The sequence below is a fragment of the Streptomyces sp. Q2 genome (assembly GCF_056820935.1).
Genome location: NZ_JBXEJE010000022.1, coordinates 1 through 57,138, shown reverse-complemented (window position 1 = coordinate 57,138; position 57,138 = coordinate 1). Strand labels below are relative to the sequence as shown.

Sequence of the window (57,138 nt, the reverse complement as noted above, 5' to 3'; positions counted from 1 at the left end):
TCGTTCTCACCATGGGCGCGGGTGACGTGACGGACCTCGGCCCGCGGATTCTGGACCGTCTCGCACAGAAGTAGAGGGGTTGGCCGACATGTCGTACGACGTCGAGAAGCCGGACGAGCAGTGGCGCGCGGAGCTGACCCCGTCGGAGTACGCCGTGCTGCGGCAGGCCGGTACGGAGCCCGCCTTCGTCGGTGAGTACACGGACACCAAGACCGAGGGTGTCTACTCCTGCCGGGCCTGCGGCGCCGAACTGTTCACCTCCACCACGAAGTTCGAGTCGCACTGCGGCTGGCCGAGCTTCTACGACCCGCGCGACACGGACGCGGTCGAGCTCGTCCAGGACCGGTCCCACGGGATGGTGCGGACCGAGGTGCGGTGTGCGCGGTGCGGGTCGCATCTCGGGCACGTGTTCGAGGGGGAGGGGTACCCGACACCCACGGACCAGCGGTACTGCATCAACTCGATCTCGCTGCGGCTGACCCCCGCGGGGGAGTGACCTGACGGTCAGCGTGGCGCTGCCGTGCTGCTCCTGACGACCAGGCTGGTCGGGACGAGTTCGGTTCCGGCCTTCGGGTCGCCGTGCGTGCGGATCTGGCGGAGGACGCCCTGTACGCAGCGGCGGCCCACCTCGGCGAAGTCCTGGTGGACGGTGGTGAGGGGCGGGACGAAGAACGCCGCGTCGGGGATGTCGTCGAAGCCGACGACGCTGACGTCCTCGGGGACGTGGCGGCCGCGTTCGTGGAAGGCGCGCAGCAGGCCCAGGGCCATCTGGTCGTTGGCGGCGAACACCGCGGTGCAGTCGGGTTCCTCGGCGAGCGCGAGGCCGGCCGTGTAGCCGGACTCGGCCGTCCAGTCGCCGTGCAGGGGCGGCGGCACCGGGCGCCCGGCCTCCTCCAGGACGGTGCGCCAGGCCTGGGTCCGGCGCTGGCCCGCGAACGAGGTCTCGGGACCCGTCACATGCCATACGGTCCGATGTCCCAGGTCGAGCAGATGCCTTACGGCTTTCCGCGCGCCGTCGGCCTGGTCCGTGTCGACCACGCTGTAGCGGTCCCCGGCGTCCGAGTCCACGACCACGACATGGACGCCGGGCGGGAGTTGGACCGTGGCGGCGTCGAGCAGGTGGATCTCCATGATGACGACGACGGCGTCGACGGCCAGCTCGCCCATGCGCGTGAAGGCGCCCAGCACGTTGTCCTGGGTCGGCACGTCGATGGGGATCAGGGTGATCGCGTACCCCTCGGCCGCGGCGTGCGTGGCGATCGCCTCCACGGTACGGCTGTTGCCCGTCGAGGACAGGCTGAAGAGGATCACGCCGATGGTGTTGAACTGGCCGTAACGCAGGGCCCGGGCGGCGCTGTTGGGCCGGTAGCCCAGCTCGCGCATCGCCGCGAGCACCTGCTCCCGGGTCGAGGGGATCACTCCGGAATGACCGTTGGAGACCCGTGAGACCGTCTGGGACGAGACGCCCGCGAGCTGGGCGACGTCCGCCATGGAGACGCGCTGCTTGCGACGCCCGCCGGGCACACCCGAGCCGCCCCGTTCCACCACTGGTGCCTCCTTCGACGCGGGTCCGCCTGTTGCCCGACGCACCGGATGTTACGTGTGGGAAACCTTGACGGCCGCTGGGGCGGATGTCACGATTCCGGCGCCGCCAAGTTTACGTAAACATCGTCCCGGGACCCCACCCCGAGAGCCGGCCCCCGAACGTTGCCGTACATGTTTACGTAAACATCTGTGATCCTGAAAGGGCACATCGATGCGCAAGACCCCCACCCGAGCCCGCTTCACGCCCCGGCTGCGAACCGCCTTCGTCGCGGTCGCGATCGCCGCGATCAGCGGCACCACCCTCGCCGGCAGCCCCGCCTCCGCCGCCGCGCCGAAGACCGACACGACCCAGTTCAAGGGCGTGAACTGGGCCGACCCCCGCGACAACTTCGCCGACGACCCGGTCGTCCTGTCCGGTCTGTCGCTCTCCGACACCTACGCCCAGACCTACACCAAGGCGAGCCGGATCATCTCGGCGTTCCGAGCGAACCTCGGTGCCAACACCGTGCGGCTGCCCATCAACCCGTACACGGTCAACGGCTCCTACTGGAAGTCGTATCGCGCAGTCATCGACGCGGCGTCGGACAAGGGCTTCAAGGTCATCGTCTCCTACTGGGAGGGGACGGGCGCCCAGAAGGACGGCTTCATCGACGACGAGGCCACCTACTGGCCCATGTGGAACACCGTCGTCAAGGCCTACAAGAACGACAGCCGTGTCTACTTCGAGCCGATGAACGAGCCGCACGGCTACACCGACACCGAGTGGGCCGACATCGCCGCGAAGTGGCTCGCGACCTACCCGTCCGTCCCCCGCAACCGGGTATTCGTCAGCGGCGCCGGCTACAACGACCACGTCACCTCGGTCTGCGCCGACCCGCGCCTGAAGGGCACCTACCTCTCCCTGCACCACTACGGGTTCTGGAAGGACTACGCGACCTACGACCAGTGGGTGGCCGACCTCAAGGTGCGCATCGGCGACTGCGCGAACCGGACCGTCGCGGACGAGTTCGGCTCCCCGATGACCACCGGCCTGAACTACAACGTGCCGACCCCGGACGACAACTTCGTCAACTACCTCCAGGCCGTCACCGACACCTTCCGTGAGCTCAAGATGGGCTCCGTCTACTGGCCGGGCCTGCGCACCGACGACACCTACTCGCTGCAGACCCTGACCGGCACCACGGCCCGCCCCTGGCTGGCCACCACCAACCAGTCCGGCGCCGACCGCCTCGCCTGGGCCTGGGGCCGCGGCAAGCCCGTCCAGCAGCCCTGACCGGGCCGGATCCAGCTCTTGGTGACCCCCGCGGCCCGACGCGGGGGTCACCCGCTGTTCAGGTGCGGGTGCGTCCGGGAGTGTCCGGACCGGACGCTCCCGGATGTTCGTTCACAGGATCTTGCGATGCACGAGTGCCGACAGGACCAGCGCGCCCGGAATCAGCGGCAGCCAGATCGTCACCATGCGGTAGCCGATGACGGTCGCCGTGGCCAGGCTCAGGGGCGCTCCCAGTGCGGCCATGGCGAAGACCAGGGTCGCGTCCACGGGGCCGATGCCGCCCGGCGCGGGGACGGCCCCGGCGACCGCGCCGGCGACGAGGAACGCGAGGGTGACCTGCGTCCAGGTCAGCGGCAGTCCGAGGGCGGCGCCGACCGAGGCGATCACGCTCGCCTGGAGCAGCGGGGTGGCGGCGGCCCCGCCCCAGAGGGCGGCGACCCGTGCGGGCCGGGTGTGCAGGAGCCTCGCGTCGGTCAGCGCGGTGCGGACGAAGGTCAGGGCGGGGCGACGCAGTGGCGGTATCACCGTCACGAGCAGCGCCGGGACCGCCAGGCCGAGAGTCGCGGCACCGGCGGTCAGCAGCAACGTCCCTTGGTCGGGGGTGAGCTGGGACAGTCGCAGCAGGTCGGGGGAGGCCGCGAGGAACGCCAGGAGGACGAGCGTCTTCGCGATCGGTCTGACCAGTGCGTACAGGGCGAGGGAGGCGGCGGCCCTGGGGAGGGGAACGCCCCGGCCCAGCAGGAAACGCAGGGTGACCGCGTGGGCGCCGACGCTCGCCGGGAGCACGTGGTTCGCGGCACCGGCGGCGAACTGCGACGCGAGCAGCAGCCCCGGCGGAAGCCGGTCGGGCAGGGCGCCCTGCCGTACGCACGCGGCGGCCACCCAGCCGAGGCAGGTGAAGAACACCGCTGCCAGCAGCCACCAGGGGTCGGCGGTGGCCAGCCGGGCGGCGCCGTCGTGCACGGTGGGCCAGTCGAGCGCCGCCCACGCCCCGATCAGCAGGAGCGGGAGCAGGCTCAGCACCTTGGGGAGGAGGCGCGCGGCGGCGGGGGAGCGGCTGGGCGCGGGGCGCGTTCCGGGGGGACCGTCGAGCGGGAGCAGAGACACGGCGCACGTCGTCCTTCCGCGTCACGCCCCGTGCGGTGCGGCGCGCGGCGTGACGGATCCGAGGCGATGCAGGGGCGGGGCGGCAGCGGAGCGGCAGAGCACGAGAGGGGCGGAGCAGGAGAGCGGGCGAGCACGTGGGGACCGCTGTGACTTTCCCGTTCGGTGTGACGCCGTGGTGGCCGGGAGCCGACGGGGCGGGGACCTGTGGTCGTCGGAAGGGAGTGTGCCCAGTGGGTCCTGGTCTCAGTCCCGGCGCCTCGGGGGAGTGAATCATCGATCCACACAGCTGTTGACTTTTGGCTGAATGAGCCGGAGGATTTCCTGGGTGAGCCACACCCAAGGCGTGCCCCTCAGTACCGCTCTCCCCGTCGAACTGGACGAAGCGGCCCACCGCTGTCTGGTCGCCGGATTCGACGGCACCACGGCCGTCCCCGACACCCTGAAACGGCTGATCGACCGCGGCCTCGGCGGGGTCATCCTGTTCACCCGCAACGTACGGGACGCCCAACAGGTGCGGCAGCTCACCGACACCCTGCGGGCCCTGCGCCCCGACCTCCTCGTGGGCATCGACAACGAGGGCGGCGGCATCGGGCACCTCGTGAGCGCGGGCGCCCCCGAGGTGCCCGGCTCCTTCGCCCTCGGTGTCGCCGACGACCTGGCGCTGACCGCCCGATGCGCCGACGCGCTCGCCGGGCACCTGGCCACGCTCGGCATCACCGCCTCGTACGCGCCCGTCGCCGACGTCCAGCGCCTGCCGGACAACCCGATCGTGCGGACCCGCGCCTTCGGCACCGACCCGGAGCTGGTGTCCCGCCACACGGCGGCCTGGATCGCCGCCACCGAGGCACGCGGCATCGCCTCCTGCGCCAAGCACTTCCCCGGGCACGGCGGAACCGTGACCGACAGCCACCACGACCTGGCCGTCGATCCGCGGCCGTACGAGGAACTCGACCTCGCGCCCTTCCGGGCCGCCATCGCCGCCGGGGTGCCGATGCTGATGAGCGCGCACGTCGTCTTCCCGGAGCTGGACGCCAACCGCCCCGCCACCCTCAGCCGCCGCATCCTCGGGGATCTGCTCCGGCACGAACTCGCCTTCGAGGGCGTCCTGGTCAGCGACGCGCTGGAGATGAGGGCGATAGCCGGCCTCTACGGCGAGGCGGCCGGGGCGCGGATCGCGCTCGCGGCGGGGGCGGACCAGGTCGTCGTCGCCGTACCGGATCTGGACGTCACGCTGGGCTGCCGGGACGCCGTGCTCGGAGCGCTGGGCAACGGGACCCTGGCGGAGGAGCGGGTCGAGGAGGCCGCCGGGCGGGTGCGCCGGCTCGCCGAGCGGTACGCCGTCCCCGCGACCGAGGTCGCCGCGTGGGACACGCGGGCGGGGCTTCAGGCGGCGCGCCGGGCCGTACGGAGCCGGAGCGGGCCGGCCCCCGTGCGCGGCGCCCATGTCGTCGACCTGTTCCCGCCGCCGCATCCGGCGCTCAACTGGGGCGGCGAGGACCTGCTGACCGAGCTGCGCGCCGTCGACCCGACCGCCACGGGCACCTGCGTCACCGGGGAGCCCGCCGACCCGGCCGCCCTCGTCGACGGGATCGTGCGCCTGGCCCGGGACCTGCCCCTGGCCGTCGCCACCTGCGACGCCGGGCTGCACCCCTGGCAGGCGGCCCTGCGGGACGCCCTGCTGACCCGGCGACCGGACGCGGTACGGGTGGCCACCGGACTGCCGGAGGACGACGCCCTGTGCTCGTACGGGCGCGGGAAGGTGAACCTGCGGGCGGTCGCGGAGGCGCTGGCCGGAGTGTGACGGGGCCGACGGCCTACGGCAGTCGTACGACCTTCCTGATCCCCCGCGCCGCCAGGTAACCCTCGTCGTCCGCCCGTGAGGCCAGTACGACCGCCGGGCGCGTCCCCTCCGTGCGCAGCCGCATCCACGCCTCGAAGTACGCGCCTCCCGGCCCGGACACGGAACGGGTGGCCGGTGTGCAGTCCAGAACCAGCGCCGTCTCACGCGGCCGGGGAGACGGCGGCTGCGCCCGCAGTTCGGCGACCGTGGCGGCGAGGGCCTCCGCGATCGGCTTGGGGCGGCCGGCCGAGTCGAACAGGCCCAGGGTGTACTCGAGTTCCGGATAGTCGGCCAGGGAGCGGTCCACGTCGTGGGAGCACCACCACGTCACGCCCCACAGGGTCGCGCACTCGGCCGCGTTCCGTACGGTCGCCCGCGCGAACTCCGGCGCGTCGGCGGCCGGGATGTGCGGCTCGGGCGCGCCCGTCTCCTGGACCCAGACCGGCCGGGCCGGGTCCTCGGCGTAGGCCGTGGCCAGTTCCGTGCCGTACTCGGCGAGATGCCGCACCTGTGGCGAGCGGGCGCCGTAGCGGCGGGCGCAGTCGCCGGAGAACACCCACGGGTGGACCGTGGTCAGGTCGCCCTTGTGGGCGGAGGCCTCGGGGGTGAAGGGGTGGCCGTCGCCGTACCAGGCGGCGTCGTACGCGGAGTGCGTGACCAGGTGACCGGGGCGCACGCTCTCGCGGGCGGCGGCCAGCAGGGTGTCGAGGTAGTGGTCCACCTCCGCCACCGTCACCGGGTTGTGCTCGACCAGGTTGTTGAGCTCATTGCCCAGCTGGAGGCCGATCAGGTTGGGGCGGTCGGCCAGGGCGCGGCCCAGGGTGCGCAGGAGTGCGGCCTGTGCCTCGATGGTCTCCGGGTCCGTGAACACGTTGCGCTGGTGCCAGCTGCGGGTCCACTCCGGGTAGAAGTCGAAGCTGGACAGGTGGCCCTGCACGCCGTCCACCAGCACGTCGAGGCCCGCCTCGGCCGCCAGGTCGACGAGCCGCGCCAGCTGGTCGACGGCGGCGGGGCGGATGAGCGTGCGGTTGGGCTGCAGGAGCGGCCAGAGGTGGAAGACGCGCACATGGTCGAGGCCGAGCCCGGCTATCTGGTCCAGGTCCTCGCGGGTGTGCACGGCGTCGAAGTCGTGCCACGAGTGGAACCAGCCGCGGCGGGGCGTGTAGTTGACGCCGAAGCGGAGCGTACGGATGGGATCCTCCTCGGGTCCGGGGCTTGTCCTGCGCGAATGTATCAACCACCATAGTCAGTGATGGGCAATGATTTGAACCAGAAGTATGGCGACGAGCTCGTCGTCGGCCTCGACGCGGGCGGCACGCGTACCCGTGTCGTGCTCGCCGCCGCGGCCGGCGGCCGCCCGCTGGGCGAGGGCGCCGCCGGGCCGGGCAACGCCCTGACCGTTCCGATGCCGCAGCTCGCCGAGCACCTCGCCGAAGCCGTCGCCGCGGCGGTGCCCCAGGAGGCGCGCGGCCGGGTCGTGTCCGTGGCCGGCGGCTTCGCGGGCGCCACCGCGGCCTCCCCGGACGACCCCGGGCACGTCAACGCCCGGACGGCCCTCACCGCCGTCCTGCGGCGGCTCGGCATCCCGGCCGGCCCGGTCACCGTCTGCAGCGACATCGAGGCCGCCTTCGCCGCCGCGCCCGGCACCCCGGCCGACGGTCTCGCCCTGGTGGCGGGCACGGGTGCGGTCGCCATGCGCATCGCGGGCCGCCGGTGCACGGCCACCGTGGACGGCGACGGCTGGCTGCTCGGCGACGAGGGCAGCGGCTTCTGGATCGGGCGTACGGCGGTACGGGCCGCCCTGCGGATGGCGGACGGGCGGGGGCCCACGACGGCTCTGGCCGGGTCCGTGGGGCGCAGGCTGGGACTACCGGACAGCGTCCTGCCGTACGGCAGTGCGGCGGGTGGTGTCCTGCCTCATGGGGGTGGGCCGGGTGGTGTCCCGCCCTACGGTGGCGGGCCGGGTGGTGTCCTGCCTCATGGGGGTGGGCCGGGTGGTGTCCCGCCCTACGGCGGCGGGCCGGGCGGTGCGCTGCCTCACGGGGGCGGGGCGGGCGGCGTCCCTCCTCACGGTGGCGGGCCGGGTCGGGTCCCGCCCTACGGGGGAGGGCCCGCCGGTGTCCCGACTCACGGAAGCGGGCCTGCCGGTGTCCCGCTCCACGGCGGCGGGCCGGGCGACCCGTTGCCGTTCGGCGGTGAGGCCGGCTGGAGTCGGCCGCAGCGCGAGGCCTACCGGATGCACCTGCTCCCGGCCGTCATGGCCGAACCCCCGATCCGGCTCGCCCGGCTGGCCCCGCTGGTGGCCGACGCGGCGCGGGACAAGGACGCGGTCGCCGAGGCGATCCTCGGCGAGGCGGCCGACCAACTGACCGTGACCGTTAGGGCGTTGCATCCGCAGCCCGGCGAACCGCTGGTCGCCACCGGCGGCCTGCTCGGCCCCGACGGTCCCCTGACCACGCTCCTCGCCGGCCGCCTCGCACCGCTGGGCCTGACGCTCGACTGGGTGGCCGACGGCTGCCGGGGTGCCGTGGCCCTCGCCCGGCTCGCACACGGCGGCGGCGCATGAACGACATGGTCTACCGCGACCCCACCGCCCCCGTCGACGCCCGCGTCCGCGACCTGCTCTCCCGGATGACCCTGCGTGAGAAGGCCGGCCAGCTCAACCAGCGGATGTACGGCTGGGACGCCTACCGCCGCACCCGCGACGGCGGCTTCGAACTGACCGACGCCCTGTACGCCGAGACCGAGCGCTTCGCCGGACTCGGCGCCCTGTACGGGCTCCAGCGGGCCGACGCCTGGTCCGGCGTCGACCACACAGGCGGGCCCGGCGCACAGGACGGCGCGGCCCTGACCGCGCTGGTGCAGCGGCACGTCGTCGAGCGCAGCCGACTCGGCATCCCCGCCCTGTTCGTCGAGGAGATGCCGCACGGCCACATGGCGCTCGACGGCACGGTCCTCCCCGTCAACCTGGCCGTCGGCGCCACCTGGGACCCCCAGCTGTACGAGCACGTCGCCGCCCACGCCGCGGCCGAACTGCGCGCCCGCGGCGGGCACGTCGCCCTGGTCTCGGCCCTCGACATCGCCCGGGACCCGCGCTGGGGCCGCACCGAGGAGTGTTTCGGCGAGGACCCGTACCTGGCGGCCTGCCTCACACAGGCCCTCGTGCGGGGAATGCAGGGTGAGCCCGCCGAGTACTTCGACGCCGACCGGGCCCCCGTCGTCCTCAAGCACTTCGCCGGACAGGGCGCCACCGTCGGCGGCCGCAACTCCGCCGAGTCCGAACTCGGGCCCCGTGAACTGCACGAGATCCACCTCCCCGCCGCCCGGGCCGGCATCCGCGCCGGGGCCGCCGCCGTCATGGCCGCCTACAACGAGGTCGACGGCATGCCCTGCTCCGGCAACCGGGCCCTGTTGACCGGGCTGTTGCGGGAGCGCTGGGGCTTCGACGGGCTGGTCATGGCGGACGGCCTGGCCGTGGACCGGCTGGCCCGCATCACCGGCGACCCGGTGTCCGCGGGCGCGCTCGCCCTCAACTCCGGTGTGGACCTGAGCCTTTGGGACGAGGGGTTCACGCACCTGGAGGAGGCGGTCGAACGGGGGCTGGTGAGCGAGGAGGTCCTCGACACCGCCGTCGCGCGCGTCCTGCGGCTGAAGTTCCGTCTGGGGCTGTTCGAACCGGACGGCACGACGACGGACTTCCCGGCCCACGGCAGGGAGGTGAGCACCACGCTGGCCGCGGCCGCGGTCACCCTCCTCCACAACGACGGCGGTGTCCTGCCCGTCGCGGCGCACGTCTCCCGTATCGCCGTCATCGGACCCCACTGCGCCACCGCCGCCCACCAGTCGGGCGACTACACCGCCCCGCAACGCCCCGGCACGGGCACCGGCGTCCTCGACGGACTGCGGCACCTCGCCCCGCCCGGCGTCGACATCCGTCACGCCCGCGGCTGCGCCCTCACCGGCGACGACCTCTCCGGCATTCCCGAGGCGGTCGCCGTGGCCGCCGCCTCCGACCTGGCCGTGCTGGTGCTGGGCGGCAGCAGCGCGCGTACCCCCGACACCGACTTCGCGGCCAACGGCGCGGCTCGGGGAGCCGTCTCGGAGATGACCTGCGGCGAGGGCGTCGACCTCGCCGGACTGCGGCTGGGGAAGGCCCAGCACGCCCTGCTGGACGCCGTCACCGCGACCGGCACACCCACGGTCGTCGTCCTGGTACAGGGCCGCCCGCACGCGGTTCCCGAGGCGGCGGAGCGTGCCGCGGCACTGCTCACGGCCTGGTATCCGGGGCCGTGGGGCGGTGAGGCGATCGCCGAGGTCCTGCTGGGACACCGGGAGCCGACCGGCCGCCTGCCCGTCTCCGTCCCGCGATCGTCGGCCCAACTCCCCGTGTACTACAACCACAAGGACATCGAGTACGCCACCTACGTGGACGAAAGCGCCGAGCCGCTCTACTCCTTCGGACACGGGCTGTCGTACACGAGCTTCGCGTACGGTCCGCCGCGCCTGTACCGGGCGACCGTCACCGTCGACGTCACCAACACCGGCGGGCGGAAGGGCCGCACGGTCGTCCAGCTCTACACCCGCCGCCTGCGCACGTCCGTCTGGCCTCGCACGCTCGAACTGCGGGCGTTCACCACCGTCGGCCTGGAACCGGGGGAGTCCCGGCCGGTCGGCTTCGTGATCGGCACGGACCAACTCGCCCAGGTCGGTGCCGATCTGGAGACGGCGGTCCTGCCGGGCACCCTGGAGATCCGGATCGCCGCATCGTCCCGGGCCGCGCTGACCGCCGTACCCCTGACCGTGACCATCTGAGACCGGCCGGCCTCAGAGCTTCACGGCTCCCGCCGACACTCCCCGGTAGAACCACCGCTGCGTGATCACGAACAGCACCAGCACCGGGACCACGGAGATCACCGAACCGGCCATGACCATCCGCTGGTCGTAGCCGAACGACGAGCTCTGCAGCCGGGACAGACCCAGCGTCAGGGTCATGTTGCTCTCCGAGCGCAGCACGATCAGCGGCCAGAGGAAGTCGTCCCAGGCGCTGATGAAGGTGTTGATGACGACCACCAGGATCGCGCCCCACGCGGACGGCAGGTACAGGTGCCGGAAGCGCTGCCACTCGTTCGCGCCGTCGAGCATGGCCGAGTCCTCGAGCTCGCGCGGCACCGCGAGGAACGCGCCGCGCATCAGCAGGACGTTGATGGCGCCGACGAACCCGGGCAGCCACACGCCCGCCAGGTGGTCGACGAGGCCCAGGTCGCGGATGCTCAGGAACAGCGAGACCATGATCGACTCGAAGGGGAACATCATGGAGGCGACGAGCACGACCCAGACCGCCCTGCGCCCCTTCCAGCCCGGCTTGGAGAGCATGTAGCCGGCCGTGGTGGAGAACACCAGCTGGCTGGTGACCGACAGGGCGACCACGATCAGGCTGTTCGTGATGTACGTGGCCACCGGCACCTGGTCGAAGACCGTCCGGTAGGCACGCAGGGTCGGGTGCTGCGGCAGCAGGGAGGCGTTCGACCCGAAGACGTCCTCACCGGTGCTCTTCAGCGAGGCCAGCAACTGCCACAGCAGTGGCCCGACGGTCAGGCCGAGCACGAGGAGCAGCAGCAGGTAGCGGACGACCAGTTCCCGGGGGCGGCCGTAGTCCCGCCAGCGCGGCATCAGGCGGCGGCGCCTGGCCGGAACAGCGGTCGTCGTCATGCCTCGTCCTCCTTCGTCAGGCGCTGCGCCAGCAGGGTCAGCCCCAGCGTCAGCAGGAACAGGGCCACGCTGACGGCCGAGCCGTAACCGGCGTTGCCGGTGATCGGGTCCAGGCCGACGTCCCGGATGTAGAAGGGCAGGGTGCGGTCGGCGCCGCCGGGGCCGCCGGTGGAGCTGCCGAGCATGTAGATCTCGGTGAACACGCGCAGCGAGCCGATGCCGGTGAGGGTGCCGACGAGCATCATGGCCTGGCGCACGCCCGGCACGGTGATGTGCCAGAAGCGGCGGACCGCACCGGCGCCGTCCATGGCCGCCGCCTCGTGCAGTTCCTTCGGTACGTTCCCGAGCGCGGCCAGGTAGAAGACCATGTACCAGCCGAGGCCCTTCCACAGCGTCAGGCCCATCGCGGACAGCAGGATCAGCCACGGGTCGGACAGGAACGGGACGGCGTCCCTGATCACATGGGCCTTCTCCAGCCAGGTGTTGACCAGTCCGTCGTCGGCCAGCAGCCACTGCCAGCTCAGACCCACGACCACGCTGGAGGCGAGGACGGGGGTGTAGAAGGCGGAGCGGAAGAAGCCGATGCCGGGCAGGTTCTTCTCCACCAGGACGGCCAGCAGCAGCGGCAGCAGCACCATCAGCGGTACGACGATCAGGGCGTACAGGACGCTGTTGCGGGTCGCCAGCCAGAAGTCGGAGTCGTCCAGCATCCGCGTGTAGTTGTCCAGCCCGACGAAGCCCGCGGCGCCGCCGAGCGGCTTGGCATCGGTGAACGACAGCAGGAGGGTGTTGAGGAACGGGAACACGCCGAAGACCACCGCGCAGACGATCGCGGGAGCGGTCCACAGCCAGGGCAGCCACCAACGGCGGTACATGGCCGCGCCGTTGGCACCGGCGGCGGGCCCGGGCAGCACGGCCCGGGCGAGGCGGCGGATGCGGGACGGGGCCCGGCCCGGTACGGAGGCCGCAGCCTGCGTACCGGGCACGGACGCCGGCTTCGTGATCTGTACCGTCACCGTCAGCCTGCCTGCTTCAGCAGCTCGTCGGCCTTCTCCTGGGCGTCCTTCACGGCGTCCGCCGCGCTCTTCTTGCCCTGCATGGCCAGCTGGACCTGGCCCACGATGGCGTTCTGCACGGCCGAGGAGATGTTGGTCTGGTAGGCGGTGGCCGTCTTGAGCTGCTCGGCGACGAGCTTGCGGGCCTCGGAGAACGGGTCGTCACCGCTGACCTTCTGGAAGAACGGGTCGTCCAGCGAGGCCGAGGTCGTCGGGAAGATCACGACGTTCGGGTCCTTGCACCAGGCCGTCTGGTTCTCGGCGTTGGTGAGGAACTCCGCGAACGCCAGCGCCGTGGGGGCGTTCTTGCTGGTCGCGGCGGTCGCGATGTACTGCGGGGCGGCCGTGGTGTGGCCGAGCGCGTCGAAGGGCTGCTGGCCGACGGCGGTCTTGGCGTAGATCGTCGGGCTGTTCTGCTTCACGAAGCGCACGAAGCTCGGGTTCGTCGAACCGTAGGCGACCTTGCCCTGGCTGTAGAGCGTGGAGGGGTCGTTGCTGGAGGACAGCGAGTCCTTCGGCATCGCGCCCTCCTTGTACAGCTTGGCCATCCACTCGACCCACTGCACGGTGCGCGGATCGTCGGCGAAGACGGCGGACTTGCCGTCGGCGGACAGCGTCTTGATGTTCATCTGGTCCCAGTCGGCCGGGATCCGCCAGACCGGGTTGGCCATCGTCGCGAAGTACTTGCCGTCGGCCGCCTTGGCGACCTTCTCGTAGTCGGCGAACAGCCCGAACATGGTCGTCGGCGGCTTCGCCGGGTCGATGCCGGCCTTCTTCAGCAGGTCGGTGTTGTACGTCAGGAGGACGCCGCCGGTGTACCAGGGCAGCACGGTGTGCACCGAGGCGCCCGAGGGGTCCTTCATGGGGCTGGACTTCCAGAACGCCGGGACGAACGGCTTGGCCGCGTCCGGGTCCTTGACGCCCACGTTGAGCAGGTAGCCGGCCTTGGTGAGGGCGGTCGCGGTGGGGGAGTCGACGTTGAGCACGTCCGGCAGGGTGCAGGCCTGGGCGTCGGCGACGGTGCGCTGGCCGAAGGTCGCGTCGCCGGGGTCGTCGATCCACTTGACCGAGGCATCGGGGTGGGCCTTCTCGAAGTCCTTGATCACTCCGTTGAAGAAGTCCCCGAAGTCCTTCTTCAGGTTCGTCGTCTGGAAGGTGATCTTTCCCTTGACCTCCCCGGTGAGCTTCCCCGGCCCGACGTTTCCCTTGTCGACCTTGCAGCCGCCCGCGGTGGCGTCGCCGCTGTCGGAGCTGCCGGACAGGCCGCAGCCGGCGGCGGTCAGCGACAGAACGGCGATACAGGTCAGGGTGCGGGTCAGTCTTCTTGCACGCATGTGATGGGCCCTCCTGCGACCGGGCGAGTCAAGGGTGTGCTGGCTGGTTCAACCAACCAACTTCGACTCCGAGTGATGAAAATGTGGACCAGAATTCATCGGAGGTCAATGGTTTGCCGTGTTGCGTTTAGGTTCCGGGGAGCTCAGTGCCGGTGTTCGTGGTCCGGGTGCGAGGGATCGCCCGGATGCTCGTACCCGTGCGCGTACACCACGCCGGCCCGAGCCTGGTCCAGCCAGTCGAAGAAGGCCCGCCGGCCGGCCGCCCGCCGCAACTCACCCCCGACGCGGGCACGGACGTCCTCGTACGGCAGGAAGTCCGCCTCCACCGCCCCGCCGAAGGGGTCGGTCCCGCGTCGGAGCGCCTCCGGGGTGAGGAAGCGGTCCCGGTTGCGCGCGTAGTAGTCCCGTTTGGCCGCCTCGGGCACATCCTGCTCGCGCTCCAGGTGGTCGAGCAGGACTCGTGCCGCCGGGGAGTGCGCGAGCGCCATCGCGACGATGCTGCCGAGGTCGGCCACGTCGGTCTCCGCCACGGCGAGCACCTGCGCGGGTGACACCTCGACGGGCGGCCGCAGTCCCCGGTCCGCGCAGGCCCGGCGGGCCAGCTCGTCCGTGACCACCACCTGGGTCGCCCAGCGCCTGCGCTGCCGTTCGGCCCTGGCCAGGGCCTCGGGCCGGGTCTCGCGGTCGCGCGCCGGAACGGCACCCAGCAGGGCGTCCACCCGCTCCTTCCCGACCGCCTCGCCGTCCACCAGAGCCGCGTGCCCGGTCATGGCGTCACCTCCAGCTCGACCGCCTCCGTGTAGGCGACGCACCCGTGCCAGCCGACCTTCGCCATCAGCCAGTACGACCCCGGCGGCACCACCGAGCCGTCCACCTCGATCACGCACTCCCGCCGCTCCCCGCCGGCCAGGGTGAACCCCTGGACGCCCGGCCCGACCCCCGGCCAGGTGCCCCAGGGCGACACGGCCCACAGCTGCCCGCTCACCGGCCCGAGGGTGGTGTTGCGCAGGCTCACCGGAACCCGGGCCCGCTCACCGCGGCGTACGGTGAGCCGCTCGACTCCCAGCTCGGCAAGGAGAGTTGGACCACCCCGCCCACCCGGCACGTCGAGCGCCACGACGTCCTCGTAGGTCTGCCCGCCGTACGCCAGCCGGGCCGCGAGCCAGTGCCTTCCGGGCTCGGCGTCGGCCGGCGGCACCACCGTGACCTCGGCGAGGGTGAAGCCGCCGGGGCCCAGCGCGTACGGCAGTTCGGCGGGCTCGGCGGACCAGCCGGCCGGCACCTCGAAGGCCACGGTGCCGGACACGGGCGCGTCGGTCAGCTCGGAGCCGACCCGGACGGTCGCGGTGACGGGGCCGGAGGCGGTGAGCGCGCCGGGCGAGACGTACACGGCCACGGGCAGGTTGCCGCGCGGGGCGGGCCCGGAGTTGTGGAGCCAGTAACGGGTGTGGACCGGCTGGGCGGGCTCGTGGGCGGCGACGCCGGGGCCGGGCCCGGGCCGGCCGGCCGGTGTCGGCGTGGCCAGGACGGTGGCCACCTCGAAGCCGGTCAGACCGACGTCGAGGCCCCCCTCCCGGTCCGGGGCCAGCCGTTCCCCCGGCCTCTCCAGCACGTCCGCGCGGGTGCCCTGAGCCCACGGCGACGGCCCGTGCACGTGCGCCCGCACCGGCCGCCCGTTCACCTCGTGCATCCGTACGACGATCCCGCGCCCCGGGTCGGCGGGCGCCACGCCGCCCCGGGCGAGCGGGGAGCCGAGGGGCTTGAGGGCGTCGAGCAGGACCTCGCGGGCGGGCTCCAGGGTGAGCAGACGGGCGCTCCTGGGCAGCCGCCCGGTCCCCTCCCCGTCCCGCCGCCGGGCGGTGAGCGGATGGTTGAACTCGTGTCCCCGCGCGGGCAGTCGCTGCTCCCGCCAGTCGCCCTCGCCCGCCACGACCGCGTACTCGAAGGTGTGCGACCAGCGCTGGAGCTGGAAGGCGGACCCGTCGGGAGCCGTGCGGCGCGGCGGGTCGACCCAGATGCCGGAGGGCCAGCCCGTGCAGGAGCGCATCAGGGACATGTAGAGGTCGCCGGAGGCGGTGACCACGCAGCCGGGGGTGCCCCGGTTGAGGACGGCGAAGCCGCGCCCGTCCCAGGCGTCGCCCGGCGGCAGCGCCTCGCCGCCGCCCGCCGCGGTGGCGGTGACGCTGAAGTCGTCCAGGTCGGCGACCATCGCGTCGACCGCCTTGGCGTCGTCCTCGGGCCTGGCCCCCGCCACCACGAGCAGCGGCAGCCGCTCCAGGTCGCGCAGGTCGGCCCCGGGCACCCATTCCTCCCGCAGTCCGGCGCGCGGTGCCACCCACACGGCGGCGACGCCCCGCTCGGCCAGTTGCCGTCGCAGTTCCCGTCCGGCGGCCGGGTCCCAGCCGAGCGCCTCGGCGACCACGGAGTTGCGCTCGGGGCCGCCGACGGCGACACGGATGTCGGGGAGGTTGGAGTCGACCTCCAGGTCGCCGTAGCGGGGACCGCCGGCGATGGTCGAGGTGGCGGTGACCCCCGCGCGGACGAGGGCCGCCGCGAGGGGCGCGCCCAGCTCGCCGGCCGCGTCCCAGTCGGCGTACACCAGCTCGGCGACCCCGATCGAGCGGTGTCCCAGGAGCGTCCCGGAGTCGTCCCGCACCGCGACCCGGGCGGTGGAGCCCAGCCCGAACCAGGTGTTGGCGGGGTTGTCCAGCGTCCACGGGAACCGCTCGCTGTCCACCTCCACGAACCCGAACCCGCGCCCGATGACGGCGTCCGCCACCTCGTGCACGGGCAGCCCGCCCCGTACGTCGGAGGGCCAGCGCACGCGGATCAGCCGGTCGGCGCCGTCGTAGCCGTCGACGGTCGTCGCGACGTCGAGCCGGTCGACGCCCGTCCACAGGGTCAGCCGCTGCGTGTACCGGAAGGGGCCGAGGTCGGCGCGGACGGTGAGGCGCGACCCGGCGGGGGAGTGCTCGACATCGATGTCGGCGGTGACGTCCCGGCCGCGGGCGGCGGTGGTGCCGGTCGGCGTGAGGTGCCACGGCCCCTCGCCGAAGCGCGGGTGCCTCGGGTACTCCTCCTGTACGACGAGCTCGTTGCCGATGTCGCCGGGGCGCAGCAGCTCCCGGCCGCCCTCCTCCGTGAGCGCCCGCAGGCTGCTGACGCCGCCGCCGCGCGCGGGGTCGACGGTCACCTCGTAGAACTCGTTGCGGATGGTCAGGCCCTCGCCGCGGGTCCACTCGGGCGAGGAGCCCTCGGCGAGGGGAAGGGCCTTGAGGCCCATGCCTGGCACCTGCGGTACGACGACCCGGAGCCGGCCGTCCTCCTCGCGTACGGCGGGCAGGGGCTGGAAGTCGTCGCCCAGGGGCACCAGCCCCGGATCGTCGAGGGTCAGCACGTCCCGCCGTTCCCAGGTCGCGGAGTTGAAGACGACGAGGTCGGCCCCGCTGCCCGGTGTGACCAGGTCGGCCAGGGTCTGGGTGGCGTCGGCGTGCACGGTCCCGGCGAGGTCGTGCAGCTCCCGCCAGCCGGTGAGCAGGTCGATGTAGACCTGGTCGGACTCCGAGCCGGTGACGGCGTCGTGATGGGCGCCGTAGACCAACTGCCGCCACGCCTTGTCGAGTGCCGCGTCCGGGTAGGGGTGCCCGGTGACGAGGGAGGCGAGCGTCGCCCAGGCCTCGGCGTCGGCGAGCAGGGTCTCGCCGTACCGCTGGGCCTGCTTGGTGTCGATGTAGGAGACGTCCTTGCCGGTGTAGACCGGGTTCATGTCCCGGGTCTGCGGCGACGCCCTGCGCCCTTCCGCCTCCAGTTCCGCGCGCACGGCGGCGAAGAAGTCCCGCGGGATGGCGCTGACGAACCGCGGCCACACGTACCGGGCGTTCCAGTCCCGGTGGATGCCCATCACCCAGCGGCACGGCGGCGCGTAGTCCCCGCCGACCGGGAGCAGCACGTTGCGGGTGAGCGCGACCTTCTTGAGCCCCTTGAACAGCTTGAGCGCGGCCGCCTCCGCCTCGGGCAGCGTCGGCGCGTTGTCGATCGCCCAGCCGGCGCCGTAGTGGTTGACCATGTACGCGGTCAGCAGCCCGCGTCCCGAGGGGGCGATCCACTCGAACTCGGCCGGGAACTGCATCCGTCCGGGATCGCGCGGCTCCTCCCCGAACACCGACAGCGTCGGCCCCCACTGGTGGAACGGCCCGCGCGCCCACGAACTGGACGTGACCCCCGCGTCCGCCATCAGCCCCGGGAACTGCGGATCGTGCCCGAAGGCGTCCAGCTGCCAGGCGGTCTCCGGGGACGCCCCGATGATCCCGCGCTGGAACCCGTCGCCGTACAGGGCGTTGCGTACGGTCGCCTCGGCGCCGGTGAGGTTGGTGTTCGGCTCGTTGTAGGTGCCGCCCATGACCTCGACGCGGCCGGTGCGGATCAGCTCGCGCAGGAAGGCGCGCTCCTCCGGGAAGGAGTCCCAGTACGGCTTGAGGTAGTCGACCTCCGCGAGGACGAAGGTGTACGCCGGGTCGCGTCGCGCCAGATCGCAGTGTGCCCGCACCAGGCTCATCCCGGACTGGCCGCGCGAGTCGAAGGTGCGGGCGGGCAGGCCGGTGAGGGCAGGGTCGTCGGCGACGTCCCAGGTCTCGGTGTAGGCGGCCTGGGTGTTCCACCAGACGGGGTCGTAGTGGAAGTGGCTGACCATGAACATCGTCCAGCCGGGCTCGGCGGCCGTGAACTCACCGGTGTGGTGGGCGAGTCGGTCGCCGTCGGCGGCCGTGACGGTGATCTCGCGGCGTTCACCGACGGCCAGTTCGCTGTGCACGGGTATCTCGGCGCGACCGGTGCCGTCCTCGCCCGTCGCCAGGAGCGCCTCGCCCGTGATCCCGGGGCCCTCGACGGTGAGGCGGACGGTCCGGCCGGGAGTGTGGCTCAGCTCGACGGCCACCACCTGGCGTGGCTGCTCGGTGGTTCCGGTGAAGAGCTCGGTCGACTCGACAGAGGTCACGCGCATGGGGCTCCTACGAGGATGCTCGGGGGAGCCCCATCGTGGCACCGAGGGGATGATTCAAACAACCATCTTTACGTTACCTCGGTGGTTCATCCATGCATGATCGGGTCAGCGAGCCCGGCGGCTCTTCACCGCGTGTTGCGGGGTGATGTGGTCGGTGAGCGCCAGCGAGGCGCTCGCGCGCTGGTAGGAGAGCTGGGCGACCCGGACGTAGAGGCAGTCGATGAGGACGAGGACGGAGTGCCGGCCGCCGATGCTGCCGGTGCGGCCGGGGAAGATGGTCTCCGAGGAGGACGAGATGAGCCGGATGTCGGCGACCTTGGCGAGCGCCGAGCGCGGGTCCGTGGTGAGGGCGACGGTGGTGGCGCCGCGCTCCTTGGCCATCTCCAGCGGTTCGAGGGTCTCGCGGGTCGCGCCGGAGTAGGAGATGCCGATGGCCACGTCCGCCGGGGTGAGCAGGGCCGCGGAGGTGGCCGCCCCGTGCACCTCCGTCCAGCCGCGGACCGAGCAGCCGATGCGGAACAGCCGCGTCTCCGTCTCCTGCGCCACCGCGCCGCTGCCGCCGACTCCGTAGACGTCGATGCGCCGGGCGCGGGCCAGGGCCTGGGCCGCGCGCTCGATCGCGTCGAGGTCGATCCGGTCGATGGTCTGCTGGATGGCCCGCAGGTCCGCGGTGCCGACGACCTGCACGACCCGTTCGAGGTCGTCCTCGGGGGAGATTTCCGGCCCGATCTCGGCGCTGCCCCAGTCGGAGACCTCGCCGCGGCCGCGCTCCTGGGCCAGCTCGATCAGCAGGTGCTGGTAGGAGTCGAGGCCGATGGCCCGGCAGAACCGGGTCACCGTCGCCTGGGAGGTGCCGGTGCGGCGGCCCAGCTCGGCGGCCGAGCAGTGCGTGACGGCGGCCGGATCCTCCAGGATCAGCTCGCCGACCTTCCGCAGGGAGCCGGCCAGCCGCGGCAGCTCGGTACGGATGAGAGTGGTGACGTCCGTCGGGGGCATGCGAAGAATGTATCAGCCACCGTTCAGGGGGCCGATTGAATACCAGGACCCTCTTGTGATTTATTGATTCACCGTTGGTGATCGATGGGGTGGTTCAAGCCATCAGTGAGTGGGGAGTGTCGCGTGTCTGTCGAGAACGTCAGCGCCGAGGGGTTCGCGCGCGAGAGCCTGGCCGTCCTCCAGCACGTCACCGAGTCCGCCCGGGACAGCGTGGCCGACGCCGCCGACCTGATCGCGCGGTGCCTCCGCTCCGACGGCGTCATCCAGGCCTTCGGCACCGGCCACTCCCAGGCGATGGTCCTCGAAGTCGCCGGCCGCGCGGGGGGTCTGGTGCCCACCAACCGCCTGAGCATCGCCGACCTCGTCCTCTACGGCGGCGACGACCCGAGCGTCCTCGACGACCCGCTCCTGGAGCGCCGGTCGGGCGTGGCCGCGCGCCTCTACGATCTCGCCGCCCCGCACCCCGAGGACCTCTTCGTCATCATCTCCAACTCCGGCGTCAACAACGTCATCGTCGAGATGGCCCTCCACGCCAAGGAGCGGGGCCACGGGATCCTGGCCGTCACCTCCCTCGGCCACACCCGCTCCGTCCCCGCCGGCCACCCCGGCGGCAAGAAGCTCGCAGACCTCGCCGACGTCGTCCTCGACAACGCGGCCCCACGCGGCGACGCCCTCCTCGAACTCCCCGGCGGCGGCGCGGTGTGCGCCCTGTCCACGCTCACCGGCGTGATGCTGGTGCAGATGGCGGTCGCGGAAGCCTCCGCCCGGCTGCTCGCCGCCGGTGAGCGGCCCCCGGTGTACGTCTCGGCCAACGTCCCCGGCGGCTTCGAGGGCAACCTTGAGCTGGAGAAGCGGTACGCGGGACGGATCCGGCGCACCGCGAGCTGAACCACCGCTCCACGACCCCCGCCGCCCTGCCGCTCCGGTCCGGGCCCTCGCCGAAGGCGGGTCTGCCGACCTCGCCGCTTGTGTCCGTCATGTTCGCGGCCCGGAGCCCACCGTCACGGCCGCGCCCGCCCGCGACGCGGCGGTGGTGTCGGTGTTCAGGGGCTGGACCCTGCCGTCCGCGTAGTCGGGGACCCAGCAGCGTGCCGCCGTCGGGCATCACTCTCATCTCGGCTCGGCCGACAAGCGATGTCGCCAACGGACTGGTAAATGAAAATGATTATCGATAGCTTGTCGGTGCGCAAAGCCCGCCCCCTCCCGGTGAGGGGCCCGCCGGGCTGCCCTGACGTCTGAACTCATGGCACGAAAAGGGGAGTTGTGGCTCATCTGCTGCTGGTCGAGAGCTGGGTCGGATCAATGAGCAGGCTGCTGCCACGGGCGATCCGGGAGAGCGGGCACGACTTCACGTTCCTCACCCGCGACCTGCACCACTACCTGCGCTCGGCCCCGGAGGGCGGGGCGCATCCGCTGCTCGGCGCCCGCAACGTGATCACCGCCGACACCAACGACACCGAGGCCCTGCTGCCCCTGGTGGAGCGGTTGCACGTGGTGCTGGGGTTCGACGGTGTGCTCACGTCCTGCGACTACTACCTGCCGACGGCGGCCCGCATCGCCGGCCGGCTCGGCCTGCCGGGACCGGGTCCCGAAGCGGTGGCGGACGCCTGCCGCAAGGACGCCACCCGCCGCGTCCTCGCCGACGCCGGTGTGCCCGGACCGCGCTTCGCCGTGCACGAGGAGTGGGCCGGCCTGACGCGGGCCGCGCGCGAGATCGGCTACCCGCTGGTCGTCAAACCCGTCGACCTGTGCGCGGGCATGTACGTCCGTCGCGTGGACGACGAGTCCCAACTGGCCGACGCGGTAAGGGCTTTGGCGGAGTTCCCGGTCAACGCCCGCGGCCAGCGACGCGCCCCGGCCGTCCTGGTCGAGGAACTGCTCGACGGCCCCGAGGTGAGCGTCGAGACCGTGTCGCACGCGGGCGCGGTCCACGTCGTCGGCGTGACCGACAAGAGCATCGGCGGAGCGCCCGCCTTCATCGAGACCGGCCACATGTTCCCCGCGGCCCTGACGTCCGCGGACACCGAGGCCGCGGAGCAGACCGCCCTCGCCGCGCTCAAGGCGCTCGGGCTGGTCGACGGCGTGGTGGCGCACACCGAGATCAAGCTGACCTCGGCCGGCCCGCGCGTCGTCGAGGTCAACCCGCGCCCCGCCGGCAACCGCATCACCGAACTCGTCCGTCATGTCACGGGCATCGACCTCGCCGCCGCCTTCGTGGACGTGGCCCTCGGCCGCGCACCGGACCTGCGGCGCACGGACACCGGCCTGCGCAGCGCCGCCATCGGCTTCCTCGTACCGGACCGCGCGGGCACCCTCGAAGCGCTCGACGGCGGCGAACTCCAAGACGCCCCCGGCGTGTTGGAGGTCCAGTTCGCCGGGCCCGGCAAGGAGGTGAAGGCGGCCGGCAGCAACAACGAGTACCTCGGCCACCTCATGGCCGGCGACCCCGACGGCCTCGGTGCCCGCGACCGCGTCGAGTCCCTGCTGACCGGGACACGGGCCGGGCTGGTGATCCGATGACCACCGTCAGCGCGCCGCCCGGCCAGTCCCACGACGCGTCCGACCCGTACGACTCGTACGACGGTCTCGTGGCCCGCGTTCGCGCGGGCGCCCTCGGCCCCGATCCGGCCACGCAGCGGATCGCCGTCGCCTTCACCACCCGGCAGGCCGTACGGCACGACGGGCGCGGCACCGGCTACCGCAACGAGGTCCTCAGCCTGCGCCTCGACGAGGCCGTCGGCTCCTGCGCGGTCGAGCCCGGAAGCCTGCCCGACGGGGCCCTCGACGACTGCGTGGGCGCGGACGTGGCCCGGCTCCTGGAGCATCCGCTGCTGCCGGTGCGGGTGGCCGCCCTCGACGCCTACCTGATGCACGTCACCCCGCACACCCCGGCCCACGGGGCGCTCGCCGCCCCGCTGCCCGCCGGGTCGTCCCTGGAGAAGTCCCGGGCCCGGGCGAAGAACGTCGTCGAGCTGCTCGACGTCCCGGCCGGCGCCACCGTCCTCGTCGTCGGCGTCGTCAACTCCCTGCTGGAGGCGCTTCGTTCACGCGGCCTGCGGTACGTCCCGTGCGATCTCAAGGGCGGCGTGACGGAGTGGGGCGAGCCGGTCGCCACCGACGCGCTCACCGAGGCCGGCCGCTGCGACGCGCTGCTCGTCTCCGGCATGACCCTCGGCAACGGCACCTTCGAACCCCTGCGACGGCACGCGCTCGCGCACGACAAGCCGCTGGTGATGTTCGCCCAGACCGGCAGCGCCGTCCTGCCCCGCCTCCTCGGCCACGGGGTGAGCGCGGTGTGCGCGGAGCCGTACCCGTTCTTCTGGCTCGACGGCGGACCCGGGACCGTGCACTGCTACCCGGGAGGCGCCCGATGACCACCACCGTCCTGCGCCCCGCCGCCCGCCCCGAACTGCTCGCCCTGCTCGGCCGGACGCCGGTCGTGCACGTCACCACCGACCTGCCCGGCGCCCACCCCGGCTTCTGGGCCAAGCTCGAAGGGCTCGCGGCCGGCGGGATGAAGGCGCGGGCCGCCGTGTCGATGCTGCTCGGGGCCCGAGAGCGCGGTGAACTGCGGCCCGGAGCGCCGGTGGTGGAGTCCACCTCCGGGACGCTCGGGATCGGCCTCGCCTTCGCGGGCCAGGCCCTCGGGCACCCGATCGTGCTGGTCGGCGACCGTGAACTGGAGCCGTCGATGCGGCAGTTGCTGCACTCCTACGGCATCCGCCTGGAACTCGTCGAGCACCCTGCCGTACAGGGCGGCTGGCAGGCCGCCCGCCTCGCCCGGCTGCGCGAACTGCTCGCCGAACTCCCGGGCGCCTACTGGCCCGACCAGTACAACAACCCCGACAACACCGCCGGATACGCCTCCCTGGCCGCCGAACTCACCGCCCAGCTCGACCACGTGGACATCCTCGTGTGCAGCGTCGGCACCGGCGGCCACAGCGCGGGCGTCATCGGCCCGCTGCGCCGCCACTGGCCCGCGCTGCGCCTGATCGGCGTCGACGCCACCGGCTCCACCATCTTCGGCCAGCCCGCCCGCCCCCGTCTGATGCGCGGCCTCGGCAGCAGCATCCACCCGCGCAACGTCGCCTACGACGCCTTCGACGAGGTCCACTGGATCGGCCCCGCCGAAGCCGTGGACAGCTGCCGCCGGCTGGCCCGCGGCAGCTTCGTCAGCGGCGGCTGGAGCACCGGGGCCGCCGCCCGCGTCGCCGCCTGGGCGGCCCAGGTCCACCCCGGCGCGGTCGTCGCCACCGTCTTCCCCGACGGCCCGCACCGCTACCTCGGCACCGTCTTCGACGACGACTTCACCGCCGCCCACGGCGTCGACTGCGCCACCGCCGCCACCCGGCCCGTGGAGATACCGCACCCGTACGCGGCCGAGGCGGCCGGATGGGCGCGGTGCACGAGGGTCACCGATCCGCTCGACAGTCTCCGGCCTCTGAAAGGCACCCCGTGAAAGCCCGTCTGCGCATCGAACGCCTCGCCCTCGCCGAGCCGTTGCGCATCTCCCGCTCCACGATGTCCGCACGCGAGGCGGTGTGGCTGAGCGTCGAACACGACGGGCTGCACGGCCACGGCGAGGCCGTCAGCAGCGTGTACTACGGACTCGACGCCGACACGCTCCTGCGGCTCCTCACGGCCGTCGACCTGGGCCGCTACGCCGAGCCGGAGAGCGCCCTGCAGGCGCTGCGGGCAGGGGAGCTCGCCTCGTCCCGTGCGGTGCCGCCCGCGGTCACCGCCGCCGTGGAGTCCGCACTCCTCGACCTGGCCGGAAAGCGGGCCGGTACGCCCGTGTACCGCCTGCTGGGTGCCGTCGCGCCGCCCGTGGCCGCCACCGCCCGCACCATCGGCATCACCTCGCCCCTCCACGCGGCCGCCCAGGCCCGCCGCCTGGCCGCGAGCGGCTTCGAGCTGATCAAGGTCAAGGCGGGCACGCCCGACCCCGAGGACGACGTGGAGCGCGTGCGCGTCATCCGTGACGCCGCGCCCGGCGTCCGGCTGCTCCTGGACCCCAACGGCGCCTGGACCACGGCGCAGGCGACCGCACTGCTGCCCCGGTTCGCCGACCTCGGCGTCGAAGCCGTCGAGCAGCCCCTCGCCCCCGGCGACCCCGAGGCACTGGCCACCCTCGCCGCACGCTCGCCCCTGCCCGTCATCGCCGACGAGGACGCCGTAAACCTCGAGGACGCGCGCCGCCTCGCCGGACGCGTCCACGGCGTCAACGTCAAGCTCGCCAAGTGCGGCGGCGTCCACGCGGCCCTGCGCATCGCCGAGCTGATCGAGGGCAGCGGCACCGAGCTGATGCTGGGCTGCCTCACCGCCAGCACCCTCGGCCTCGCCCCCGCCGTCCACCTCGCCGACCGCGCCCGCTGGGCCGACCTCGACGGACACCTGCTGCTGGCCCACGACCCGTGGTCGGGAATCGGCGGCGCCGACGGCGTCGTACGCGCGAGCGGACTCGCCGGGCTGGGAGTCGAGGAGGTGAGCGTGGCGCATGAAGACGTGGCGTGAGATGCGCGGCTTCCCGCTCGCCGTCCGACTCCTCCTGGTCAACCAGCTCGGCGTCAACACCGGCTTCTACCTCCTCATCCCCTACCTCGCCACCCACCTCACCGACAACCTGGGCATGTCCGCGGCCGTCGTCGGGGTCGTCCTCGGCGTGCGCAACCTCAGCCAGCAGGGCCTGTTCATCATCGGCGGCTCCGCGGCCGACCGGCTGGGCGCGCGGGGCGTCATCATCGCCGGATGCGCCCTGCGCACGGTCGGGTTCGCACTGTTCGCGCTCGGCGACGGGCTGCCGGTGCTGCTCGGCGCGTCCGTGCTCAGCGGACTCGCCGGGGCGCTGTTCAACCCGGCGGTGCGGGCCTACCTCTCCCAGGAGGCCGGGGAGCGCAGGGCGGAGGCGTTCGCCCTGTTCAACGTGTTCGCCACCACCGGCGCGCTGCTCGGCCCGCTCCTGGGCAGCGCGCTGCTCCTGGTCGACTTCCGTACCTCCGCGCTGACCGCCGCCGCGATCTTCGCCGTCCTCACGGTGGCGCAGGCGCTCGTGCTGCCCGCGCGGAAGGTCGAACCGAGCGACGGCGGGGTCCTCTCGGACTGGCGTGAAGTCCTCGGCAACCGGGCCTTCCTGGCGTTCGCCCTCGCCATGGTCGGCATGTTCACCCTGGAGAACCAGCTCTACCTGCTGCTGCCCGAAGGAGCCCGCCAGGCCACCGGCTGGGAGGGCGCGGCCGGCCTCGTCTTCCTCGTCGGCACCCTCGCCAACCTCGCCCTCCAGCTACGCATCACCCGGACGCTCAAGTCCCGTGACAACAAACCGCGTTGGATCGCGGTGGGGCTCGCGGTGATGGGCCTGGCGTTCCTGCCCCCGGCATGGGTGGCGGGCTCGACGTCCGATGGCTGGCTCGACGCCGTCCCCGTCCTTCTCGGCACCCTCCTGCTCTACCTCGGCATCATGATCGCCTCACCGTTCGTCATGGAGCTGATCCCCGGCTTCGGCCGCCCCGAACTCACCGGCACGTACTTCGGCATCTTCTACGTCGTCTCCGGCATCGCCGCCGCCGTCGGCAACACGGTCGTCGGCTGGGCCATGGACACCGGCAGGAGCGGCGGCACCGACTGGCTGCCGTGGATCTGCTGCGCCCTGTTCGGCCTGACCTCGGCGGCCGCAGTGGCATGGCTGCACCGGGGCGGGGCCCTGCCGGGGCGACAGGTCCCGACGGCGGTGGCCGCTCCCGCCGGTGAGAGGAGCAACGCGTGAGCGGCGCCGGAGGTGGAGGGGTGGCAAGCGTCCCCGTGACCAGCCACAACCTGCTCACGGACAACCCCGCCCTGTACGAGGCCCGTTTCCCCGACCCCGGCCGGCTCGCCGGGCGCTGGGCCGAGGACTGTCTTGGGCGTCACGGTGTCGGGGCGCGAGTGCTCGACATGGGCTGCGGGGTCGGCCGTGACGCCGCGTACCTGCACGCGGCCGGCCGTACCGTGACCGGTGCCGACGTCTCCGAGACGATGCTCGAACACGCTCGCGCCCACCATCCGGGACCCCGCTATGTCCGGGCCGACCTGCACGGCTTCGACGTCGGCGCATCCGCGTTCGACGCGGTCCTCTGCCTGGACAGCTCGCTGCTGTACTGCCACACCAACGCCCAGCTGGACGGGTTCCTCGCGTCCTGCCGCCGGGCGCTCGCGCCGGGCGGACTGCTCGTCGCGGAGATGCGCAACGGCGCCTACCTCCTCGGGCGTACCGACCTGCTCGACACCCCGACCGTCAGCGCGTTCGACTGGCAGGGCGTCAGCTACCGCTCCACCACGACCCTGTTCGTGGACCGCACCGCCCAACTGCTGCGCCGCAAGCGGGTCTGGACGTCCGACCCCGCCGCCGCGCCCGTCGAACAGCACTCCGCCTGGCGGCTGATGTTCCCCCTGGAGCTACGGCACTTCCTCCGCGCGCACGGCTTCGAGGTCGTCGAGCTCCACGACGGCCCCGGCCCCCGCACGGAACCCGCCTGGCGGGAGGGTCTGTTGCCCGGCACGACGACGGACGGGGACCGGCTGCACCTCGTGGCACGCCGTCTGCACACACCCGCGCCGTCTGCACACCACCCGCGCTGAACACCACCACTGCCGTCTGAACACCACCCGCGCTGAACACCACCCACTGACACACCCCGCATTCCAAAAGCAAGGGACACCCATGTACGACGAACGCTTCCCCGCGCTGCGCCGCCGCGGCTTCCTCGCCGCCACCACCGGGGCCGCGGCCCTCGCCCTCGTGGGCTGCGGGGGCGGCACGGAGAACACGGCGGAGAAGGGCAGCAGTACACCCAGACGCGGCGGACGGCTGCGCGCCGCCTTCGCCGGGGGCGGTGCGAGCGAGACCCTCGACCCGCACCTGGCCAACCTGTTCGCGGACGTCGCCCGCGCCAAGGCCCTCTACGACAAGCTCGCCGACTACGGCCCCGACCTGTCCGCCCAGCCCCGCCTCGCCGCCTCCTGGGAGGCCGACAAGACTCTCGACCGCTGGCAGGTCACCCTGCGCAAGGCCACCTTCCACGACGGGAGGCCGGTCACGGCGAAGGACGTCCTCTACAGCTACCGCCGGATCGCCGACCCGAAGCAGACGTTCCGCGCCAAGGCGTCCCTGGAACCCATCGACCTCGACGCGAGCCGCGCCACCGGCGACAACGGCATCGAGTTCGTGCTGAAGCGGCCGACGGCCGAGTTCCCCAACATCCTGGCCGCGTTCGGCGCGTACATCGTCCCCGAGAACGCGGGGGAGACGTCCGACTTCGACACGAAGCCCGTCGGCTCCGGGCCCTTCCGCTTCGTCTCCTTCGCGCCCGGCCGCTCCGCCGTCTTCCGCCGCTTCGACGACTACTGGGAGGGCGCCCCGCACCTGGACGAGCTGGAGTTCGTCGTCGCCAACGAGGAGTCCGCCCGCGTGGGCGCCCTCCTCGGCGGCCAGGTCGAGTACGCCCACGAACTCAACCCCACCACCGCCCGCGCCCACGAGGGCCAGGGCCAGATCGAGATCATCCGGCTGCGAGGCAGCGCCATGCAGGCGTTCTGCATGAAGACCGACCGTGCCCCCTTCGACGACAAGCGGGTCCGCGAGGCGTTCTTCCTCATCGCCGACCGGAAGGAACTCGTCGACGGCGCCCTGTCCGGCGCGGGCGTGGTCGGCAACGACCTGTTCGGCAAGGGCTACGAGTACTACGCCGACAGCCTCCCGCAACGCGAACAGGACCTCGACAAGGCCCGTGCCCTGCTCAGGCAGGCCGGCGCCGAGAAACTCAAGGTCACCCTCGACACCTCCGCCGTCGCCGCCGGGTTCACCGAGGCCGCCAGCATCTTCCGCGACCAGGCAGCCAAGGCCGGCGTCACCGTCGACGTGAAGATGGGCAGCAAGGACTCCTACTGGAGCGACATCCTCGACAACGGCACCCTGTGCTGCTACCGCTCCGGCGCCATGCCCATCGAGGCCCACATCTCCCAGCGACTGCTCACCGACTCCACCACCAACGCCACCAAGTGGCGGCACAAGGACTTCGACGCCCTCTACCAGCAGGCGCAGTCCACCCGCGACAAGACCGAACGGGCCGCCGTCTACGAGCGAATGCAGCGCCGCCTCTACACCGAAGGCGGCTTCCTCGTGTGGGGCTTCGCCGACTGGATCCTCGGAACGGCCCGCAACGTGAAGGGCGTTGCCGCCAAGGCGCCCGCCAACACGCTCGACTGGGCGCGCTTCGACAAGGTCTGGCTGGCGTGAGCAAGCGCCCGCGGACGAGCGGCCTGCGCTCCTTCGTCGCCCGGCGGCTGCTCCTCGGCGTCGCGCAGACCGTGGCCGTCGTGCTGCTGGTCTTCGCGCTCACCGAGGCGCTGCCGGGCGACGCCGCGGTGGCCCTCGCGGGCGACCAGCCCGACCCCGCGCGCATCGCCGCGATCCGCGAGGCGATGCACCTGGACCGGCCGGCCCACGAGCGGCTCGCCGACTGGGCGGCTGGGCTGCTCCACGGCGACTTCGGCACCTCCCTGGCCTCCGGCCGACCGGTGGCCCAGTACATCGCCGACGGTTTCGGTCCGAGCCTGCTGCTGGCCGCGCTCACCCTCGCCCTGCTCGTGCCGCTCGGCTTCGGGCTCGGCGTCCTCGCCGCCCGCCACGAGGGGCGGCTCGTCGACCGGCTGGTCAGCGGCGTGACGCTGGCCGTGTACGCGGTCCCCGAGTTCGCCCTCGGGGTACTCCTGGTGACCGTCTTCGCGCTGAAACTGGCCTGGTTGCCGCCGACCGCCGTGGGCTACGGCACCGACCTGCTCGCCCACCCGGCCGCGCTCGTCCTGCCGGTCCTCGTCCTCCTCGCCCGCCCCGTCTGCTCCCTGTCCCGGCTGGTGCGGGCGGGCATGGTCGACGCCCTCGCCTCGCCGTACGCGGCCCACGCCCGCCGCTACGGCGTCCCCGGCGCCCGGGTCCGCTACGCCCACGCCCTGCCGAACGCCCTCGCCCCGGCGGCCCAGCAACTCGCCCGCACCGTCGACTGGCTGCTGTGCGGTGTCATCGTCGTGGAGGCGCTGTTCGTGATCCCCGGTCTCGGCACGGTCCTGCTCAACGCCGTCGCCGAGCGCGACGTACCGGTGGTGCAGGGCCTGGCCGTGGTGTTCGGTGTGCTGACCGTGGCCCTCAACCTCGGTGCGGACGTGGTGGCCCACCGGCTGACGCCGCGGGCGGGGGTGGCGGCATGATCCGGCGCCGCTTCGCCCTCGGCCTCGCCGTCGTCGCGGTGCCTCTCGTCCTCGCCCTCCTCGGCCCCCTGTTCACCGGCGCCCCCGGCCCCCGTTCCGCGTCCTTCACCCTGGGCGGCGGCCACTGGCTCGGCACCGACTTCGTCGGCCGGGACGTCTGGCAGCAGGTCCTGCACGGCGGCCGTACGGTCGTCCTCACCGCCCTGGTCGCGACCGCCCTGGCCTACCTCGTCGCGCTGCCCGTCGGGCTGGTCAGCGCGCTCACCCACCTGCGGCGGCTGGAGGAGCTGCTGATGCGGCCGCTGGACGTGCTGCTCGCCGTACCGTCGCTGCTGCTGATCCTGCTCGTGGCGTCCGTGTTCGCGCCGGGCGCGACCGGACTCGCGCTCCTCGTCGCGCTGGTGAACGTCCCCGACGCGGCCCGGATCGTGCGGGCGGCCGCGGGTGAGGTCGCCGCCCGTCCCGCGGTGGAGGCGCTGCGCATGCAGGGCGAGACGTGGTGGCGCATCGCCGTCGGCTACGTCGGCCGCTCGACCCTGCGCACGCTCGCCGCCGACGCCGGTATCCGCCTGACCGGGGTGCTGTACCTGGTGTCCACGGCCGCGTTCCTCGGGGTGGGCGTCGCCCCGGACGCCGCCGACTGGGCGGTCATGGTCGACCGCAACCGCACCGGTCTGTTCGTCCAGCCCTGGGCCGTGGTGGTGCCCGCGCTGCTGATCGTGGCGCTGACGACGGGCACGAACCTGCTCTTCGACGCGGCACTCCACAAGACCCCGGTGAAGAAGGGACGACGTCCGTGAACCACGAGAGGGACCCCGTCGTGGAGCTTCGCGACCTGCGGGTCGAGATCGACGGCCGCGCGATCGTCGACGGAGTGAACCTGCGGGTGCCGCCGGGAAGGGTGACGGCCATCGTCGGCGCCTCCGGCAGCGGCAAGACCACGACCGGGCTGGCACTGCTGGGGGAGTACCCGCCCGGCGCCCGGGTCACGGGAGAGGTACGCCGAGCAGGCACCGGCGGCCCGGTCGGATACGTACCCCAGCATCCCGCGGCCGTCCTCAATCCGGCCCGCCGCGTCAGCGCCCTGCTCCGGGACATCGCCCACCCCCAGGTCCGTCACCTGCCCCGCCTCGAACGCCGTACGGCGGCCCGCGCGCTGGTCCTGCGGGCCCTGTCCGACGCCCAACTCGCCGACCCGGCGGCCATGTCGCGCCGGTACCCCCACCAGCTCTCCGGCGGCCAGCAGCAGCGTGTCGTCCTCGCCCAGGCCCTCCTGCTCGGCGCCCGCGTCGTCGTCGCCGACGAACCGACCACCGGCCAGGACGCGTTGACCAAGGGAGGGATCGTCGAGCAGCTGGCGGCGGTCGCGGCGCGCGGCATCGCGGTCGTCCTGCTCAGCCACGACCTGGACGTCGTACGGGCGCTCGCGGACGAGGTGCTGGTGATGCGCGCGGGCCGGGTCGTGGAGTCGGGGCCGGTGGAGCGGCTGTGGCTGTCTCCCCGGCACGAGTGGACCCGTCGGCTGCTCGACGCGCAGCGGTCCGCTCCACAGGACAGGGCGCTTCTCGCCGACGGCCAAGAAGCCCTGCGGGTAAGCGACTTGCACGCCGTGCACGGCCGCACCACCGTCCTGCGCGTCCCGCACCTCGCCCTGCGCGCCGGGGAGTGCCTGGCCGTCGTCGGCAGATCGGGCAGCGGCAAGACCACCCTCGCACGCTGCCTGGCGGGGCTGCACCGCGACCTCGACGGCGAGATCCTGCTCGACGGCAGCGCGCTGCCGCGCAGCCTGCGCCGCCGCAGCCGTGCCCAACTAGCCGCCGTGCAGTACGTCTTCCAGGACTCCCGCGCGGCCTTCGACGAACACCGCGCCGTCCTCGGCCAGGTGGCCCGCACCGCGGTCCGGCTGCGCGGCGCGGACGACCGTACGGCCACCGAGGAGGCGCTGGCCACGCTGACCCGTCTCGGTCTCCCCGCCGAGCTCGCCCACCGCCTCCCCGGCGAACTCTCCGGTGGCGAACTCCAGCGTGCCGCCCTGGCCCGCGCCCTGCTCGCCCGGCCCCGGGTCCTGATCTGCGACGAGATCACCTCCGGCCTCGACACGGTCACCCGGCGTGCCCTCCTCGACCTCCTCGCCGGCCTGGTGGGCGAACGCGACGACCTGTCCCTCGTCCTCGTCACCCACGACCTGGACACCGCGCGCCTCGCCCACCGCATCGCCGTACTGGACGCGGGCGAACTCGTCGAACAGGGTGCGGCGAACCGGGTTCTGACCGATCCGCGACACCCCTTCACCGTCTCCCTCATGGAGACGACAGCACAGCTGGAGTCGGGGGACGGCCCGACCGTCACCAACCGGTCAGCAGCAGGTGGTTGATCAGCAGTGCCAGCACGGCCTGCGCCGCCAGCCACCCCCGCGCCCCCGTGAGCCACGCACACGCCGGCAGCAGCCACACCGCGAACGGCAGCCAGATGCGTTCCGTCTCCGCCTTGCTCATGCCGGACAGGTCGGCGACGAGCAGGGCGGTGAGCGCGGCCAGGACGAGCAGGCCCAGGCGGACGTCCGGTCGGGAGCGCCGGTGGGCGAGCGTGACGCCGGTGCGCCGCAGCCCCGCCACCGTCGCCGGTCCCACGATCAGCACCGTGCACGCCAGGTTCGCCCACACCCAGTAGCCGTACGGCCGGATCCCGCCCGACCCCTGGTAGTAGCGGCGGACCAGCAGCCGGTACCCCTCCCACCAGTCGAACCCGGCGGCGGTGAACGCGACCGGGACGACCAGGAACCCCGCCAGCAGGAACGGGAGCGGGCGGACGCGATGCGTGCCCAGGAGGAGGGCGGCGCCCGCGATCAGGACGAAGAGGGTCAGGCCGTACGACAGGTAGAGGGTCAGGCCGAACAGGAGGCCCGAGGCCACCCCGGTCCACCCCGGCCGGCGTCCCGTCACCGCCAGGGCGAGGAAGGCGACCGCCCAGGCCGCGACCGCCGCGAAGTAGCCGTCGGCGGACGTGCCGACCCATACGGCGGCCGGGGCCAGAACGAGGAAGGGCGCCGCGCGGCGGGCGAGCGACTCGTTGGTGAGCGTCCGTACGGTGATCAGGACCGCGACCGCCGCCGTCGTGCCGACGGTGATGCACCAGGCGCCCGCCCAGCCCCCGCCGCCCAGTCCGACGCGGTCCAGGAGGACGAAGGTGAGGGTGGCTCCCGGGGGATGACCGGCGACATGGGCGGGCCAGTTGTCGGGGGTGTCGATCAGGATGTGGTGGTCGAAGTCCGCGAGGGCTGCCGGGATGTCGTGGAAGCGGTCGACGACCCTGAGGTACTCGTTCCTGGTCGTCAGCTGCTCGGCGACTCCCCGGTGCCAACCGTCGATGAGGGCGAGGGACCAGGTCCACGCCATGCCGGTGCCCCAGACGGTGAGGAGCAGGGGGCGCCAGGGCAGGCGGGCGGCCAGGGCTGGGCCGTACACCACGACGGCGACCGCGACGGCGAGCGCGGCCGGGGTGCCGGGGCCGAGATGCGGATCCCAGGTCGCCAGCAGGGGCGGCCGGCCGACGCGAAGTGTGCCGTCCCGGTCCTCGATGGCGGTGCCGACCAGGGCGGCCGTCGCCACGAGCAGTGCGGCGGCCACGGCCGCGTACAGGTCACGTCTGAGATCGCGGTTCACACCGAAACGCTAGGTCGCGCGTACTCGCCCGGACGGCTGACAGGCGCGGACGTCAGAGATTCGTCATGGTTCGCGGACCCGTTCCCGGGGTGACGCGGGCCTACGGTCGGGACATGGCCCGCACTCCCTCCCCGCCAGGCATCTCCTCCCCGCCGCGCACCCCCTTCTCGCCCGCGTTCTGGCGCAGTCCGCTGCGCGGCCCCTGGTTCACCTCGGTGCTCGGTGTCGTGCTGCTCGGTGGGATCACCGTGCTGTTCGTGACCGGGCTGCTGTCGTACGCCGCCTACAACCCCGACCTGTCCCGGGTGAACGACAAGACGCCGGACAAGGGGCTCCTCGGCTTCTACCTCTTCTCCTGGCCGACCGACCCGCACTGGCTGTACCGCCTCAACCAGGGCGTCCACGTCACGCTCGGGATCACTCTGATCCCCGTGCTCCTGGCCAAGCTGTGGTCGGTCGTGCCCAAGCTGTTCACGCTGCCACCCGCCCGGTCGCTCGCGCACGCGCTGGAGCGGCTCTCCCTGGTGCTCCTGGTCGGCGGCGGACTCTTCGAGTTCGTGACCGGCGTGCTCAACGTCCAGCTGGACTACGTCTTCCCCGGCTCCTTCTATCCCCTGCACTTCTACGGCGCCTGGGTGTTCTTCGCCGCCTTCGTCGCGCACGCCGTCCTCAAGACGCCGACGGCTCTGCGCAGCCTGCGCCAACTACGGCAGGAGAAAAGTGAGTTGGTGTCTCCGGACCCCGTCGAGCCCACCGTGACCCGACGCGGTGCCCTCGGGCTGGTCGGCGGCGGCTCGCTGCTGCTGTTCGCCACCACGGCGGGGCAGAACTTCGACGGACCGTTGCGCAGGACCGCCCTCCTCGCCCCGCACGGCGGTGCCGAACCGGGCGAGGGCCCCGGCGGCTTCCAGATCAACAAGACCGCCGCGTACGCCGGGATCGACGCGGCCGAGACGGGCGAGGAGGCGTGGCGGCTGGTCGTCGTCGGGCGTGACCGGACCGTGCGGCTCGGCCGCTCCGATCTGCTGCGACTGCCCCTGCACAGTGCCGCGTTGCCCATCGCCTGTGTGGAGGGCTGGTCCACGTCCGACCAGTGGTGGCGTGGCGTGCGGCTGCGGGACCTCGCCGCCCTCGTCGGGTACGACGATCCACCCGACGTCCTCGTGGAGTCGCTGCAACGCCGCGGCGCCTTCCGTCGTGCCGCCCTGCGCGCCAACCAGGTCGCCGACCCGCGTTCCCTGCTCGCCCTGTTCGTCAACGGCGAGGACCTGACCCCCGATCACGGCCACCCGGCCCGGGTCATCGTGCCCGCCGCGCCCGGTGTGCTCAACACCAAGTGGGTGGCCCGGATGACGTTCGGAGGAGACCTGTGAGGCACCTCCGCCCCGGCCCCCGCCCCCGGCCGGTCGTCGGCAGCCCGCTGCAACTCCTGCTCCTGGCCTGCTCGTTCGCCCTCGCCGCCTACGCCGGCGTACAACTCCTCGCGGGGGACTGGTTCGGGGTCGCACTGTGGGTCGTGGGCGCGGCCCTCCTGCACGACCTGGTGCTGCTGCCGCTGTACGCCCTGCTCGACCACGCCCTCGTGAAGGCGGCGGGCCACCGACGCGCCCACGTGGCGTACGTCCGCGTGCCGGCCGCCCTCTCCGGGCTGCTGCTGCTCGTGTGGTTCCCGCTGATCAGCGGGCGGGTGGCGGGGCGTTACGCTCCCGCCACCGGCCTGTCCCCGGACGGCTTCCTGACGCGCTGGCTGCTTCTGACGGCCGCGCTGTTCGGCGGCTCGGCGCTGCTGTTCCTGCTGCGGCTGCGCAGGGCGACGAAGGAACGGCCGCCGGCCGCCCACTGACCGTCGGCACACCAGCCCGCGCGCTCGGCGTGCCGCAGCAGGGCCGGTGTGCCGAGCCGCGCCCAGGGGAACGGGCTGCCGGCCGCGCCCCGGGCGTCGGTCACATGGACCAGTACACGTTCGTCGAGGTCCAGCTCCGGCACGGTCTCGGCGATCAAGAGACCGTCAGCACTGAGGAGTTGGTCCATCCGGTCGAGAAGCGCCGCCGGGTCACCGCCGATTCCCACGTTGCCGTCGATCAGGAGCGCGGTGCCCCAGCGGCCCTCGCCGGGCAGCGGCTCGAAGACCGAGCGCCGCAGCGCCGGCCCGCCGAGCGACCCCGTCCGTGAGACGGCCGCCTCACTGACGTCGATGCCCAGCACTCGCCGCCCCCGCGCCCCCAGAGCCGCCACCAGGCGCCCCGGCCCGCAGCCGACGTCGAGCACCGCGCCCTCGCAGCGCCGCAGCACCTCCAGATCCGCCGCGTCGGCGTCGGCGCACCAGCGCTCCACCTCCAGCGGGAGCAGCCAGCCGTCGGCCCGGCGCAGGAAGAGCGGGCCGCGGCCGGCGCGCAGGGCGTCCGCGTAGGGGTCGGCGGACCAGGGGTCGGCGAGGGGCGTCCGCTGAGGAGCGATCCGCACGGTGCTCATCGGGCCCCGGCCGCACTGAGCCGGGCCAGCTCCGCGGCGAACCGGCCGCCGGGCGCGGTCCGGGCGACCACGTCCGCGTCCAACGCCGTGTCCACGTCCCGCAGGCACGGCAGGTCCCGCACCCTCAGCCCCGCGAGCCGCGCCCGCTGCACGGCCCCCGTCGAGGGCGTCGACATCGGCACGCCCAACAGCAGTGCGGGATCCGGCGCGGCCAGGCCCAGCGCCCAGAAGCCGCCGTCCTCGGCGGGCCCGAAGTACGCCTCGCAGTCCGCGAAGTCCACCGTGAGCAGCTCCGGCGTCACCTGCGGGGTGTCCATACCGATGAGCAGGGCCGGACCGTCGCAGTCCGCGAAGGCGACGGCCAGCCGTTCGTCGAGGCCGCCCGCGCACTGCCGTACGACCTCGAAGCCGGGCGGCAGCCACGGGCCGGGCTCGCCCTCCAGGACCAGCACCCGGCGTCGTGCGGGCGTCCGCGCCACCACGTCCAGGGTGTCCGCCAGGGACGCCTCGGCGAGCGCGGCCGCCTCCCGGGGTGTGAACGGCGGGGTCAGCCGGGTCTTCACCCGGCCCGGCCGAGGCTCCTTGGCGATGACGAGCAGCGTGGTCACGCGTGGACTCCCTTCTCGGTGGCCGTCCCGGTCTCGGTCAGGACGCGGCTCATGTCCCGTACCGCCTGCCAGGTGCCGAGCCAGGTGCCGGTCACCTTGGAGGTGCCGGTGCGCGGCCGGTAGGGGACGTCGTGTTCGGTGATCCGCCAGCCCGTGTCGGCGGCGCGCACGACCATCTCCAGCGGGTAGCCGCTGCGCCGGTCCGTGAGGCCGAGGGCGAGCAGCGGCTCGCGCCGGGCGGCGCGCAGCGGGCCGAGGTCGTGCAGGCGCAGTCCGGTGCGGCGGCGGAGCAGCCGGGCCAGGGCGAGGTTGCCGGCCCGGGCGTGCAGCGGCCAGGCACCGCGGGCCTGGGGGCGGCGCCGGCCGAGGACCAGGTCGGCCTCACCGGCCGACACCTCGCGCACGAACGGCACCAGGTCGGCGGGGTCGAGCGAGGCGTCGCAGTCGCAGAAGCAGACGATGTCGGCCGTGGCGGCCGTCAGGCCCGCATGGCAGGCGGCGCCGAAACCGCGCCGCTTCTCGTGCACGACTTTCGCGCCGAGGGCGTGGGCGATGCGGGCCGAGCCGTCCGTGGACCCGTTGTCCACGACCAGCGCCCGCCAGCCGGGCGGGATGCGCTCCAGCACCCGGGGCAGCGCCTCGGCCTCGTCGAGGCAGGGGAGGACGACGTCCACGGAGACGGGGTCCCGAGGGAGATCGGAAGAGGTGGTCACGGCTCTCACCCTACGAGCGCGAAACAGGCATATCGGACCCTTGCTCCTTACGAAACGCGGACGTCGGGAGCCGGGAGCCGCAGGGGAACGCTCAGGATGCGAGGCTGGCGGAATGGAGCAGCAGCCGTACGAACGGACCGGGGCCCGGGTCCTCGTCGTGGACGACGACCCGACCGTCGCCGAGGTCGTCTCCGGGTACCTCGACCGGGCCGGATACGTCGTCGACCGTGCCGGGGACGGGCCCGACGCACTCGCCCTGGCGGCCGCACACTGGCCGGACCTCGTCGTCCTCGACCTGATGCTGCCGGGCATGGACGGACTCGAAGTGTGCCGGCGGATGCGTGGGCGCGGACCCGTCCCGGTCATCATGCTCACCGCGCGCGGCGACGAGGACGACCGCATCCTCGGCCTGGAGGTCGGCGCCGACGACTACGTCACCAAGCCCTTCAGTCCTCGCGAACTCGTCCTGCGCGTCGAGTCCGTGCTGCGCCGCGCCCGCCCGGCCGAGCCTTCGGGCACCCTCCGCGCGGCCGGGCTCGCCCTGGACCCGGCGGCCCGCCGCGCCACCAAGCACGGCCGCGAACTCGCCCTCACGATCCGCGAGTTCGACCTCCTCGCCTTCCTCATGCGCCACCCGGGGCGCGCGTTCGGCCGCGAGGACCTGATGCGCGAGGTGTGGGGCTGGGACTTCGGCGACCTGTCGACGGTCACCGTCCATGTCCGGCGACTGCGCGGGAAGGTCGAGGACGATCCGGCCGGCCCCCGTCTGATCCAGACCGTGTGGGGCGTGGGCTACCGCTTCGAGGGCGGGACGTGACCCTGCGCGTCGCGCACCACCCGGCGGCCGAGGTCTGACCTCGTGCCATCGGTCAGGCTCGCCTTACACTGGGCCACAAGGGACGTTCGCGACATATCGGAACCACCGTGCGCTACCAGCGGATGCTCGTACTGGCCCTCGCCCTGGTCCTCGTGTCGGTGTCCGCGATCTCCGGACGGGCACAGGGTGAGGAAGGCCCGCGCGGTCCCACGTTCGGCGCGCGCGCCGTGCAGGCGCTGATCGACGGCATCCAGTTCGGTGTCATCATCGCGATCACCTCGGTCGGGCTCTCGCTGATCTTCGGCACCATCCACCTGATCAACTTCGCGCACGGCGAGTTCGTCACGATCGGCGCCACCTTCGCCTTCTTCCTCAACGCCTCCGCGGCCGGTCCGGGCTGGCACCTGATCCCCGCCGCCCTCGCCGCGGTGGTCTTCGGCGCCCTGCTGGGCGCGGCCGTCGACCGGGGCCTCTGGCGCCCGCTGCGGGCTCGCGGCACCGGGCTGATCAACATGTTCATCGTCACCATCGGGCTCTCGCTGCTGCTGCGGCACGTGGTCCTCGTGCTGTACGGAACCCGGCCCGCCTCCTTCGCGCAGTACGACATCCAGGAAGCGATCAGCGTGGGCCCGGCGAGCATCACCCCCCGGGACCTCACGGTCACCCTGCTCGCCGTGCTGGTGCTGCTCGGCATCGCCGTACTGCTGCAGAAGACGCGCATCGGCACGGCTGTCCGGGCCGTCTCCGCCAACCGCGACCTCGCGGAGGCGACGGGCATCGACGTGCAGCGGGTGGTGCTGTTCGTGTGGATGCTCGGCGGCGGGCTCGCCGCACTCGGCGGGGTCTTCTTCGGCCTCGTCGAGATCATCACCTGGGACATGGGCTTCAAGCTGCTGCTGCTCATGTTCGCGGGGGTCATCCTGGGCGGCCTCGGCTCCGCCTACGGGGCGATGGCCGGCAGCCTCGTCATCGGCATCGTCGCCCAGATGTCCACCCTGTGGTTCCCGGTCGACCTGCAGTACGCGTGGGCGCTGCTCGTCCTCATCGTCGTCCTGCTCGTCCGGCCGCAGGGCATCCTCGGCCGGGCCGAACGCGTCGGGTGAGGGGTGCGCCATGGACTTCTCGGTCATCCTCTCCGACGCTCTGCGCTCCGGCATCGGCCCCATCGCGGCCGTCTACGCGCTCGCCGCGATGGGGCTGAACCTGCACTTCGGTTACACGGGACTCCTGAACTTCGGCCAGGTCGGTTTCATGCTGGTCGGCGGCTACGGGCTCGCCATCACGGTGTCGACGTACGACGGCCCGATGTGGCTCGGTGTCCTCGCCGGAGTCGCCTGCGCGATCGTGCTGGCCCTGCTGCTCGGCCTGCCCACCCTGCGGCTGCGCGCCGACTATCTCGCGATCACCACGATCGCGGCGGGGGAGACGCTGAGGCTGTTCTACCGCTCCAGCTGGGCCGAGCCGGTCACCGGTGGGGTGTTCGGGCTGCAGAGGTTCGCGAAGGACTTCTACTCGCTCAACCCCGTCGAGCCCGGAACCTACGGCGTGTGGCTGGTGAAGTTCAGCTCCCGCGACCTGTGGGTGATGATCGTCGGATGGACGCTGGTGGCGGTGGCCGCGGCCCTGCTCGCCCTGCTCATCCACAGCCCGTGGGGCCGTGTGATCCGGTCGATCCGGGAGGACGAGGTTCCCGCGCGCAGCCTCGGCAAGAACGTCTACGCGTACAAGATGCAGAGCCTCCTGCTGGGCGGCGTCATCGGAGCGGTCGCGGGCATGATGCAGGCGATCCAGGTGCAGTCCGTGAACCCGGACAACTACGACCCGGGTGTCACGTTCTTCCTGTACACGCTGCTCATACTCGGAGGTGCCGGGCGGATCCTCGGGCCGGTCGTCGGCTCGATCCTGTTCTGGTTCGTCCTCAGCTTCCTCGACAGCGCCCTGAGGCAGGCCATCGACGCCGAGTACGTCTCGCCGGACCTCATCAGCACCTCCGAGGTCGGTGCGGTGCGCTTCGCCCTGGTCGGGGTCGCCCTGATCCTGCTGGTCGCGTTCAGGCCGCAGGGCATTCTCGGCAGCCGGAAGGAGATGCTGCTCAGTGACCGCTGACATGGCCGGATCCGGCGGTCCCGGGGCCGCCGACGGGCGCACCGGGGCGGGCAGGCTCTCCGGGATCGTTCCCGAGCCGGGGGTGCGCAAGCCGGACCCTCTGCTGGTCCTGGACCAGGTGACCCGAACCTTCGGCGGCCTCGTCGCCGTGCGGGTCGAACACCTGGAAGTGCAACGCGGTGTCATCACGGCGCTCATCGGGCCCAACGGCGCCGGCAAGACCACCCTGTTCAACGTGGTGAGCGGGTTCGACCGGGCCGACGGCGGCCGTTGGTCGTTCGACGGACAGCCTCTCACCGGCTCCCCTGCGCACCGGGTGGCGAGGCGGGGACTGGTCCGTACGTTCCAGCTCACCAGGACGCTCGCCCGGCTCACCGTGATGGAGAACATGCTGCTCGCCGCGCCCGGGCAACGCGGGGAGCGGGCGCTGCCCGCGCTGCTGCGACCGCTGTGGCGCGGGCAGGAGCGGGAGTTCGAGCGCCGGGCCGGTGAACTGCTGGACCGGTTCCGGCTCGGGCCCCTGCGCGACGACCACGCCGGCACGCTCTCCGGCGGTCAGCGCAAACTGCTGGAACTGGCCCGCGCTCTGATGGCCCGGCCGGTCATGATCATGCTCGACGAGCCGATGGCCGGGGTGAACCCCGCCCTGACCCAGTCGTTGCTCGGGCACATCACCCAACTGCGGGACGAGGGGCTGACGGTGTGCTTCGTCGAGCACGACATGGACGTGGTGATGGGCATCAGCGACTGGGTGGTCGTCATGGCCGACGGCCTCCTGGTGGCCGAGGGCCCACCGCACACGATCGGCCGGAACGCCGCGGTCGTGGACGCCTACCTGGGCAAGCGGCACGACGAACCGGGAACGGCGACCGAGGAGAGGGAACAGTGATGCCCGCCGAGGAACGGGAACACAGGCAGGAACCGGTGCTGGCGGCCGACGGCATCGTCGCCGGATACGTCCCCGGGGTCGACGTACTGCGCGGCTGCAGCATCGAGGTGCGTCCGGGCGAGGTGGTCGGCGTGATCGGCCCCAACGGCGCCGGCAAGTCGACACTCGTCAAGGCCGTCTTCGGGCTGCTGCGGGTGCGCGGCGGGACCGTACGGCTGCGCGGCGAGGAGGTCACCAACCGGCCGGCGCACGAGCTGGTCCGGCGGGGCGTGGGCTACGTACCGCAGCTGCAGAACGTGTTCCCCGAGCTGACCGTCGAGGAGAACCTGCGGATGGGCGTCTACCTGCGGCCCAAGGACTACGCGCGGCGGGCCGCGGCGGTGGAGGAACTCTTCCCCCTGCTGGCCGACCGCCGCAGGCAGAAGGCCGGCGCGATGTCCGGCGGCGAACGCCAGATGCTCGCGATGGCGCGCGCACTGATGATGGAGCCGCAGCTGATGCTGCTCGACGAGCCGTCGGCCGGCCTGTCACCGCTCCACCAGGACCACGTCTTCGACCGCTGCAGAATGATCAACAGCGCGGGCGTCGCCGTCCTCATGGTCGAGCAGAACGCCCGCAGGTGCCTGCAGATCTGCGACCGCGGCTACGTCCTCGACCAGGGCCGCAACGCGTACACCGGCACGGGTACGGCCCTGCTGCACGACGAGAAGGTGATCGAGCTCTACCTCGGCACGCTCGCCCGCGCCCGTTGACCCCCGCTCCTGTCCGTCCTCCCGGTCACTCCTCGGCCTTGCTGGTCTCGGTACGCAGGGTCTGCAACTGTCCCTTGGCGTCGTAGCCGTACACCTCGATCGTCGCCTGGCCGGGTTCGCCCTTGTCGATGAAGTCGAGCGGACCGCTCACACCGTCGTAGTCGATGTTCTTGCCGTCGGCGATCAGCTCCTTGCAGGCGGCGAACGTGGTGCACTTCTCGCCGTCCCTGGTGACCCCGTTCATCTCCTTCACGTACTCGCCCGGGTCGTCGGACTCCGCCTTCTCGGCGGCGAGCGCGATGGTCGTCGCGCAGTCGAACACCTGCGGTGCGAACTGCAGCTCCTTCAGCTGCGGAGCGAACTTCTTCAGATCCTTCACGTACTGCTCGTTCCCCGCCGATGCCGGCGCGGTCCCCTTCATCCCGGCGAGCCGCTCCGGCTGCCCGGGGGAGACCAGCGACGCCAGTTCCTCGCTGCGCAGTCCGTCGGCGCCGTAGACGCCGATCCGGTCGGGCCCGAGTCCGGTCTCGATCAGGCCCTGCAGGATCTGGGTGCCTTCCTCGAAGGCGATCACCACGGCGGCGTCCGGCCCGGAGTTCTCTATCTTCTGTACGACCTGGTCGAAGTTGCTCGCCTTCGGGTCGTACGTCTCGGCGAGCGTCACGGTCGCACCGCGCTCCTCGAGCGTCTTCCGCGTGGTCTCCATGAGGCCGCGTCCGTAGTCGTCCGCCCGTGCGACCAGGGCCACCCGGTCGTGGCCGTCTCGCCGGATCACATTCGCCAGGATGGGCCCCTGCAACGCGTCGCTCGGGACGGTACGGAAGTAGAACCCGTCGTCCTCGTAGTCGGTGAAGGTGGGTGCGGTGTTCGACCCCGAACACTGCACGACGCCCGCTCCGGTCACCCGGTCGATGAACGAGAGCGACATGCCGGAGGCCGCGGCGCCGATGATCGCGTCCACGCCCGCCGCGAGGACCCGCTCGGCCGACTGCGCGGCCACGGCCTCCTGGCCGGCCTCGTCACTCGAGACCACCTTCGGCACCGGCTTGCCCAGCACCCCGCCCGCGTCGTTGATCGTCTGTATCGCGAACTTCAACGACTCGATCTGCGGCGGGCCGAGGTAGGCCAGCTGACCCGTCTCCGGCAGGACATAGCCCAACTGCAGCTCACCATCGCCCGGCTCGGCCGGGACCGCGGATCGAGCGGTGCCCGTCGTACCGCAGACAGCTATCACCAGAGCAGCCGCGCTCGTGAAGATCGCGGACCGCCGTATCGACGCTTTCATCTCCGCCTCCGCTCGGTACAGGCGGCGGTGGTCGACAGGCCGGCCATCCGCCCGCCCTCTGTACATGATCCTAGAACTCATCCGGATGCCCGAGAAGTGCGAATGATGAGCATTTGTGAATGATCGGCCTTGGTGGTCCAGGCCGCGCTCCTGATCAGCCGGACACGCCCTGGCACATCCCCGCCCGCGCGAACTCCCGCATCCCCTCCCCGAACCCCACCCCCGCCTGCCAGCCCAGCTCCGTCCGCAGCCGCGCCGAGTCCGCCGTGATGTGCCGTACGTCCCCCAGCCGGTACTCCCCGGTGACCACCGGCTCCGGGCCGCCGTAGGCGGAAGCCAGCGCGCGGGCCATCTCGCCGACCGTGTGCGGCTCGCCGCTGCCGGTGTTGTACGCGGTCAGCGCGCCAGGGCGGGAACCCGCCTCCAGAGCCGCCACGTTGGCCGCCGCCACATCCCGTACGTGCACGAAGTCCCGCCGCTGGCCGCCGTCCTCGTAGACCCGCGGGGCCTCACCGCGGGCGAGTGCCGACCGGAAGAAGGAGGCGACCCCGGCGTACGGGGTGTCGCGGGGCATGCCCGGCCCGTACACGTTGTGGTAGCGCAGCGACACCGCCGAACCTCCCGTGGCCCGCGCCCACGCCGCCGCCAGATGCTCCTGGGCGAGCTTGGTCGTCGCGTAGACGTTGCGCGGATCGACCGGGGCGTCCTCGCCGACCAGACCGGGAGACAGTTCGGCCCCGCACCCCGGGCACAGCGGCTCGAAGCGCCCCGCGTCCAGGTCGGCGACGGCGCGGGGACCGGGCCGGACCACCCCGTGCCGGACGCAGGTGTAGCGGCCCTCGCCGTACACCACCATCGACCCGGCGAGCACCAGCCGTCGTACGCCCGCGTCGGCCATGGCGGTGAGCAGCACCGCCGTACCGAGGTCGTTGCGGGAGACGTACTCCGCCGCGTCGGAGAAGCCGGCCCCCAGGCCGACCATCGCCGCCTGGTGGCACACGGCGTCGACGCCGGTCAGGGCGCGGCCGACGGTGTCGGGGTTGCGGACGTCCGACGCCGGGTCGGCGCGGACGTCGTAGACGAGGGGCTCGTGCCCGTGGGCCCGCAGGGCCTCCACGACATGGGACCCGATGAACCCGGCACCGCCGGTGACCAGTACACGCATGCGGCCACGCTAGGGCCGGGCGCGGCCCGCACGACCGGGCCGCGCCCGGTACGTCACGGCTTCGTAAGACTCAAGGGGCCCAGTGGCAGCGCCATCGTGAAGACCGTCGTCCCCGGCTCGCTGCTCAGCTCGATCGTGCCGCCGTGCGCCGCGACCAGGGAGCGGGCGACCGCGAGGCCCAGACCGCTGCCACCGCGGTCGCGGCTGCGGGCCTTGTCGACGCGGTAGAAGCGGTCGAAGACGCGGTCGCGGTCGGCGGGCGGGATGCCGGGGCCCGCGTCCGCGACCCGCACCAGCGCCCGGCCGGGCTCGGCCAAGACCGTCACGCTCACCTCGGTGCCCGCCGGGGTGTGCACGGCCGCGTTGGTGAGCAGGTTGTCCAGGACCTGGCGGATGCGCTGCGGGTCCACGCGCAGTACCAGCGTCCCGGGGGCGGCCGCCACCGTCAGCGGATGGTCGGGGTGGCTCGCGAGGAACGCGTCGGCCGCGTGGTCGACCAGCTCCACCAGGTCGGCCTCCAGGGGCCGCAGCGGGGTCTCCACCTCGGCCGCGTCGAGGCGGGCGAGCAGCAGCAGGTCGTCCAGGAGGAAGCCCATCCGCGCGGCCTCGGCGCGCAGCCGGGCCAGGTGCTTGTCGCGTTCCTCGGGGGCGTTGGCGGCGGCGTACTGGAAGAGGTCCGCGTAGCCCCGAACGGACATCAGCGGGGTCCGCAGCTCGTGCGAGGCGTCCGCGACGAAGCGGCGCAGGCGCTGTTCGGCCTCCGCGCGGACCGCGAGGGAGTCGTCGATGTGCTGCAGCATCGTGTTGAACGCCGTGCGCAGCTCGTCCACCTCCGGGCCTCCGTCCCTGCCGTCCGCGCGCAGCGGCAGCCGGGCCGCCGACTCGGTCAGGTCGTGCGAGGTGATGCCGTGCGCGGTGGAGGCCATGTCGCTCAGCGGCTGCAGCCCGCGCCGCAGCAGCTTGCGGCCGAGCACCACCAGCGCCAGCACCGCCAGGGCGAACGCGATCACCTGCACGGTGATCAGCCGGTCCACGGTGTCCTCGATGCCCGACATGGGCGCGGCGCTGACCAGAACCACCCCGGGCTCCACCTCGCAGGCCCGCAGCCGGTACACACCCTCCCCGTCGATCCTCACGGTGCGCATCAGCTCGGTGTCGGAGTGCGCCATGGTCTCGGCGAGCGTGGTGAGCGGACGGATGTCGTGCGGGATGTCGGCGGGCTGACGCAGGACCGCCGCCTTGTCCGACACGTCGTACACCGCGGTGAACCAGCCCCAGTACGGCTTCTGCGTCACCGTGCCGTTGGCCGCGGCGTCCTTGGACTGCACGGTCTGGACGACCTTCAGCTGGTAGCCCAGCTGGCTGTCCAGGTAGTCCCGCATGTACATCGTCAGGGCGTAGCCCACGACGGCGAACACCACCAGGGACAGCGCACCGAGGCCCAGCGCCAGCCGGGTGCCCAGGCGCAGCCTGCGATAGACGTGGCGAAAACGCCGCAGGGCACCCTTCACTCCGCGGCCTGCCGGACCACGTAGCCGAAGCCGCGGACGGTGTGGATCAGCGGCTCGCCCGTCGCGTCGAGCTTGCGGCGCAGTCGGCTGACGACCAGCTCCACGACGTTGGAGCGGCCGCCGAAGCCGTACTCCCACACGTGGTCCAGGATCTGCGCCTTGGTCAGCACGGTCGGCGACTTGCGCATCAGATAACGCAGCACCTCGTACTCGGTCGGCGTAAGCGTCAGCAGGTGCTCGTCGCGCCGCACCTCACGGGTGTCCTCGTCCATCGTCAGGTCCGCCACCCGCAGCACCGAGCGCTGGAAACCCGGCCCGGCGCTGCGCCGCAGCACCGTCCGCAGCCGGGCCATCAGCTCCTCCACCGCGAACGGCTTGACCAGGTAGTCGTCCCCGCCCCGGGTCAGCCCCGCCACCCGGTCGGCGACCGCGTCCCGGGCGGTGAGGAAGACCACCGGCACCATCGTCCCGGAGCGCCGCAGCCGGTCCAGCACGCCGAAGCCGTCGATGTCGGGCAGCATGAGGTCGAGCACCACGATGTCCGGGCGGAACTCGGCGGCGCGGCTCAGCGCCTCCTCGCCCGAGTTCGCGGTGACCGCGTCCCATCCCTCGTAGCGGGCGACCGTCGCCACGAGGTCGGCGATCGGCGGGTCGTCGTCCACGACGAGGAGTCGTACTTTGTCCACCCGCTCATACTGCGTCACCGGACCCCCGTGCCGGAGCGCCGGTGTCCGTCGTGGCCACATCGATAAGCACTTGAAAGTCGTACGACAGGGAATCGACAGCTCCCGGCGGGGAAGCTCGATACCCCGGCCCCGATCAAGGAGCTCGCCGAGTGACTGCCGTCCAATCACCCCCCGCGCCCCCCACGGCGATAAAACGTCCCAGGGTGGTGGCCCGCACGGGCCTGTACGCCGTGCTGGCCGCGAACGCGGCCGTGGTGACCTTCTTCTTCACCCAGGCGGGATTCGCGTCGAACGCCCTCATCGTGCTGGGCCGGCTGGCCGGTCTCTACGGTGCGCTCCTGATGGCCTTCCAGCTGGTGCTGGTGGCCCGGCTGCCCTGGCTCGACCGCCGTATCGGCATGGACCGGCTCACCTCCTGGCACCGCCTGACCGGCTTCGGCATCCTGTTCACGCTGCTCGCGCACGCCGTCTTCATCAGCTTCGGCTACGCCGAGTCCTCCGACATGGACCCGGTCAGCCAGCTCGTCGACCTCGCCGAGACCGTCGAGGGCGTGCTCCGCGCCGTCGTCGCGCTGGCGATCATCATCGTGGTGGGGGCCGTCTCCGGCCGCTACGCCCGGCGCCGCCTCGCGTACGAGACCTGGCACTTCATCCACCTGTACACCTACGCCGCCGTACTGCTGGCCTTCACCCACCAGGTCGCGGTCGGTACCACCTTCACCTCGTCGTCCGCCGCCACGACGTACTGGTACGGCGTCTGGGGCGTCGCGCTCACCTCGGTGTTCGTCGGCCGCCTGGTGCTGCCGCTGTGGCGGAACTGGCGCCACCAACTGCGCGTCACCGCCGTGGTCCCCGAGTCCGACAACGTCGTCTCCGTCTACATGACCGGCCGCGACCTCGACCGCATGCCCGCCCGGGCCGGCCAGTTCTTCCTGTGGCGCTTCATGACCCGGGACCGCTGGTGGCAGGCCAACCCGTTCTCCCTGTCGGCCGCGCCCGACGGCCGCACCCTGCGCCTGACCGCCAAGGCCGCCGGCGCCGGCAGCGCCTCCCTGCGGCACGTGAAGGTCGGCACACGCGTATTCGCCGAAGGCCCCTACGGCGCCTTCACCGCGATGCACCGCACCCGTTCCGAGTCCGTGCTCATCGCCGGCGGCGTCGGCGTCACCCCCATCCGCGCCCTCCTGGAGGAGCTGCAGGGCCACGCCGTCGTCATCTACCGCGTCGCCACCGACCGGGACGCCGTCCTTTACGAAGAGCTGCGCGACCTGGCCGACGCCAAGGGCTGCGAGCTGCACCTGGTGACCGGTCCGCCCGTCCCGGACAAGCTGGCGCCCGGCGAGCTGGCCCGGCTGGTGCCCGACATCGCCGACCGGGACGTCTTCCTGTGCGGGCCGCCGCCGATGATGAACGCGGTGCTGGGCAGCCTGCGCGAGCTGGACGTGCCCAAGCCGCAGATCCACTTCGAGCGCTTCAGCCTGGCGGGATGAGGAAGACACCGTGAAACGAGCGATCCCTGTCGTGGTCCTGAGCATCGCGGGCCTGGTCCCCGTCTGGCTCTACCAACCGTCGGCCGACACGTCCACCGTCCAGGTCACCACGCCCGCGCCCTCCGCGTCCGCCTCGTCCGGGTCCTCGGGCTCCTCCTCCCACGTCGTGTCGGGTCCGACGGTCACCACGGAGAAGGGCCCGGTCCAGGTCGAGGTGACCTTCGCGGGCGAGCAGATCAGCGCCGTGAGGATGCTCCAGCAGCCGAACCACCCGCAGACGACGGCCGCGGTGCCGAAGCTGATCGCTGAGACGCTGGAGGCGCAGAGCGCGGACATCGACACCGTGTCCGGCGCGACCATCACCAGCGACGGCTACCGGGAGTCCCTCCAGGCCGCGATCGACGCGAAGGGCTGACCGTCATGCACCGCGTCGAACACGTCATGGGCTTCCCCGTCTCGCTGCGGATCGACGACGAGGGCATCCCCGCGTCGGCCGCGGACGCCGTCTTCGCGTGGCTGCACGAGGTCGACGTCCGGTTCAGCCCGTTCAAGCCGGACAGCGAGGTGTCGCGCCTCGACCGCGGCGAGCTGTCGCCCGGTGACCTCAGCGCGGACCTGCGCGACGTCCTCGACCTGTGCGAGCACTACCGGGACGCCACCGGCGGCGCCTTCGACGTACGGCTGCCCGGCCGCCGCCTCGACCCCTGCGCGGTGGTCAAGGGCTGGTCCGTGCAACGGGCGGCGGACCTGCTGACGGCGTCCGGGGCGACGCGCTTCTGCCTCAACGCCGGCGGTGACGTGGTCGCCGCCGGCGGTCCCTGGCGCGTGGGCGTACGACACCCCGAACACGCCGACAAGCTGTGCACCGTCCTGGAACTCACCGACGGTGCGGTCGCCACCTCCGCCCGCTACGAGCGCGGCGACCACATCATCGACGGCCGCACCGGCCGCCCGGCGACCGGTCTGCTCAGCCTGACCGTCGTCGCGCCGACCCTCACCGAGGCGGACTCGGTCGCCACGGCGGCCTTCGCGATGGGCGCAGAGGGCGTCGAGTGGGCCGCCGGGCAGCCGGGGTGCGAGGTGTTCGCCGTGGACGCCGGGCGGCGGGTTCTCCGGACGGCGGGATTCCCCGTCGCCGGGGAGGGCGCGGCGGCCGCGTAAGACGTCGGGCAGGCTGCCGGAACGACACGACGCCCCACCGCCGGAGCAGGCGGGGGGCGTCGTGGAGCCGGCGTCAGCCGACGTCGGAGGCGTCCAGGCGGTACAGGCCGCTGTAGTCGGACACGGCCGTGCCGTTCTTCTCGACCCAGGTCGAGACCTCGGTGTTCGAGGAGCCCTGTCCGCTGTCGCTGACGACGATGTAGTGCAGCTTGCCGGACTTCACCAGGCTCTTGAGCTTGGCGAGGGTCATGGCGTTGTCGCTGCCGGACCAGCCGCCCATGGAGATCACCGGCTGACCGGACTCCAGGATGACCGAGGACGCGGTCTGGTCGGTGGCCACCGCCAGCAGCCAGGTGGCGCCGTCCTGGTTCTTCTTCAGGTAGGTGATCATCTCGGACGAGACCTGGGTGACACCGCCCATGCCACCGCCGCCGGTCCGACCGGTGCCGGTCTTTGAGGACGAGGTGCTGCCGGACGGCGGCTGTCCCGTCGACTGCCCCGTCCCGGTCCCGCTGGGCGCACTGCCGCTCGGCCGCTGACCGCCGCCCGCGCCGCCGCCCATGCCGCCACCGGTGCTCGGACCGGCTGTCGGGTTGGTGCCGTTGGTGCTCGAGGTGGCCGCCGACACCGAGTACGCGGCGGGACCGGCGAGCAGGGCCACCACCGCGGCCAGGGCGGCGACCCCCGTCAGCCGCTGGCGCCGGGTGAACCGGCCGACCAGCAGGGCGATCACCGCGGCCGCGCCCGCCACCCCGGCCACGACCTGAGCGACCGTGTACAGCGTCCCGGAGCCGGAGACCCGCTGGAGCAGGACGACCGCCCAGACCGTGCTGCCCGCCACCGCCGCCGGCAGCACCCAGCCCCACTTCGCCGCCGAGCCCTCACGGAGGGCCCGGTGGAGCATCACGGCGCCGATCCCGGCCAGGGCCGCGATTCCCGGGGCCATGGCGGTGACGTAGTACGGGTGGAAGGTGCCCTCGGCGAGGGCGAAGGTCAGGTAGTGCAGGACGAACCAGCCGCCCCAGAGCATCAGCGCCGCACGCCTGGCGTCGGTCCGGGGGGCCCGGCCGCGCAGCACCAGGCCGCCGGTCAGGGCGACGAGCGCGAAGGGGATCAGCCAGGAGATCTGGCCGCCCATGATCTCGTTGAACATGCGGTAGACGCCGGCGTCGCCGCCGAAGCTCGCCCCGTTGCCCTGCGAGCCCGTCGACGCGCTCGCCCCGAAGATCCGGCCGAAGCCGTTGTAGCCGATGACCAGGTCCCAGACCGTGTTGTCGGTCGAGCCGCCGATGTAGGGGCGGGAGGAGGCCGGGATCAGGTCGACGACCACCATCCACCAGGCGCTGGAGACGACGAGCGCGAGTGTGCCGACGGCGAGGTTGCGCAGGCGGCGGCCCACACCGCCCTGGGCGGCCCACAGGTAGACCAGGAAGAACGCGGGCAGGACGACGTACGCCTGCATCATCTTCGTGTTGAACGCGAAGCCGATCGCGACGCCGGACCACACCAGCGGCATCAGCCGCCCGGTGCGCACCGCCTTCATGAGCGTGGCCGCGCCGAGCAGCATCAGGAAGACCAGGACCGGGTCCGGGTTGGTGTCCCGGGTGAGGGCGACCGTGATCGGGGTGAGGGCGAGCGCGAGGGCGGCGATCGTGCCCGCCACCGGCCCGAAGTCCCGCTTGACCATGCGGTACAGCAGGGCGACCGAGCCGACGCCGACCGCGACCATCGGCAGCGCCAACTGCCAGGTGCCGTAGCCGAAGACCCGGGCCGAGAGGCCCATCACCCACAGGGCGAACGGTGGTTTGTCGACGGTGATGAAGCTGCCGGAGTCGAGCGCCCCGAAGAAGAACGCCTTCCAGCTCTGGGTGCCGCTGTAGACGGCGGCGTCGTAGAAGGTGTTGCCGGTGACGGAGGTGAGGTTCCAGGCGTACAGGGCCGTGGCCAGTACCAGGACCGCCCACAGTGCGGGCCGTGCCCAGCGGGGGTCCTCGGGGGCGCCGGTGAGGACCTTGCGGGTACGGGCGGCGAGGCCGCCGCCGGCGGGCGGTGCCACCCGGTGCCGGGGCGCGTCCTGCTGGACGGGTGCGGGCAAAGGGGCGAGGGTCGTCATGACGCGTACTCCAGGTTCGCCTGGTGGGACGGGTGGGCGGGAGCCGTGCGGGCGGCGGGGACCTGCGGGACGCCGGTCCGGCGCGGCAGGGCGGTGACCCGGGTGCGGCCGGTCACGGTGGCGCGCAGCATGCGGCCCATGCCCTTGAGGTCGTCGACGGCGGTGCGCACGACGTCGACCCGGCTGTCGGGGTCGTCGACCCAGTCGACCGGCACCTCGTGGATGCGCAGGCGGTTGCGCTGCGCCAGGACCAGCAGTTCGGTGTCGAAGAACCAGGCGTTGTCCTCGATGTGCGGGGCGAGGGCCCGGAAGACGTCGGTGCGTACGGCCTTGAAGCCGCACTGCGCGTCCGAGAAGCGGGCCGCGAGGCCCAGCCTGAGCAGCAGGTTGTAGGAGCGGGAGACGAACTCCCGTTTCGGGCCGCGGACGACGTCCGCCTGGCGGTGCAGTCGGCTGCCGATCGCGAGGTCGCTGTGCCCGGAGAGCAGCGGGGCCACCAGCGGCAGGAGGCCTTCGAGGCCGGTGGAGAGGTCGACGTCCATGTAGGCGACGACGTCCGCGTCCGACCGGCTCCACACGTACTTCAGTGCGCGGCCCCGGCCCTTCTCGTCCAGGCGCAGGGCGTGCACGTGGGGGAGTCGCAGCGTCAGGCCGGTGGCCACCGGCCAGGTGGCGTCCGTGCTCGCGTTGTCCGCGACGGTGATCCGGAACGGGAACGGGAAGGACGCTTCGAGGTGTGCGTGGAGACGGCCGATGGTGTCGGCGAGGACGTGCGCCTCGTTGTGGACCGGCACCACGATCTCGACCGACCGCCGCCGGACGCCTCCCGCGTTCGTTTCGTTCATGTCAGTGACCATCGGGGCCGCTTCTGGGGGATCCCTGAGGCCGCTCTGAGCGGGAGGTGAGAATCAGCGGACTCACAGGGTGCGCACAGCGCGGTGACGCCGGACGCCAAGGCCGCGCCCCGGAGCCCGAGTCGAAACGGCGAGTGAGAGCGGATCCCCTTCCGGCACGCCACCCGGGAGAACCGGCCACTCGCCCGACAAGGGCCCGCAACACGCGAGGTCTAGACTCTCCCCGCAAACGGCCTGCACGACCGTGACCGAAAATGGGCAACTTCTGCCAAACCCGAGGGGTATTCGGCGTTTTGATACGGATAGATTCAGTCACCAAGCGGTACCCGGACGGCACGGTGGCGGTCGACCGGCTCTCGTTGGAGATACCCGACCGCTCGATCACCGTCCTCGTCGGACCCTCGGGCTGCGGGAAGACGACGACCCTGCGCATGATCAACCGGATGGTCGAGCCCAGCGAGGGCACCATCCTCCTCGACGGCAAGGACATCCTGCAGCAGCCCGTCAACACGCTGCGCCGGTCCATGGGTTACGTCATCCAGAACGCCGGACTCTTCCAGCACCGCACGATCGTCGACAACATCGCCACCGTGCCCCGCATGCTCGGCTGGGGCAAGGACAAGGCCCGCGCGCGGGCGCGTGAGTTGATGGAGCGGGTCGGTCTGGACGCCGCGCTCGCCAAGCGGTACCCCTACCAGCTGTCCGGCGGACAGCAGCAGCGCGTCGGCGTGGCCCGGGCGCTCGCCGCCGACCCGCCGGTCCTGCTCATGGACGAACCGTTCTCCGCCGTCGACCCCATCGTCCGCAAGGGCCTCCAGGACGAACTCCTGCGCATCCAGGAGGAGTTGGGCAAGACCATCGTCTTCGTCACCCACGACATCGACGAGGCCGTCAAGATCGGCACGATGGTCGCCGTGATGCGCACCGGCGGCAAGCTGGCCCAGTTCGCGCCGCCCGCCGAGCTGCTGTCCAGCCCCGCCGACGCCTTCGTCGAGGACTTCCTCGGCGCCGACCGCGGCATCCGGCGGCTGTCCTTCTTCTCCGCCACGGGACTCGCCCTGCTGACCACGCCGATCGTCGCGATCGACGCCACCGCCGAACAGATCGCCGCCCGCAGCGCGGCCGAGACCCCCTACCTCCTCGTCACCGACCTGGACGGCAAGCCCCTCGGCTGGAGCGAGCCGCGGGACCTCACCGCCGGCGTCGAGGCGGCACAACTCCTGCCGTACGGGCGGCCGTTCGTGGCCGGCAAGGACTCGCTGCGGGCCGCCCTCGACTGCGCCGTGCTCTCGCCCACCGGCTGGGCCGTCGCCGTGGACGGCGAGGGCCGCGCGGCCGGAGTCGTCTCCCAGCAGACCATCGGCGAGGCGATCCGCGGCGCCCACGCGGAAGGCCGTACGGACGGCGGGACCGCCACGGTCACCAAGGCCGCACCGGTCGCACGGGCCGCCGAATGAGTGGCTTCTTCGACATCCCCAGCGACCTCCAGCACAGCTGGCTCGGCCTCATCGGCCTGCACCTGCGCGAGGCCCTGCTGCCGGTGCTGGCCGGTCTGGTGATCTCGCTGCCGCTCGCCCAGCTGTGCGTGCGCTTCCGCTGGCTGTACCCGCCGGTGCTGTGGATCACGACTGTGCTGTACGCCATCCCCTCGCTGGCCTTCTTCGTGCTCCTCATCGACTACACCGGCCAGACCGAACTCACGGTGATGATCCCGCTCACCGTCTACAGCCTCGTCGTCCTGGTCCCGTCGATCGTCGACGGAGTCCGCTCCGTACCGCAGGAGACCCTCGCCGCCGCGACCGCCATGGGCTTCGGACCCGTACGCCGCTACATCCAGGTCCAGCTGCCGATCGCGGTGCCCGCGATCATCGCGGGGCTGCGCGTGGCGACCGTGTCGAGCATCAGCCTCGTCAGCGTCGGCACCCTCATCGGGAACCAGGGCGCCCTCGGCAACCTGCTCAACGACGCCACCATCTACAACCGGCCGGAACTCGCCGTCAACGCCGTTCTCACCATGGCCGCCCTCGCCATCGTCTGCGACGCCCTGCTGGTGGTCCTGCGCCTCCTGCTGACGCCGTGGATGCCGCGCCGGGCGCACACCGAACCGAAGGCCGACCGGCCCGACCCGGCCGCCCTCGCCCTGGAGGACGCAGCCCGGTGAACCTGCTCAACTTCATCAACGCCTTCTTCAGCGACAGCGCCCACTGGACCGGCTACGACGGCATCCCCACGCGCGTGGGCGAACACGTCCAGTACACCCTGGAGGCGCTCGCCCTCGCCGCCGCGATCGGGCTGCCGGTCGGCCTCATCACCGGTCACTTCGGGCGCGGCGGGAACGCCCTCTCCCTGATCGCCACCGCCGGGCGGGCCCTGCCCACCTTCGGCCTGCTGGTGCTGATGACCCTGCTGCTGGGGTTCGGCCTGGTGAACGTGATGATCCCGCTGGTCGTCCTCGCCGTCCCACCGATCCTGGTCACCACCTACGAGGCGATGCGCTCCGTCGACCCGTCGCCGGTGGACGCGGCGCGGGGCATGGGCATGAGCGAGGCCCAGGTGCTGTTCCAGGTCGAACTGCCCGCGGCGCTCCCGCTGGTCCTCAGCGGCCTGCGCTCCGCGGCCATCCAGATCGTCTCCACCGCCACCATCGCCGCGTACGTCTCGCTCGGCGGCCTCGGCCGCTACATCGTCGACGGTCTCTACCAGCGCAACTACGAGAAGGTCGTGGGCGGTGCCACCCTGGTCGCCGGGCTGGCGCTGGTGACGCTCGCGCTGTTCTGGGCGGTGCACCGGACAGCGGTGTCGCGCGGGGTGCGGAGAAGCGGCTGACCGGACAACGGTCGGCACGGAACCCGGGGCGGTCGGAAGACCCGCCCCGGGCCCTGTCACGTGTCAGCCCTCGGTGCGCGACAGGGCCTGTTCCAGGACGACGAGCAGCGCGTCGCGCACCGAGCCGCGCTCGCGGGCGTCGAACACCACGACCGGGGTGCGGTCGTTGACGTCGAGTGCCCAGCGGACCTCGTCCAGGGTGTGCTCGACCTTGCCGTCGAAGGCGTTGACGGCCACCGCGAACGGGATCTGCTTGTGCTCGAAGTAGTCGACGGCCGCGTAGCAGTCGTCGAGGCGCCGGGTGTCCACGATGACGAGCCCGCCGACCGCGCCCTCGACGAGGTCGTCCCACATGAACCCGAACCGCTCCTGGCCGGGCGTGCCGAACAGGTACAGCTTCAGGGTCGGGTCGATGGTGATGCAGCCGAAGTCCATCGCGACCGTGGTGGTGGTCTTGCGCGGGGTGTGACTGAGGTCGTCCACGCCCGCCGCGACCTCGGTGATCGCGGCCTCGGTGGTCAGCGGCGCGATCTCGGAGATCGAGCCGACGGCGGTGGTCTTGCCCACCCCGAAGCCGCCCGCGATCACCATCTTGACCGGCAACGGCGGTCGTACGGCCGGGGCCTGCGCGGCCATGGGGCGGGTGGCCGGTTCAGTCGGTGTCACGGAGAACCCCTCGGGAGTCGGGGATGGCCCTGAGGCCATCGATAACCCTTCGCAGGACGGATGCGTCGTGGGTGACGCCGGAGTCGGGCACGTGCACGGTCAGCTGCCCCGCCGTGCGCAGGTCCTCGGAGAGGATCCGGACCACGTTCAGGTGCAGCCGCAGCCGGGCCGCGATCTCCGCGATGGACTGCGGGCGGCGGCAGGCGGCGACGATGTCGTGCTGTTCGAAGGAGAGTCGGTCGAGCTCGGCGAGCCCCTCGGCGGTGGCCACCACCTGGGTCTCGACGGGCATGGTCCTGCCGTTGGCGCTGGGTGCCACCCGGCCGGCGGTGACCAGGAACGGCCGTACGGCGGCGACGGGGCCGACCGGGTCGGGGCCCGGCGGTGTGGTCCCGTCCTCGCCGGCACTGCTGGGAGTGCGGCCGTCCGCCATGGGTCGTTCTTCCTCCTCGGCCGGGCGGGCGCCCGGTCAGCGCTTCGACGCGGCGCCGACGCTGTTCTTCAGTTCGAGCACCAGCTGGGGACTGAGCGCGCTGCCCGCACGGTTGGCGAACAGCGTCATCTCGTAGGCGATGTTGCCGAGCTTGGCCTCCTTGTCGGTGACGACGCCGAGAACGGCGCCGCTGCCGACCGCGGAGACCAGCACGTGGCCGCCCTCCAGGTCGATGATGACCTTGTTGAGGCCGCCCAGGCCGTAGTTGCCGGAGGCACCGGCGGCCAGGCTGGTGATGCCGGAGACGATCGCCGCGAGGCGCTCGGAGTCGGCGTGCTCGCGCAGCTCGGACACGGCGATGAGCAGGCCGTCGGAGGACACGGCGATGGCGTCCACGACGCCCGCCGTCTCCGTCGCGAAACGGTTGAGCAGCCACGTGAAGTCGGCTGCGGCGGCCTGCAGTTCGGCCGGCGTGGTGCCTCCCGTCGGAGTGTCACCTGTCGACGTGCTCACTGCTCCGCTCCTTCCGGGGAGTGGTTCTGGGGATGCGGGGGGTTGGGTGCGGTCGCTGGGTAGGGATGGGTGCCGGTGTCGTTACCGCTGTCGCGGTGGGCGCGTTCCACGGCCGCCTCGAACTCGTCGAGTGCGTCACGGACGGCGTCCGCGTCGGCGGCGCGTGGCGCGGCCCGCAGGGCGGCCTGCTGGTCGGGGTCGGCTCCGAAGGTCGTACGGAGGGTGGCGCCACGGACGCGGCGTCGCAGGGGGCGGGCGCCGGGGCCGTCGTCGGAGGCGGGGCCGGTGGCGGGCGTCGGTGTCCCGGCCGGGGCGGGGG

50 protein-coding genes and 2 pseudogenes (1 of these 52 only partly in view) are annotated in these 57,138 nt (G+C 72.5%); 29 read left to right on the top strand and 23 right to left on the bottom strand.

Annotated elements, in window-relative coordinates; all coding sequences use genetic code 11:
• Positions 1-74 carry the end of a UDP-N-acetylmuramate--L-alanine ligase gene (murC, locus tag ACWBNA_RS24820; RefSeq protein WP_482706712.1) on the top strand. 1,318 nt of this gene lie to the left of the window's left edge, so only the last 74 of its 1,392 coding nucleotides appear in the window; its start codon lies off the left edge, out of view; its stop codon occupies positions 72-74.
• 14 nt (positions 75-88) lie between these two features.
• Entirely contained in the window at positions 89-496 is a 408-nt protein-coding gene (gene msrB / locus ACWBNA_RS24815) for a peptide-methionine (R)-S-oxide reductase MsrB (RefSeq protein WP_482706711.1), read from the top strand.
• Positions 497-504: 8 nt separating this feature from the next.
• Here the strand turns inward: msrB and ACWBNA_RS24810 are convergent, their stop codons facing one another.
• Positions 505-1,548, bottom strand: a complete 1,044-nt coding sequence (locus ACWBNA_RS24810; protein WP_482706710.1) for a LacI family DNA-binding transcriptional regulator — start codon at positions 1,546-1,548, stop codon at positions 505-507.
• A gap of 208 nt (positions 1,549-1,756) precedes the next feature.
• Between ACWBNA_RS24810 and ACWBNA_RS24805 the strand changes: the two genes are divergently transcribed.
• Positions 1,757-2,818: a glycoside hydrolase family 5 protein gene (locus ACWBNA_RS24805; protein ID WP_482706709.1), complete on the top strand. Its 1,062-nt coding sequence runs from the start codon at positions 1,757-1,759 to the stop codon at positions 2,816-2,818.
• A gap of 111 nt (positions 2,819-2,929) precedes the next feature.
• Here ACWBNA_RS24805 and ACWBNA_RS24800 read toward each other — a convergent pair whose 3' ends face one another.
• The gene (locus tag ACWBNA_RS24800; protein WP_482706708.1) at positions 2,930-3,925 is read right to left on the bottom strand and encodes a lysylphosphatidylglycerol synthase transmembrane domain-containing protein; all 996 of its coding nucleotides are present in this window, start codon (positions 3,923-3,925) and stop codon (positions 2,930-2,932) included.
• A gap of 325 nt (positions 3,926-4,250) precedes the next feature.
• Here ACWBNA_RS24800 and ACWBNA_RS24795 point away from each other — a divergent pair, with 325 nt between their 5' ends.
• Complete coding sequence (locus ACWBNA_RS24795) at positions 4,251-5,726, top strand: glycoside hydrolase family 3 N-terminal domain-containing protein (protein ID WP_482706707.1); 1,476 nt, start codon at positions 4,251-4,253, stop codon at positions 5,724-5,726.
• A gap of 13 nt (positions 5,727-5,739) precedes the next feature.
• On the opposite strand, the pseudogene ACWBNA_RS24790 reads toward ACWBNA_RS24795, so the two are convergent.
• A pseudogene (locus ACWBNA_RS24790) lies at positions 5,740-7,009 on the bottom strand (glycoside hydrolase 5 family protein).
• A gap of 8 nt (positions 7,010-7,017) precedes the next feature.
• Between ACWBNA_RS24790 and ACWBNA_RS24785 the strand changes: the two are divergent.
• The gene (locus ACWBNA_RS24785) at positions 7,018-8,331 is read left to right on the top strand and encodes an N-acetylglucosamine kinase (RefSeq protein WP_482706706.1); all 1,314 of its coding nucleotides are present in this window, start codon (positions 7,018-7,020) and stop codon (positions 8,329-8,331) included.
• Entirely contained in the window at positions 8,328-10,577 is a 2,250-nt protein-coding gene (locus tag ACWBNA_RS24780) for a glycoside hydrolase family 3 N-terminal domain-containing protein (RefSeq protein WP_482706705.1), read from the top strand. Before ACWBNA_RS24785 ends, ACWBNA_RS24780 begins: the two co-directional genes overlap by 4 nt.
• Positions 10,578-10,589: 12 nt before the next feature.
• Here ACWBNA_RS24780 and ACWBNA_RS24775 read toward each other — a convergent pair whose 3' ends face one another.
• From ACWBNA_RS24775 to ACWBNA_RS24750, 6 genes are all read right to left on the bottom strand, one after another.
• The gene (locus ACWBNA_RS24775; RefSeq protein ID WP_482706704.1) at positions 10,590-11,474 is read right to left on the bottom strand and encodes a carbohydrate ABC transporter permease; all 885 of its coding nucleotides are present in this window, start codon (positions 11,472-11,474) and stop codon (positions 10,590-10,592) included.
• The gene (locus tag ACWBNA_RS24770; RefSeq protein WP_482706703.1) at positions 11,471-12,490 is read right to left on the bottom strand and encodes a carbohydrate ABC transporter permease; all 1,020 of its coding nucleotides are present in this window, start codon (positions 12,488-12,490) and stop codon (positions 11,471-11,473) included. The genes ACWBNA_RS24775 and ACWBNA_RS24770 overlap by 4 nt, the downstream gene beginning before the upstream one ends.
• 2 nt (positions 12,491-12,492) lie before the next feature.
• Entirely contained in the window at positions 12,493-13,863 is a 1,371-nt protein-coding gene (locus tag ACWBNA_RS24765) for an extracellular solute-binding protein (RefSeq protein ID WP_482706702.1), read from the bottom strand.
• 143 nt (positions 13,864-14,006) lie between these two features.
• Positions 14,007-14,633: a peptidyl-prolyl cis-trans isomerase gene (locus ACWBNA_RS24760; RefSeq protein ID WP_482706701.1), complete on the bottom strand. Its 627-nt coding sequence runs from the start codon at positions 14,631-14,633 to the stop codon at positions 14,007-14,009.
• Positions 14,630-18,862 carry a glycoside hydrolase family 38 N-terminal domain-containing protein gene (locus tag ACWBNA_RS24755; RefSeq protein ID WP_482706700.1) on the bottom strand — a complete coding sequence of 1,411 codons (4,233 nt, stop codon included), beginning with the start codon at positions 18,860-18,862 and terminating at the stop codon, positions 14,630-14,632. Before ACWBNA_RS24755 ends, ACWBNA_RS24760 begins: the two co-directional genes overlap by 4 nt.
• A 105-nt stretch (positions 18,863-18,967) precedes the next feature.
• Positions 18,968-19,858 carry a MurR/RpiR family transcriptional regulator gene (locus ACWBNA_RS24750; RefSeq protein ID WP_383857411.1) on the bottom strand — a complete coding sequence of 297 codons (891 nt, stop codon included), beginning with the start codon at positions 19,856-19,858 and terminating at the stop codon, positions 18,968-18,970.
• A 123-nt stretch (positions 19,859-19,981) separates the two neighbouring features.
• Between ACWBNA_RS24750 and ACWBNA_RS24745 the strand changes: the two genes are divergently transcribed.
• The 11 genes from ACWBNA_RS24745 (at position 19,982) to ACWBNA_RS24695 (ending at position 32,471) form a co-directional block, all read left to right on the top strand.
• On the top strand, positions 19,982-20,746 hold the full coding sequence (locus ACWBNA_RS24745; RefSeq protein ID WP_482706699.1) for a sugar isomerase domain-containing protein: 765 nt from the start codon (positions 19,982-19,984) through the stop codon (positions 20,744-20,746).
• Between the two features lie 375 nt (positions 20,747-21,121).
• Entirely contained in the window at positions 21,122-22,378 is a 1,257-nt protein-coding gene (locus ACWBNA_RS24740; protein ID WP_482706698.1) for an ATP-grasp domain-containing protein, read from the top strand.
• Positions 22,375-23,232, top strand: coding sequence for a Rossmann-like domain-containing protein (locus ACWBNA_RS24735; RefSeq protein WP_482706697.1), 858 nt, complete (start codon positions 22,375-22,377; stop codon positions 23,230-23,232). Before ACWBNA_RS24740 ends, ACWBNA_RS24735 begins: the two co-directional genes overlap by 4 nt.
• Complete coding sequence (locus ACWBNA_RS24730; RefSeq protein WP_482706696.1) at positions 23,229-24,317, top strand: PLP-dependent cysteine synthase family protein; 1,089 nt, start codon at positions 23,229-23,231, stop codon at positions 24,315-24,317. The genes ACWBNA_RS24735 and ACWBNA_RS24730 overlap by 4 nt, the downstream gene beginning before the upstream one ends.
• Complete coding sequence (locus ACWBNA_RS24725) at positions 24,314-25,372, top strand: dipeptide epimerase (protein ID WP_482706695.1); 1,059 nt, start codon at positions 24,314-24,316, stop codon at positions 25,370-25,372. Before ACWBNA_RS24730 ends, ACWBNA_RS24725 begins: the two co-directional genes overlap by 4 nt.
• A complete protein-coding gene (locus ACWBNA_RS24720; RefSeq protein ID WP_482706694.1) occupies positions 25,356-26,621 on the top strand; it encodes an MFS transporter in 1,266 nt (421 codons plus the stop codon). Before ACWBNA_RS24725 ends, ACWBNA_RS24720 begins: the two co-directional genes overlap by 17 nt.
• Positions 26,622-26,656: 35 nt before the next feature.
• Positions 26,657-27,472 carry a class I SAM-dependent methyltransferase gene (locus ACWBNA_RS24715; protein ID WP_482706797.1) on the top strand — a complete coding sequence of 272 codons (816 nt, stop codon included), beginning with the start codon at positions 26,657-26,659 and terminating at the stop codon, positions 27,470-27,472.
• 82 nt (positions 27,473-27,554) lie between these two features.
• Positions 27,555-29,129: an ABC transporter substrate-binding protein gene (locus ACWBNA_RS24710; protein WP_482706693.1), complete on the top strand. Its 1,575-nt coding sequence runs from the start codon at positions 27,555-27,557 to the stop codon at positions 29,127-29,129.
• On the top strand, positions 29,126-30,097 hold the full coding sequence (locus ACWBNA_RS24705) for an ABC transporter permease (RefSeq protein WP_482706692.1): 972 nt from the start codon (positions 29,126-29,128) through the stop codon (positions 30,095-30,097). Before ACWBNA_RS24710 ends, ACWBNA_RS24705 begins: the two co-directional genes overlap by 4 nt.
• A complete protein-coding gene (locus ACWBNA_RS24700; protein ID WP_482706691.1) occupies positions 30,094-30,897 on the top strand; it encodes an ABC transporter permease in 804 nt (267 codons plus the stop codon). Before ACWBNA_RS24705 ends, ACWBNA_RS24700 begins: the two co-directional genes overlap by 4 nt.
• On the top strand, positions 30,894-32,471 hold the full coding sequence (locus tag ACWBNA_RS24695) for an ABC transporter ATP-binding protein (protein WP_482706690.1): 1,578 nt from the start codon (positions 30,894-30,896) through the stop codon (positions 32,469-32,471). The genes ACWBNA_RS24700 and ACWBNA_RS24695 overlap by 4 nt, the downstream gene beginning before the upstream one ends.
• Here ACWBNA_RS24695 and ACWBNA_RS24690 read toward each other — a convergent pair.
• Positions 32,443-33,759 carry a hypothetical protein gene (locus ACWBNA_RS24690; RefSeq protein ID WP_482706689.1) on the bottom strand — a complete coding sequence of 439 codons (1,317 nt, stop codon included), beginning with the start codon at positions 33,757-33,759 and terminating at the stop codon, positions 32,443-32,445. The genes ACWBNA_RS24695 and ACWBNA_RS24690 overlap by 29 nt on opposite strands.
• A gap of 113 nt (positions 33,760-33,872) precedes the next feature.
• Here ACWBNA_RS24690 and ACWBNA_RS24685 point away from each other — a divergent pair, with 113 nt between their 5' ends.
• Positions 33,873-35,132 carry a molybdopterin-dependent oxidoreductase gene (locus tag ACWBNA_RS24685; protein WP_482706688.1) on the top strand — a complete coding sequence of 420 codons (1,260 nt, stop codon included), beginning with the start codon at positions 33,873-33,875 and terminating at the stop codon, positions 35,130-35,132.
• Between the two features lie 325 nt (positions 35,133-35,457).
• On the opposite strand, the gene ACWBNA_RS24680 is transcribed toward ACWBNA_RS24685, so the two are convergent.
• The 3 genes from ACWBNA_RS24680 to ACWBNA_RS24670 are packed head-to-tail and all read right to left on the bottom strand — an operon-like array spanning position 35,458 to position 37,561.
• Positions 35,458-36,231: a methyltransferase domain-containing protein gene (locus ACWBNA_RS24680; protein ID WP_482706687.1), complete on the bottom strand. Its 774-nt coding sequence runs from the start codon at positions 36,229-36,231 to the stop codon at positions 35,458-35,460.
• Entirely contained in the window at positions 36,228-36,839 is a 612-nt protein-coding gene (locus ACWBNA_RS24675) for a TIGR04282 family arsenosugar biosynthesis glycosyltransferase (RefSeq protein WP_482706686.1), read from the bottom strand. Before ACWBNA_RS24675 ends, ACWBNA_RS24680 begins: the two co-directional genes overlap by 4 nt.
• The gene (locus tag ACWBNA_RS24670) at positions 36,836-37,561 is read right to left on the bottom strand and encodes a glycosyltransferase family 2 protein (RefSeq protein ID WP_482706685.1); all 726 of its coding nucleotides are present in this window, start codon (positions 37,559-37,561) and stop codon (positions 36,836-36,838) included. The genes ACWBNA_RS24675 and ACWBNA_RS24670 overlap by 4 nt, the downstream gene beginning before the upstream one ends.
• Positions 37,562-37,664: 103 nt before the next feature.
• On the opposite strand from ACWBNA_RS24670, the gene ACWBNA_RS24665 reads away from it, so the two are divergent.
• From ACWBNA_RS24665 to ACWBNA_RS24645, 5 genes are all read left to right on the top strand, one after another.
• A complete protein-coding gene (locus ACWBNA_RS24665; protein WP_482706684.1) occupies positions 37,665-38,369 on the top strand; it encodes a response regulator transcription factor in 705 nt (234 codons plus the stop codon).
• 107 nt (positions 38,370-38,476) lie between these two features.
• A complete protein-coding gene (locus ACWBNA_RS24660; protein ID WP_482706683.1) occupies positions 38,477-39,472 on the top strand; it encodes a branched-chain amino acid ABC transporter permease in 996 nt (331 codons plus the stop codon).
• Between the two features lie 10 nt (positions 39,473-39,482).
• Positions 39,483-40,475, top strand: coding sequence for a branched-chain amino acid ABC transporter permease (locus ACWBNA_RS24655; RefSeq protein WP_482706682.1), 993 nt, complete (start codon positions 39,483-39,485; stop codon positions 40,473-40,475).
• Positions 40,465-41,364 (top strand): ABC transporter ATP-binding protein, encoded by a 900-nt coding sequence (locus tag ACWBNA_RS24650; protein ID WP_482706681.1) that lies wholly within the window; start codon positions 40,465-40,467, stop codon positions 41,362-41,364. Before ACWBNA_RS24655 ends, ACWBNA_RS24650 begins: the two co-directional genes overlap by 11 nt.
• Complete coding sequence (locus ACWBNA_RS24645) at positions 41,364-42,116, top strand: ABC transporter ATP-binding protein (RefSeq protein ID WP_482706680.1); 753 nt, start codon at positions 41,364-41,366, stop codon at positions 42,114-42,116. Before ACWBNA_RS24650 ends, ACWBNA_RS24645 begins: the two co-directional genes overlap by 1 nt.
• Before the next feature lie 25 nt (positions 42,117-42,141).
• Here ACWBNA_RS24645 and ACWBNA_RS24640 read toward each other — a convergent pair whose 3' ends face one another.
• The 4 genes from ACWBNA_RS24640 to ACWBNA_RS24625 form a co-directional block, all read right to left on the bottom strand.
• Entirely contained in the window at positions 42,142-43,401 is a 1,260-nt protein-coding gene (locus ACWBNA_RS24640) for an ABC transporter substrate-binding protein (RefSeq protein ID WP_482706679.1), read from the bottom strand.
• A 154-nt stretch (positions 43,402-43,555) separates the two neighbouring features.
• Positions 43,556-44,566 carry an NAD-dependent epimerase/dehydratase family protein gene (locus ACWBNA_RS24635; RefSeq protein ID WP_482706678.1) on the bottom strand — a complete coding sequence of 337 codons (1,011 nt, stop codon included), beginning with the start codon at positions 44,564-44,566 and terminating at the stop codon, positions 43,556-43,558.
• Positions 44,567-44,619: 53 nt separating this feature from the next.
• Positions 44,620-46,077 carry a sensor histidine kinase gene (locus tag ACWBNA_RS24630; RefSeq protein ID WP_482706677.1) on the bottom strand — a complete coding sequence of 486 codons (1,458 nt, stop codon included), beginning with the start codon at positions 46,075-46,077 and terminating at the stop codon, positions 44,620-44,622.
• Complete coding sequence (locus ACWBNA_RS24625) at positions 46,074-46,763, bottom strand: response regulator transcription factor (RefSeq protein WP_482706676.1); 690 nt, start codon at positions 46,761-46,763, stop codon at positions 46,074-46,076. Before ACWBNA_RS24625 ends, ACWBNA_RS24630 begins: the two co-directional genes overlap by 4 nt.
• A 203-nt stretch (positions 46,764-46,966) precedes the next feature.
• On the opposite strand from ACWBNA_RS24625, the gene ACWBNA_RS24620 reads away from it, so the two are divergent.
• Genes ACWBNA_RS24620 through ACWBNA_RS24610 form a run of 3 tightly spaced genes read left to right on the top strand, consistent with a single transcriptional unit; the run spans position 46,967 to position 49,414 of the window.
• Positions 46,967-48,253: a ferredoxin reductase family protein gene (locus tag ACWBNA_RS24620; RefSeq protein WP_482706675.1), complete on the top strand. Its 1,287-nt coding sequence runs from the start codon at positions 46,967-46,969 to the stop codon at positions 48,251-48,253.
• Between the two features lie 10 nt (positions 48,254-48,263).
• Positions 48,264-48,668, top strand: coding sequence for an FMN-binding protein (locus ACWBNA_RS24615; protein WP_482706674.1), 405 nt, complete (start codon positions 48,264-48,266; stop codon positions 48,666-48,668).
• Between the two features lie 5 nt (positions 48,669-48,673).
• Complete coding sequence (locus tag ACWBNA_RS24610; protein WP_482706673.1) at positions 48,674-49,414, top strand: FAD:protein FMN transferase; 741 nt, start codon at positions 48,674-48,676, stop codon at positions 49,412-49,414.
• A gap of 73 nt (positions 49,415-49,487) precedes the next feature.
• Here ACWBNA_RS24610 and ACWBNA_RS24605 read toward each other — a convergent pair whose 3' ends face one another.
• The gene (locus ACWBNA_RS24605) at positions 49,488-51,527 is read right to left on the bottom strand and encodes an ArnT family glycosyltransferase (RefSeq protein ID WP_482706672.1); all 2,040 of its coding nucleotides are present in this window, start codon (positions 51,525-51,527) and stop codon (positions 49,488-49,490) included.
• On the bottom strand, positions 51,524-52,372 hold the full coding sequence (locus ACWBNA_RS24600) for a glycosyltransferase (protein ID WP_482706671.1): 849 nt from the start codon (positions 52,370-52,372) through the stop codon (positions 51,524-51,526). Before ACWBNA_RS24600 ends, ACWBNA_RS24605 begins: the two co-directional genes overlap by 4 nt.
• A gap of 302 nt (positions 52,373-52,674) precedes the next feature.
• On the opposite strand from ACWBNA_RS24600, the gene ACWBNA_RS24595 reads away from it, so the two are divergent.
• From ACWBNA_RS24595 to ACWBNA_RS24585, 3 genes are read left to right on the top strand one after another with little or no spacing between them, the layout of a single operon-like run.
• Positions 52,675-53,838, top strand: coding sequence for an ABC transporter ATP-binding protein (locus tag ACWBNA_RS24595; protein ID WP_482706670.1), 1,164 nt, complete (start codon positions 52,675-52,677; stop codon positions 53,836-53,838).
• Complete coding sequence (locus tag ACWBNA_RS24590; protein WP_482706669.1) at positions 53,835-54,542, top strand: ABC transporter permease; 708 nt, start codon at positions 53,835-53,837, stop codon at positions 54,540-54,542. The genes ACWBNA_RS24595 and ACWBNA_RS24590 overlap by 4 nt, the downstream gene beginning before the upstream one ends.
• The gene (locus tag ACWBNA_RS24585) at positions 54,539-55,207 is read left to right on the top strand and encodes an ABC transporter permease (RefSeq protein ID WP_482706668.1); all 669 of its coding nucleotides are present in this window, start codon (positions 54,539-54,541) and stop codon (positions 55,205-55,207) included. The genes ACWBNA_RS24590 and ACWBNA_RS24585 overlap by 4 nt, the downstream gene beginning before the upstream one ends.
• 63 nt (positions 55,208-55,270) lie before the next feature.
• Here the strand turns inward: ACWBNA_RS24585 and ACWBNA_RS24580 are convergent, their stop codons facing one another.
• The 4 genes and pseudogenes from ACWBNA_RS24580 to ACWBNA_RS24565 form a co-directional block, all read right to left on the bottom strand.
• Entirely contained in the window at positions 55,271-55,873 is a 603-nt protein-coding gene (locus ACWBNA_RS24580) for a GTP-binding protein (protein ID WP_482706667.1), read from the bottom strand.
• The gene (locus tag ACWBNA_RS24575; RefSeq protein WP_482706666.1) at positions 55,860-56,306 is read right to left on the bottom strand and encodes a DUF742 domain-containing protein; all 447 of its coding nucleotides are present in this window, start codon (positions 56,304-56,306) and stop codon (positions 55,860-55,862) included. The genes ACWBNA_RS24580 and ACWBNA_RS24575 overlap by 14 nt, the downstream gene beginning before the upstream one ends.
• A gap of 36 nt (positions 56,307-56,342) precedes the next feature.
• Positions 56,343-56,819, bottom strand: a complete 477-nt coding sequence (locus tag ACWBNA_RS24570; protein WP_053752455.1) for a roadblock/LC7 domain-containing protein — start codon at positions 56,817-56,819, stop codon at positions 56,343-56,345.
• A pseudogene (locus ACWBNA_RS24565) lies at positions 56,816-57,138 on the bottom strand (ATP-binding protein); the annotation flags it as partial. The gene ACWBNA_RS24570 and the pseudogene ACWBNA_RS24565, both read right to left, overlap by 4 nt.

What these genes read in the sequence shown, in the direction of transcription:
- ACWBNA_RS24610 (WP_482706673.1), top strand. Translation starts at nt 48,674, where the DNA reads ATGCACCGCGTCGAACACGTCATGGGCTTCCCCGTCTCGCTGCGGATC.
- ACWBNA_RS24760 (WP_482706701.1), bottom strand. Translation starts at nt 14,633, where the DNA reads ATGACCGGGCACGCGGCTCTGGTGGACGGCGAGGCGGTCGGGAAGGAG.
- ACWBNA_RS24805 (WP_482706709.1), top strand. Translation starts at nt 1,757, where the DNA reads ATGCGCAAGACCCCCACCCGAGCCCGCTTCACGCCCCGGCTGCGAACC.
- ACWBNA_RS24755 (WP_482706700.1), bottom strand. Translation starts at nt 18,862, where the DNA reads ATGCGCGTGACCTCTGTCGAGTCGACCGAGCTCTTCACCGGAACCACC.
- ACWBNA_RS24685 (WP_482706688.1), top strand. Translation starts at nt 33,873, where the DNA reads ATGGCCCGCACTCCCTCCCCGCCAGGCATCTCCTCCCCGCCGCGCACC.
- ACWBNA_RS24710 (WP_482706693.1), top strand. Translation starts at nt 27,555, where the DNA reads ATGTACGACGAACGCTTCCCCGCGCTGCGCCGCCGCGGCTTCCTCGCC.
- ACWBNA_RS24575 (WP_482706666.1), bottom strand. Translation starts at nt 56,306, where the DNA reads ATGGCGGACGGCCGCACTCCCAGCAGTGCCGGCGAGGACGGGACCACA.
- ACWBNA_RS24720 (WP_482706694.1), top strand. Translation starts at nt 25,356, where the DNA reads ATGAAGACGTGGCGTGAGATGCGCGGCTTCCCGCTCGCCGTCCGACTC.
- ACWBNA_RS24590 (WP_482706669.1), top strand. Translation starts at nt 53,835, where the DNA reads ATGAGTGGCTTCTTCGACATCCCCAGCGACCTCCAGCACAGCTGGCTC.
- ACWBNA_RS24655 (WP_482706682.1), top strand. Translation starts at nt 39,483, where the DNA reads ATGGACTTCTCGGTCATCCTCTCCGACGCTCTGCGCTCCGGCATCGGC.
- ACWBNA_RS24765 (WP_482706702.1), bottom strand. Translation starts at nt 13,863, where the DNA reads ATGCGTGCAAGAAGACTGACCCGCACCCTGACCTGTATCGCCGTTCTG.
- ACWBNA_RS24735 (WP_482706697.1), top strand. Translation starts at nt 22,375, where the DNA reads ATGACCACCGTCAGCGCGCCGCCCGGCCAGTCCCACGACGCGTCCGAC.
- ACWBNA_RS24730 (WP_482706696.1), top strand. Translation starts at nt 23,229, where the DNA reads ATGACCACCACCGTCCTGCGCCCCGCCGCCCGCCCCGAACTGCTCGCC.
- ACWBNA_RS24780 (WP_482706705.1), top strand. Translation starts at nt 8,328, where the DNA reads ATGAACGACATGGTCTACCGCGACCCCACCGCCCCCGTCGACGCCCGC.
- msrB (WP_482706711.1), top strand. Translation starts at nt 89, where the DNA reads ATGTCGTACGACGTCGAGAAGCCGGACGAGCAGTGGCGCGCGGAGCTG.
- ACWBNA_RS24640 (WP_482706679.1), bottom strand. Translation starts at nt 43,401, where the DNA reads ATGAAAGCGTCGATACGGCGGTCCGCGATCTTCACGAGCGCGGCTGCT.
- ACWBNA_RS24635 (WP_482706678.1), bottom strand. Translation starts at nt 44,566, where the DNA reads ATGCGTGTACTGGTCACCGGCGGTGCCGGGTTCATCGGGTCCCATGTC.
- ACWBNA_RS24600 (WP_482706671.1), bottom strand. Translation starts at nt 52,372, where the DNA reads ATGAACGAAACGAACGCGGGAGGCGTCCGGCGGCGGTCGGTCGAGATC.
- ACWBNA_RS24775 (WP_482706704.1), bottom strand. Translation starts at nt 11,474, where the DNA reads ATGACGACGACCGCTGTTCCGGCCAGGCGCCGCCGCCTGATGCCGCGC.
- ACWBNA_RS24605 (WP_482706672.1), bottom strand. Translation starts at nt 51,527, where the DNA reads ATGACGACCCTCGCCCCTTTGCCCGCACCCGTCCAGCAGGACGCGCCC.
- ACWBNA_RS24750 (WP_383857411.1), bottom strand. Translation starts at nt 19,858, where the DNA reads ATGCCCCCGACGGACGTCACCACTCTCATCCGTACCGAGCTGCCGCGG.
- ACWBNA_RS24665 (WP_482706684.1), top strand. Translation starts at nt 37,665, where the DNA reads ATGGAGCAGCAGCCGTACGAACGGACCGGGGCCCGGGTCCTCGTCGTG.
- ACWBNA_RS24700 (WP_482706691.1), top strand. Translation starts at nt 30,094, where the DNA reads ATGATCCGGCGCCGCTTCGCCCTCGGCCTCGCCGTCGTCGCGGTGCCT.
- ACWBNA_RS24680 (WP_482706687.1), bottom strand. Translation starts at nt 36,231, where the DNA reads ATGAGCACCGTGCGGATCGCTCCTCAGCGGACGCCCCTCGCCGACCCC.
- ACWBNA_RS24785 (WP_482706706.1), top strand. Translation starts at nt 7,018, where the DNA reads ATGGGCAATGATTTGAACCAGAAGTATGGCGACGAGCTCGTCGTCGGC.
- ACWBNA_RS24645 (WP_482706680.1), top strand. Translation starts at nt 41,364, where the DNA reads ATGCCCGCCGAGGAACGGGAACACAGGCAGGAACCGGTGCTGGCGGCC.